The organism is Staphylococcus sp. GDY8P57P (assembly GCF_017892585.1).
GTDB lineage: Bacteria > Bacillota > Bacilli > Staphylococcales > Staphylococcaceae > Staphylococcus > Staphylococcus borealis.
Genome location: NZ_JAESLK010000017.1, coordinates 1 through 57,671, shown reverse-complemented (window position 1 = coordinate 57,671; position 57,671 = coordinate 1). Strand labels below are relative to the sequence as shown.

The window sequence follows — 57,671 nt, the reverse complement described above, 5'->3', positions numbered from 1 at the left end:
AAAGATGAATTGAAAGAAATTGTTACAATGATGGTTAATAAATTAACACAACGTCTTTCTGAACAAGATATTAATATTGTAGTAACCGACAAAGCGAAAGAGAAAATTGCGGAAGAAGGTTATGATCCAGAGTATGGTGCACGTCCATTAATCAGAGCGATTCAAAAAACAGTTGAAGATAACTTAAGTGAATTAATTTTAGATGGCAACCAAATCGAAGGTAAAGAAGTCGTTATTGATCATGATGGCGATGAATTCAAATATAATATCAACGAAAAAAAATAATAATGTTTCAGATTCAGACGAAGATAGTGACGTAACTGAAACAGAAGTATAATTTAATAAAATGATCGTTAGGCCTAGCTATTTTTTAGGATAGAAATAGTATAGGGCTATAACGCAAAGTACGTGCTAACTAATGAAGGTGAGATAATGTTTATATAGTACGTTTCTTAGCACTCGTCATTTATCTGGGAGTGGGACATGAATTCGTAATGGATTCTGTTCCACTCCTATTACTTTTTGAAATATAATGTAGTGATTTCAACTGAAATAAAATGATTATCTATATACATCATTTTGAACAATAAATAGCAACATATTTATATAAAATGCTTAAGTTTACATTTGTCATTGTGCAACGTTACATATAAAATAGATTTGTTCAAAGAAAAATCGGAGGTGCAATTTTGGCCAAAAAGAAAGTGATTTTTGAGTGTATGGCTTGTGGCTATCAATCTCCAAAATGGATGGGAAAATGTCCTAATTGTGGTTCATGGAATCAAATGGAGGAAATTGTTGAAAAAGCTTCAAATCCCAAACACGGCGTTAAGACATCAACATCTAGCGCAAAGGTCCAGAAATTAAATGATATTAAGAATGAAGTAACGCCAAGAGTTCAGACAGAATCAAAGGAATTTAACCGCGTTTTAGGTGGTGGTATTGTAAGTGGTTCTTTAGTGTTAATAGGTGGAGATCCTGGTATTGGGAAATCAACACTATTACTACAAATTTGTGCATCACTATCACAAAAATTAAATGTACTGTATATTACGGGTGAAGAATCACTTAATCAAACTAAATTACGGGCTGATCGTTTAGATGAAGATTCTAGTAATTTAAACGTGCTGGCAGAAACGGATTTAGAAGTGATATATCAAACGGTTCAACAAGCACAGCCAGATATTTTAGTGGTCGATTCGATCCAAACCATATATCATCCAGAGATTAGTTCGGCACCTGGCTCTGTATCTCAAGTTCGAGAAAGCACGCAGAGTTTGATGAATATTGCCAAACAAATGAATATCGCCACATTTATCGTTGGTCATGTAACCAAAGAAGGTCAAATTGCAGGACCGCGTTTATTAGAACATATGGTTGATACTGTGTTGTACTTTGAAGGAGATGAGCATCATGCTTATCGTATCTTGAGAGCAGTTAAGAACCGTTTTGGTTCTACTAATGAAATGGGCATATTTGAAATGAAACAAAGCGGATTGAAAGGGGTACATAATCCATCAGAAATGTTCTTGGAAGAGCGGTCTACTAATGTGCCTGGATCAACGATTGTAGCAACGATGGAAGGTACGCGACCATTGCTAATAGAAGTTCAAGCGTTAGTGACACCTACCACATTTAATAACCCTAGACGGATGGCTACAGGAATTGATCATAATCGTTTGAGTTTATTAATGGCAGTATTAGAGAAAAAGGAAAATTATTTATTACAACAACAGGATGCTTATATTAAAGTGGCAGGTGGTGTTCGATTAACAGAACCAGCAGTTGATTTAAGCGTTATTGTAGCGACAGCTTCAAGTTTCAAAGATAAAGCAGTGGATGGACTTGATTGTTATATTGGAGAAGTAGGTTTGACTGGTGAAGTGAGACGTGTTTCTCGAATTGAGCAACGTGTTCAAGAAGCGGCTAAATTAGGGTTTGAACGAGTTGTAATTCCACAAACCAATATTGGTGGATGGCAATTCCCTGAAGGTATTAAAGTAGTAGGCGTCTCTACTGTACATGAGGCACTTAAATATGCTTTTAAAGCGTAACATAAGCTGAAAAAGAGGTGAGACTTTTGAAAGTATTAAAAGGCATTGTAATCATTATATATATTATCTTAGGTATGGCACTTGGTATTTTGCTAATACCTGAAATACTCAAAGATTTTAATATTAATGGTTATCCATTTTTAAATAATTATTATATTGACGGCTTAATAGGTATCATAGTATTTTTCTTGATTTTTGGCTTCTTTATTAATAAAGTAACAAGAACTTTCAAAGCCGTTGAACATTGGATTATGCAACGTAGCGCAGTTGAAATTTTATTTGCAACACTCGGACTTATCATTGGCCTATTTATTTCAGTAATGGCCTCGTTTATTCTAGAAATGATTGGAAATACGATACTGAATCATCTTATACCACTTATTATTACTTTATTGCTATGTTATTTAGGCTTCCAATTTGGTTTGAAGAAGCGTGACGAAATGCTCATGTTCTTGCCAGAAAACATGGCGCGTTCTATGTCTAAAAGTAATATTAGTGCCGTACCTAAACTATTAGACACAAGCGCAATTATCGATGGTCGTATCTTAGATGTCATTCGATGTGGTTTTATCGATGGCGAAATACTTATTCCGCAAGGTGTCATTAATGAACTTCAAGTCGTTGCTGATGCGAATGATAGCGTGAAGCGTGAAAAAGGGCAACGTGGATTAGATATATTAAATGGATTATATGATTTAGATTATCCGACACGTGTGATACATCCACAAAAGTCTCACAGTGATATCGATGAACTATTAGTGAAATTAGCACAGAAATATCATGCGCATGTGATTACTACCGATTTTAATTTAAATAAAGTATGTCACGTTCAAGGAATTAAAGCGTTGAATGTGAATGACTTGTCTGAAGCAATTAAACCAAATGTACATCAAGGCGATCGCATTAATATTCTATTGACTAAAATGGGTAAAGAACCGGGTCAAGGTGTTGGCTATTTAGATGACGGTACAATGGTAGTAGTTGATAATGCGAAACCACTTGTTGGTAAGCATGTAGACTTAGAGGTCATCAGTTTATTGCAAACATCGTCAGGTCGTATTATTTTCGCTAAAAAAGTTGACGATTCGGAATCATGATTCATAGAATATGTTTGATAATGACAATAAAATATGTGTAAAAGACTAGGTTTCATGTGAAACGCTAAATGTTGAGCGTACGCTTTTCAAATAGCAAAGCATGAAACCTATTTATGTAATGTGACTGAATGTGCAACTAAGTGTGGTAAGTGGAAACATGTGACTTATCAAAGTATTGATTTAATGCTACAATAATGAAGAAATGCGAACTTTTATCTAAGATGAATGTAAAGTGGAAAGTTATTCGGAAACACGTCTAAAATGATAGTTTGGAATAACTTTTTTCTAATGGTTTGAAGATGTTTCTGAATGGTGTATGACTGCTCGGTTAAATTACAGAGCGCGTCACCTATATTAGATAAAGCGTATGAATTCGATGGTAAAACAGAATTAATAATTATAGGAGTGAATACGATGAGTGAACGCATTAGAGTGAGATATGCGCCAAGTCCAACTGGATATTTACACATTGGTAATGCAAGAACTGCATTATTTAACTATTTATTTGCTAAACATTACGATGGTGATTTCGTAGTGCGTATTGAAGATACAGATAGTAAACGTAATCTTGAAGATGGTGAGTCATCTCAATTTGATAATTTGAAATGGTTAGGTTTAGATTGGGATGAATCTATCGATAAAGATAAAGGTTATGGTCCTTATCGTCAATCTGAACGCGGTGACATCTATAACCCACTTATCCAGCAATTATTGGATGAAGATAAAGCTTATAAATGTTATATGACTGAAGAAGAACTTGAAAAAGAGCGTGAAGAACAAATCGCACGTGGTGAAATGCCTCGTTATGGTGGCCAACACGCACATTTAACTGAAGAGGAACGTCAACAATTTGAAGCTGAAGGACGACGCCCATCAATTAGATTCCGTGTGCCTCAAGATCAAACGTATACGTTTAATGACATGGTGAAAGGTGAAATTTCATTCGATTCAAATAACATAGGAGATTGGGTTATCGTTAAAAAAGACGGCATACCTACGTATAATTTTGCTGTAGCCATCGATGATCACTATATGGAAATTTCTGATGTTATTCGTGGGGATGACCATGTTTCTAACACACCTAAACAACTTATGATTTATGAAGCGTTTGGTTGGGAACCACCACGCTTTGGTCATATGTCATTAATTGTTAATGAAGAACGCAAAAAATTAAGTAAACGTGATGGTCAAATTTTACAATTTATCGAGCAATATCGTGACTTAGGTTACTTACCAGAAGCATTATTTAACTTTATTACTTTATTAGGTTGGTCTCCAGAAGGCGAAGAAGAAATCTTTTCTAAAGAAGAATTTATTAAGATCTTTGATGAGAAACGTCTTTCTAAATCACCAGCAATGTTCGATAGACAAAAATTAGCTTGGGTTAATAACCAATATATGAAAACGAAAGATACGGATACTGTATTTGAACTTGCATTACCGCATCTTATCAAAGCTAATTTAATCCCAGAATCTCCAAGTGAAGCTGATAGAGAATGGGGTCGCAAATTAGTTGCACTTTACCAAAAAGAAATGAGTTATGCAGGCGAAATTGTACCGTTATCTGAAATGTTCTTCCATGAAATGCCTGAATTAGGTGAAGAAGAGCAAGAGGTTATTAATGGGGAACAAGTACCAGAATTAATGTCACATCTATATGGTAAATTAGAAGCTTTAGAACCATTTGAAGCGGGTGACATCAAAAAGACAATTAAAGAAGTACAAAAAGAAACAGGTATTAAAGGTAAACAATTATTCATGCCAATTCGTGTTGCCGTAACAGGTCAAATGCATGGTCCTGAATTACCAAATACTATTGAAGTACTAGGTAAAGACAAAGTATTATCACGATTAAAAAAATACGTGTAAATGGTGTAAAGCATATACGTGAACAAGATGAACATTTCATTTAGCTAACACTTGAAATTTTACATTAAAGCAAATATGATAAAGTTAAACATGGCAAAGTCATGTTAATATTGATATTACAAGCGCAAAGGATTAGTAAATATTAGACTATGATTTCAGAGAGTGTACGGTCGCTGCGAGTACACCATAGACGATATTGAATGCACCTTTGTTTGATTAACTAAATAAAGTAAATGAGTATGATAAAGTTAACTTTCTCACCTATCGGTAGGGTGAAGGACTCGCTTAATTTTATCTAGAATACAGAGTGGAACCGTGCAGTAGCGCCTCTAGCATCTTAGTGTTAGGGGCGCTATTTTGTTTATCTATTATGTATGTCAGTAGTGTGTATATTGATTTTGATAAATTTTTAACTTTTTAAAAAACTGAGGGGGCGACAGTCTTGATAAAAAGAATTAGAGACGATGTGAAAATGGTGTTTGAACAAGACCCAGCAGCGCGTACAACATTTGAGGTGATTACAACTTATGCTGGATTACATGCAGTATGGAGTCATCTAATTGCGCATAAACTTTATAATAAAAAACGTTATGTACTTGCGAGAATCATATCTCAAGTATCACGTTTCTTTACAGGGATTGAAATACATCCAGGTGCTAAAATTGGCAAACGCTTATTCATAGACCATGGTATGGGCGTTGTCATTGGTGAAACTTGTACAATTGGTGATAATGTAACTATTTATCAAGGTGTCACATTAGGTGGTACAGGTAAAGAAAAAGGGAAACGTCATCCTGATATAGGCGATAACGTATTAATCGCAGCTGGGTCAAAAGTGCTAGGTAATATTCAAATTGATTCAAATGTAAATATTGGTGCGAATTCAGTAGTATTACAATCTGTTCCAAGTTATACGACTGTCGTCGGTATTCCGGGACATATTGTTAAACAAGAAGGTAAACGTATTGGTAAAACATTTGATCATCGTAATTTACCTGACCCATTATTTGAACAAATTAAGCAACTAGAAAAGCAACTAGAAAAAGCTAAGAACGGAGAGATTAAAGATGATTACATTATATAATACTTTGACACGTCAAAAAGAGACATTTGAACCGATCGAACCAGGTAAGGTGAAAATGTATGTTTGCGGTCCGACGGTATACAATTACATTCATATTGGTAATGCGCGTCCAGCTATTAATTATGATGTGGTGCGTAGATATTTCGAATATAAAGGGTATGAAGTGATTTATGTTTCAAATTTCACTGATGTAGACGATAAATTAATTAACCGTTCGAAAGAATTGAATGAGAGTGTGCCAGATATTGCAGATAAATATATTAAAGCATTTTATGAAGATGTTGGCGCATTAAATGTTAAGAAAGCTACTTCAAATCCTCGTGTAATGAATCATATGGACGAAATTATTGATTTTATTAAAGATTTAGTTGACGACGGTTATGCCTACGAGAGTGATGGCGATGTATACTTTAGAACGCGTCAATTTGAGGGGTACGGTAAATTAAGTCATCAGTCATTAGATGATTTAAAAGTAGGCGCAAGAATTGAAGCTGGAGAACAAAAAGAAGATGCGCTAGATTTCACATTATGGAAAAAAGCAAAACCTGGTGAAATTAGTTGGGAAAGTCCTTTTGGTGAAGGACGTCCAGGTTGGCATATTGAATGTTCTGTAATGGCGTTTCACGAATTAGGTAAAACAATTGATATTCATGCCGGTGGTTCTGATTTACAATTCCCACATCATGAAAATGAGATTGCCCAATCAGAAGCACATAATCACGCGCCATTCGCAAATTACTGGATGCATAACGGCTTTATAAATATTGATAACGAAAAAATGAGTAAATCATTAGGTAACTTTATTTTAGTTCATGACATCATTAAAGAAGTAGATCCTGATGTATTGCGATTCTTTATGATTAGCGTACATTATAGAAGTCCTATTAATTATAATTTAGAACTGGTTAATGCAGCTAAGAGTGGTTTAGAGCGTATCCGAAATAGTTATCAATTGATAGAAGAACGTGAAACGATTGCGACAGATATTGTTGACCAATCTAATTATATTGACCAAATCGATGCTATTTTAGAACAATTTGAGACTGTTATGGATGATGATTTCAATACTGCCAACGCAGTTACTGCTTGGTATGATTTGTCTAAACTTGCGAATAAATACGTTTTAGAAAACAATACATCTACGCAAGTCATTTCAAGATTTAAAGAAGTTTATCAAATATTCAGTGATGTGCTCGGTGTGCCACTTAAAGGTAATGAATCAGATATGTTACTTGATGAAGATATTGAAAAACTCATCGAAGAACGTAATGAAGCGCGTAAAAATAAAGACTTTGCACGTGCAGATGAAATTAGAGATATGCTTAAAGAACAAAATATTATACTAGAAGATACGCCACAAGGTGTACGCTTTAAACGTGGATAGTATGGATATTAAATTATTAAATCCTTTAACATTAGCCTACATGGGTGACGCAGTATTGGACCAGCACGTGCGTGAATATATTGTTCTTAAATTACAAAGTAAGCCCAATCGATTACATCAAGTTTCGAAAAGTTATGTGTCTGCTAAAAGTCAGGCACAAACTTTAGAAACATTGTTTGAAATGAATTGGTTCACTGATGAAGAACAAGACATTGTTAAAAGAGGTCGCAATGCCAAAAGTCACACTAAGGCTAAAAATACAGATATTCAAACTTACCGTAAAAGTTCTGGGTTAGAAGCAGTCATTGGATTTTTATATTTAGATCATCAAGAAGAAAGATTGAAAAATTTACTTGATATGATTGTACAAACAGTCAATGAAAGGTAGTGAAGACAGTGGAAGATATCGTAATTGTCGGTAGACATGCTGTTAAAGAAGCGATTGTTTCTGGCCATACAATTAATAAAATTTGGATTCAAGAAGGTATTAGAAAGCAACAAATTAATGATATTTTACAAAATGCAAAAGCACAAAAATTAATTGTGCAAACTGTGCCAAAATCCAAATTAGATAATTTAGCAAATGCACCTCATCAAGGTGTCGCTGCACTGATTGCCCCATATGAATATGCGGATTTTGATCAATTTATACAATCGCAAAAAGATAAAGAAGGTTTATCAACGGTTGTAATTTTAGACGGATTGGAAGACCCACATAACTTAGGTTCAATATTAAGAACGGCAGATGCTAGTGGTGTTGATGGTGTTATTATCCCTAAAAGACGTTCAGTTGCGCTGACACAAACTGTAGCTAAAGCATCCACTGGTGCAATCCAACACGTTCCGGTTATGCGTGTTACAAATTTAGCTAAAACCATTGATGAATTAAAGGAACATGGCTACTGGGTGGCTGGTGCTGAAGCGGATAATGCCACAGACTATAGAGATATGGCGGCGGATATGCCATTAGCTATCGTTATAGGTAGTGAAGGTCAAGGTATGAGTAGATTAGTTAAAGATAAATGTGATTTTTACATCAAGATACCAATGGTTGGACATGTGAATAGTCTTAATGCATCTGTAGCTGCGAGTCTAATGATGTATGAGGTCTATCGTAAACGTCACCAAATTGAGGACAACGCATGAAAGATAGATATTTAATTATTGATGGCTACAATATGATTGGACAGTCACCGGAACTCGGTAAGATTGCAAAGCATAATTTGCAAGAAGCACGCGAACAATTATTAGATGCCATTGCTAACTATAATGCTGTTGTCGCTGATGAAGTTGTATGTGTGTTTGATGCATATGAACAATCAGGTATAGAAAGAGAATACATTTATCATGGTGTAAAAACAGTGTTTACTAAAGAAAAAGAAACAGCAGATAGCTATATCGAACGTTATGTTTATAACCTATATAACAAACACACAACACATATTACCGTTGTAACGAGTGATATGAGTGAGCAACATGCCATATTTGGTGCTGGCGCATATCGAGTATCTTCGAGAGAAATGTGGCGTGATTTAAAAGAGAATGAAATCACGGTCAGTAAGTCTTTGGATAATTTCACAGAAAGTAAACCGAGAACTCGAATTTCATTATCAAATGATGTATTTGCAGAATTTGAAAAAATAAGACGCGGGAATCATAACAAAGATTGAAATTGCCCACTTGTCTTTTGAAAATAACATCGTATAAACTTTCTCTAACTTAATTTGAAAGGGAAGGTTTATGGCGCATCAATTCAAACAACTAGAGGAGACATTTAAAGCGTTTCAAAATAGTCATTGCAGTCTCGAACGAGAAAGATTATTTATAGAAATAGTAAATCATATACAACCGAAGCTTATTCAAAAGTTTAAAAGTTCTAGAGTGCAGAATGAAGAAATAGAAGATTTAGTACAAGAATCACTAATCAGAATTTACTTAGCACTCCATACATTTGATTTTAGTACGAATGTTCCTTTCGAACACTATTTAAACTGTATTGTACGTTCAATGCGAAATGATTTTTGGAGAAGAAAGTATACCGAAATGAATAAACGAGATAGTATGATTAATGACTATGTCATCGAATATAGATTGAACCAATCTATCAAACGTATTGAAGAAGCATGTATGTTACATGAGCAACGTAAAATGCTTACGCGTAGTTTAACAGCACTAAGTCAGTTTGAACGTTGTGTAGCACAATTACTAATGTCTGATTATACGCCTAATGAAATTGCGAAACATTTAGGTATTAAAGATAAAGTGGTTTACAATAGTATTCAACGTTGTAAAATAAAAATGAAGTGTTATTTATTGAAGCATCATTCGTAAGTTGTAATAGCATTTATATAGCGGTGCTAGTTTGACATTTAATGTTTGATTTATGTATAGTATACTGGTATTAAAATGAGCAAAGGTGAACTGAATTGAAAAAAGTACCTTTAATTTGTGAAGTTTGTGGTACAAGAAACTATAATGTACCGAAAAAAGAAACTTCTGCAACGAGATTAGAATTAAAAAAATATTGTTCGAGATGTAATGCGCATACGATTCACAAAGAGTCTAAATAATAGTGAAACGATTACTATTAGAGGTAGCGGTTAACTAACTGTGAGTATGGAGGTAATTTTGATGGCTAAAGATAAGGGCACAAACAAAGAAAAAGATAGTTTCTTCCAAGGCGTTAAAAGTGAAATGGAAAAAACAAGTTGGCCAACAAAAGAAGAACTTTTTAAATATACTGTAATTGTAGTTTCTACAGTAATCTTCTTTATGGTCTTTTTCTGGGTGTTAGATATAGGTATTGGTAATTTAATTGAATTATTTAGATAAGAATAAGGAGTGACAACATGTCTGAAGAGGTTGGCGCAAAGCGTTGGTATGCTGTGCATACGTATTCTGGATATGAAAACAAGGTTAAGAAGAATTTAGAAAAAAGAGTAGAATCAATGAATATGACAGAACAGATTTTTAGAGTTGTCATACCTGAAGAGGAAGAAACACAAGTTAAAGATGGGAAAGCTAAAAAACTACTTAAAAAAACATTCCCTGGTTATGTACTTGTAGAATTAGTAATGACTGATGAATCTTGGTATGTAGTACGTAATACACCAGGTGTTACAGGATTCGTTGGTTCAGCTGGTGCAGGCTCTAAACCAAATCCATTACTTCCTGAAGAAATGAGATTCATCTTGAAACAAATGGGATTGAAAGAAAAAACAATTGATGTTGAATTAGATGTCGGTGAACAAGTTCGTATTAAATCTGGACCATTTGCTAATCAAGTAGGAGAAGTTCAAGAGATTGAACCTGACAAGTTCAAATTAACAGTATTGGTTGATATGTTCGGAAGAGAAACACCAGTTGAAGTTGAATTTGATCAAATCGAAAAATTATAATCAAGTAATTATGGAAAAATATTGAACAACTAAAAAGATGAAATTTTACTATTGCTTTTTAAGTTGGTTCAGTGTTAAAATAATGTGGTCGCGTTTTTATAGCGCTCATTTCGTCACGAAATGTTTATGAGTGGGAGGGCAAAACTGAGCCCTGTGACCACATCACGATATCAAGGAGGTGCACATCGTGGCTAAAAAAGTAGAAAAAGTAGTTAAATTACAAATTCCTGCAGGTAAAGCGAACCCAGCACCACCAGTTGGTCCAGCATTAGGTCAAGCAGGTGTGAACATCATGGGATTCTGTAAAGAATTCAACGCACGTACGCAAGAACAAGCAGGTTTAATCATTCCGGTAGAAATCAGTGTTTATGAAGATCGTTCATTTACATTCATTACTAAAACTCCACCGGCTCCAGTACTACTTAAAAAAGCAGCTGGCGTAGAAAAAGGTTCTGGTGAACCTAACAAAACTAAAGTTGCTACAGTAACTAAAGATCAAGTACGTGAAATTGCTCAAACTAAAATGCAAGACTTAAACGCTGCAGACGAAGAAGCAGCTATGCGTATTATCGAAGGTACTGCACGTAGTATGGGTATCACTGTACAATAATTAAAGAATATTAAGTTAGTTTAATTTTGAAATAAACTGATAGACGATAGCAGGTAACAGAAATGACAACGACAATATTGTCTATGATTGGTCTGGGTGACTAGTAATTTCTTAGGAGATTGCTCAAACATTAGACATTCATCTGTTATCTGCTCTTAACTTGTGTTAGACACAAGTAAGCGTGGGAGGAAATTCCGCTAAAACCACTAAAGGAGGAACAATAAATGGCTAAAAAAGGTAAAAAGTATCAAGAAGCAGCTAATAAAGTTGATCGTACTAAACACTATAGTGTTGAAGAAGCAATCAGCTTAGCTAAAGAAACAAGCATTGCTAACTTTGACGCATCAGTTGAAGTTGCTTTCCGTTTAGGAATTGATACACGTAAAAATGACCAACAAATCCGTGGTGCAGTAGTGTTACCAAACGGAACTGGTAAATCACAACGTGTATTAGTATTTGCTAAAGGTGACAAAATCACTGAAGCAGAAGAAGCAGGCGCAGATTACGTAGGTGAATCTGAATACGTACAAAAAATCCAACAAGGTTGGTTCGACTTTGACGTAGTAGTAGCTACTCCAGACATGATGGGCGAAGTTGGTAAATTAGGTCGTGTATTAGGACCTAAAGGTTTAATGCCAAACCCTAAAACTGGTACAGTAACTATGGACGTTAAAAAAGCTGTTGAAGAAATCAAAGCTGGTAAAGTTGAATACCGTGCTGAAAAAGCTGGTATTGTACATGCTTCAATCGGTAAAGTTTCATTTAGCGATGAAAAATTAGTAGAAAACTTCAAAACGTTACAAGATGTTTTAGCTAAAGCTAAACCATCATCAGCTAAAGGTACTTACTTCAAATCTGTTGCTGTAACTACAACAATGGGTCCTGGAGTTAAAGTTGATACTTCATCATTCAAATTATAATTAAGTGTAAACTTATTGAAAATAGAACCTGTGACTTTTTGAAAGTCGCAGGTTATTTTTATGTATAGATATAAATTAAGTTCTGTAAAAGTGTCGCATGAAAATGATGCGTAAAACATCTGTATGCACAGGCTATTAAAAGCCATCTATATACATTAGTGGTCGTATGTGGATTTAACATAACGCTTAATTTCTACAATGCCTATAACTTTTGCTCGGTTGATTACAAAAAAATTGAAAAAGTTATTGACATATTACAACAATGAGGTTATATTATTTATTGTGATTATTTTACCTAAGACAGTAGGAGTTAACCATTAACTTAAAACATCATCCTGCCGAGGCTAAAATTGACTTGAACGTGTGATCATATAAATGATCTTTCAAGCGCTTTTTGCCGTGGGTAGAAAGTGCTTTTTTTATTGAGAAATTTAAAAAGCACCAAAAATAAAAATGGAGGTGTCTGAATGTCTGCTATTATCGAAGCTAAAAAACAACAAGTTGATGTTATTGCTGAACAACTTAAAAATTCAGTTTCAACTGTTATCGTCGACTACCGTGGCTTAACTGTTGCAGAAGTAACTGAATTACGTTCACAATTACGTGAAGCTGGTGTTGAATATAAAGTTTATAAAAACACTATGGTTCGTCGTGCAGCTGAACAAGCAGGTATCGAAGGCTTAGATGAATTCTTAACAGGTCCTACAGCTGTTGCAACTTCAACTGAAGATGTAGTAGCACCAGCGAAAGTTATCGCAGGATTTGCTAAAGAACATGAAGCTTTAGAAATCAAAACAGGCGTTATGGAAGGTAACCTTATTTCAGCAGAAGAAGTTAAAACTGTTGGTTCATTACCTTCACACGATGGTCTTGTTTCTATGCTTTTATCAGTATTACAAGCTCCAGTACGCAACTTTGCTTATGCGGTTAAAGCTGTTGGAGAACAAAAAGAAGAAAGCGCTAAATAATTGCGCATAAAATTTTAAAATAATTGGAGGAAATATAAAATGGCTAATCAAGAACAAATCATTGAAGCAATTAAAGAAATGTCAGTATTAGAATTAAACGATTTAGTAAAAGCAATTGAAGAAGAATTTGGTGTAACAGCAGCAGCTCCTGTAGCAGCAGCTGGTGCAGCTGGTGGCGGAGACGCAGCAGCAGAAAAAACTGAATTTGACGTTGAGTTAACTTCAGCTGGATCTTCAAAAATCAAAGTTGTTAAAGCAGTTAAAGAAGCAACTGGCTTAGGCTTAAAAGATGCTAAAGAATTAGTAGATAACGCTCCTAAAGTAATCAAAGAAGGCGTTGCTAAAGAAGAAGCTGAAAAACTTAAAGAACAATTAGAAGAAGTTGGAGCTACTGTAGAATTAAAATAATTCTAGTATCTTAACTTAATATCGAAAGTTAGTGTATTCGATGTATTTATAACAATACATTGATATAATTAACTTGAATTCTTTGAGAAATTAAAACCCCGTTATCACGATAACGGGGTTTTACTTCATTTTCTAGTAAAATAAAGATGAACAATGAAAAAAGAGGTGGCGTTATGGGACACTATTATGATGAAAATCCTGATGTACAAAGTGATGAAAGAGTCATTCACTATCATTACCATCAACATCAATTAAATCTAACTACAGATGCAGGCGTATTCTCAAAAGCGCAAGTAGATTTTGGATCAGATACTTTAGTACAAACCTTTTTAAATGAACATCCTCCTGGTCCAAGTAAAGCAATTGCTGATGTCGGGTGTGGCTATGGTCCGATTGGATTAATGATTGCTAAAGTTTCACCACATCATCAAATTACCATGGTTGATGTTAATCATCGTGCGTTAAGTCTTGCTGAAAAGAATAAAAAAGCAAATCAAATTGATAACGTCATTATTAAGGAAAGCGATGGTCTATCGCAATTGAAGGATTGTCTTTTCGATTATGTGTTAACAAATCCTCCTATTAGAGCTGGAAAAGAAGTTGTTCATCGTATTTTCGAAGAAGCATATCAACAGCTCAATGCTCAAGGTGAGTTGTACGTTGTGATTCAAAAGAAACAGGGTATGCCTTCTGCTAAGAAGAAAATGGAAGAGATTTTTAATAATGTCGAAATTGTTAATAAGAACAAGGGATACTACATTTTGAAAAGCCGAAAAGGTTGATTTCAAAGTTGTATTCTGATATAGTTATAAAATGTAAAAATTTATGTTCAATAAGTGTGTACTTTTACGCGAAAAGAGTATGATAAACAAGAATAAACGTAGAATCGAAAATGGTGTCATCAACTGTGTTGCCGTTTTCTTTTTGTCTTGTTATACGAAATTTTCATGCGTATTGGTTCATCACACAATATTTGAGGGGTGAATCTGTTTGGCAGGTCAAGTTGTCCAATATGGAAGACATCGTAAACGTAGAAATTATGCGAGAATTTCAGAAGTATTAGAATTACCAAACTTAATAGAAATTCAAACTAAATCTTACGACTGGTTCCTAAAAGAAGGTTTATTAGAAATGTTCCGTGATATCTCTCCAATTGAAGATTTCACAGGTAACCTTTCATTAGAATTTGTAGATTATCGATTAGGTGAACCAAAATATGATTTAGAAGAATCAAAAAACCGTGACGCTACTTATGCTGCACCTCTTCGTGTTAAAGTACGTCTAATAATTAAAGAAACTGGCGAAGTTAAAGAACAAGAAGTATTCATGGGTGACTTCCCATTAATGACAGATACAGGTACATTTGTAATCAATGGTGCAGAACGTGTAATCGTGTCTCAATTAGTACGTTCACCATCCGTTTACTTCAATGAGAAAATTGACAAAAACGGTCGTGAAAACTACGATGCAACAATTATTCCTAACCGTGGTGCATGGTTAGAATATGAAACGGATGCGAAAGATGTAGTATATGTACGTATTGATAGAACACGTAAATTACCGCTAACAGTATTATTACGTGCTTTAGGTTTCTCTCACGATCAATCAATTATTGATTTATTAGGAGACAGTGAATACTTACGTAATACACTTGAAAAAGACAGCACTGAAAATACTGAACAAGCATTATTAGAAATATACGAACGTTTACGTCCTGGTGAGCCACCAACAGTTGAAAATGCGAAAAGTTTATTATATTCACGCTTTTTCGACCCTAAACGTTATGATTTAGCAAGTGTTGGTCGTTACAAAGCAAATAAAAAGTTACACTTAAAACACCGCTTATTTAACCAAAAATTAGCAGAACCAATCGTCAATAGCGAAACTGGTGAAATTGTTGCTGAAGAAGGTACAGTATTAGATCGTCGTAAATTAGACGAAATTATGGAAGTTTTAGAAACAAATGCTAATAGTGAAGTGTTTGAATTAGAAGGTACAGTTATTGATGAACCTGTTGAAATTCAATCAATTAAAGTTTACGTTCCAAATGATGAAGAAGGTCGTACAACTACTGTAATTGGTAATGCTTTACCTGATTCAGAAGTTAAATGTATTACACCAGCAGATATCATTGCGTCAATGAGTTATTTCTTTAACTTGTTAAATGGTATTGGTTATACAGACGACATTGACCATTTAGGTAACCGTCGTTTACGTTCAGTTGGTGAATTATTACAAAACCAATTCCGTATCGGTTTATCAAGAATGGAACGTGTTGTGCGTGAAAGAATGTCAATTCAAGATACAGATTCAATCACACCACAACAATTAATTAATATCCGTCCTGTAATTGCTTCTATTAAAGAGTTCTTCGGTAGCTCTCAATTATCACAATTCATGGACCAAGCTAACCCGTTAGCTGAGTTAACACATAAACGTCGTCTATCTGCCCTAGGACCTGGTGGTTTAACACGTGAACGTGCTCAAATGGAAGTGCGTGACGTTCACTACTCTCACTATGGACGTATGTGTCCTATCGAGACACCAGAGGGACCAAACATTGGTTTGATGAACTCACTTTCAAGTTATGCACGTGTGAATGAATTTGGTTTCATTGAAACACCATATCGTAAAGTAGACTTAGACACTAACTCTATTACAGATCAAATCGACTACTTAACAGCTGATGAAGAAGATAGCTATGTAGTAGCCCAAGCGAACTCTCGCTTAGATGAAAATGGCCGTTTCTTAGATGATGAAGTAGTATGTCGTTTCCGTGGTAATAACACAGTTATGGCCAAAGAGAAAATGGACTACATGGACGTATCTCCTAAACAAGTAGTATCAGCTGCGACAGCATGTATCCCATTCCTTGAAAACGATGACTCTAACCGTGCCTTAATGGGTGCGAACATGCAACGTCAAGCAGTACCATTGATGAACACTGAAGCACCATTTGTTGGTACAGGTATGGAACATGTTGCTGCACGTGACTCAGGCGCTGCAATTACTGCTAAACATAGAGGTCGTGTTGAACATGTTGAATCTAAAGAAATCTTAGTTCGTCGTTTAGTAGAAGAGAACGGCATTGAACATGAAGGTGAATTAGATCGCTATCCATTAGCTAAATTCAAACGTTCAAATACAGGTACTTGTTATAACCAACGTCCAATTGTTACAGTTGGCGACGTTGTTGAGTACAATGAAATTTTAGCTGACGGACCATCTATGGAATTAGGTGAAATGGCGTTAGGACGTAACGTTGTAGTTGGTTTCATGACTTGGGACGGTTACAACTATGAGGATGCTGTTATTATGAGTGAACGTCTAGTAAAAGATGACGTTTATACTTCAATTCATATTGAAGAATATGAATCAGAAGCGCGTGATACTAAACTAGGACCTGAAGAAATCACTCGTGACATTCCAAACGTGTCAGAAAATGCACTTAAAAACTTAGATGATCGTGGTATTGTCTACGTTGGTGCTGAAGTTAAAGACGGTGACATCTTAGTAGGTAAAGTAACGCCTAAAGGTGTGACTGAGTTAACAGCTGAAGAAAGATTATTACATGCTATCTTCGGTGAGAAAGCACGTGAAGTACGTGATACATCATTACGTGTGCCTCACGGTGCCGGTGGTATCGTTCTTGATGTTAAAGTGTTTAATCGTGAAGAAGGCGATGATACTTTATCACCAGGCGTTAACCAATTAGTACGTGTATACATCGTACAAAAACGTAAAATCCATGTTGGGGATAAAATGTGTGGTCGTCATGGTAACAAAGGGGTTATCTCTAAGATTGTTCCTGAAGAAGATATGCCTTACTTACCAGATGGACGTCCTATCGATATCATGTTAAACCCACTTGGTGTACCATCTCGTATGAACATCGGACAAGTATTAGAACTACACTTAGGTATGGCTGCTAAAAACTTAGGCATCCATGTTGCATCTCCAGTATTCGATGGTGCGAACGATGATGATGTATGGTCAACAATCGAAGAGGCAGGTATGGCACGTGACGGTAAAACAGTCTTATACGATGGTAGAACAGGTGAACCATTCGATAATCGTATTTCTGTTGGTGTTATGTACATGCTTAAACTTGCACACATGGTTGACGACAAACTTCATGCGCGTTCAACTGGTCCATACTCACTTGTAACGCAACAACCACTTGGTGGTAAAGCACAATTCGGTGGACAACGTTTTGGTGAGATGGAGGTATGGGCACTAGAAGCTTATGGTGCTGCATACACATTACAAGAAATCTTAACTTACAAATCTGACGATACTGTAGGACGTGTTAAAACTTACGAAGCTATCGTTAAAGGTGAAAACATCTCTAGACCAAGTGTTCCAGAATCATTCCGTGTATTGATGAAAGAATTACAAAGTTTAGGTTTAGATGTCAAAGTTATGGATGAACATGATAATGAAATCGAAATGGCGGATGTTGATGATGAAGATGCAACTGAGCGCAAAGTAGATTTACAACAAAAAGATGTTCCTGAAACACAAAAAGAAACTACTGACTAATTAGAAATAGAAGTTATCTAACATAAGGGATATGAAACTCAGTTCGATTTAATTCTGAAACATGGATAAATCGTACTGATTTCCTCCCTATATTCATAATGACTTGTTTTAGTTTCAATAGATGTAAATCAATCAAATAGCACAGCTAATCTAAATTGAAGGAGGTAGGCTCCTTGATTGATGTAAATAATTTCCATTATATGAAAATCGGTTTAGCCTCACCTGAAAAAATCCGTTCATGGTCATACGGTGAAGTAAAAAAACCAGAAACAATCAACTATCGTACATTGAAACCAGAAAAAGATGGTCTTTTCTGTGAAAGAATTTTTGGACCTACAAAAGACTGGGAATGTAGTTGTGGTAAGTACAAACGTGTACGCTACAAAGGCATGGTCTGTGACAGATGTGGTGTAGAAGTAACTAAATCTAAAGTACGTCGTGAAAGAATGGGACACATTGAATTAGCTGCTCCAGTTTCACATATTTGGTATTTCAAAGGTATTCCAAGTCGTATGGGTCTTTTATTAGACATGTCTCCTAGAGCATTAGAAGAAGTGATTTACTTCGCTTCATATGTTGTTGTAGATCCAGGCCCAACTGGCTTAGAGAAAAAATCTTTACTATCTGAAGCTGAATTCAGAGATTATTATGATAAATATCCAGGCCAATTTGTCGCTAAAATGGGTGCTGAAGGTATTAAAGATTTATTAGAAGAAATCAACTTAGACGAAGAATTAAAATCATTACGTGACGAATTAGAATCTGCAACAGGTCAAAGATTGACACGTGCGATTAAACGTTTAGAAGTTGTTGAATCATTCAGAAACTCTGGTAATAACCCAGCATGGATGATTTTAGATGTACTTCCAATTATTCCACCAGAAATCCGTCCAATGGTTCAGTTAGATGGTGGACGTTTCGCAACAAGTGATTTAAATGACTTATACCGTCGTGTAATTAACCGTAACAACCGTTTGAAACGTTTATTTGACTTAGGTGCTCCTGGCATCATCGTTCAAAACGAAAAACGTATGTTACAAGAAGCTGTAGATGCTTTAATTGACAACGGTCGTCGTGGTCGTCCAGTTACTGGTCCAGGTAACAGACCATTGAAATCTCTTTCACATATGCTGAAAGGTAAACAAGGTCGTTTCCGTCAAAACTTACTTGGTAAACGTGTTGACTATTCAGGTCGTTCAGTTATTGCAGTTGGACCAAGCTTGAAAATGTATCAATGTGGATTACCTAAAGAAATGGCACTTGAATTGTTCAAACCATTCGTAATGAAAGAATTAGTTCAACGTGAAATTGCTACGAACATCAAAAACGCTAAAAGTAAAATTGAACGTATGGACGATGAAGTTTGGGACGTATTGGAAGATGTAATCAGAGAACATCCTGTATTACTTAACCGTGCACCTACACTTCACAGATTAGGTATCCAAGCATTTGAACCTACATTAGTTGAAGGTCGTGCTATCCGTCTTCACCCACTTGTAACAACAGCTTACAACGCGGACTTTGACGGTGACCAAATGGCTGTTCACGTTCCTTTATCTAAAGAAGCACAAGCTGAAGCACGTATGTTAATGCTAGCTGCGCAAAACATCTTGAACCCTAAAGATGGTAAACCTGTTGTAACACCATCACAAGATATGGTACTAGGTAACTATTACCTTACTTTAGAACGTAAAGATGCAGTAAACACTGGCGTAATCTTTAATGATACTAATGAAGTGCTTAAAGCATATGCAAATGGTTATGTACATTTACACACTCGTATTGGTGTGCATGCGAAATCATTTAATAACCCTACATTCACAGAAGCTCAAAACAACAAAATTTTAGCTACTTCAGTAGGTAAAGTGATCTTCAATGAAATCATTCCTGATTCATTCGCATTTATTAATGAACCTAGCCAAACTAATCTTGAAGGTAAAACACCAGATAAATACTTTATTGATCCAACTCAATTAGGTGAAGGTGGACTTAAAGCTTACTTTGAAGAACAAGAACTTATTGAACCATTCAATAAAAAATTCTTAGGTAATATTATTGCCGAAGTCTTCAATAGATTTAGCATCACTGACACATCTATGATGCTTGACCGTATGAAAGATTTAGGTTTCAAATTCTCATCTAAAGCTGGTATTACTGTTGGTGTAGCAGATATTGTTGTACTTCCAGATAAACAAGATATCTTAGATGAACATGAAAAATTAGTTGAACGCGTATCTAAACAATTTAACCGTGGTTTAATTACTGAAGATGAACGTTATAATGCGGTTGTTGAAATTTGGACAGATGCCAAAGATCAAATTCAAGGCGAATTAATGCAATCACTTGAGAAAACAAACCCAATCTTCATGATGAGTGACTCTGGTGCCCGTGGTAACGCATCTAACTTTACTCAGTTAGCTGGTATGCGTGGTTTAATGGCCGCTCCATCAGGTAAAATTATCGAGTTACCTATCACATCTTCATTCCGTGAAGGTTTAACGGTATTAGAATACTTCATCTCTACTCACGGTGCGCGTAAAGGTCTTGCCGATACAGCCCTTAAAACAGCTGACTCTGGTTACCTTACTCGTCGTCTTGTTGACGTTGCACAAGATGTTATCGTTCGTGAAGAAGACTGTGGTACAGACCGTGGTTTACTCGTTTCTGATATCAAAGAAGGTACAGAAATGATCGAACCATTCATCGAACGTATTGAAGGACGTTACTCAAAAGAAACAATTCGTCATCCTGAAACGGATGAAATTATCATTCGTCCTGATGAATTAATTACAGCTGAAATTGCTAAGAAAATCACTGATGCAGGCATTGAACAAATGTACATCCGCTCAGCATTTACTTGTAACACACGTCACGGTGTTTGTGAAAAATGTTACGGTAAAAACCTTGCAACAGGTGAAAAAGTTGAAGTGGGTGAAGCAGTTGGTACAATCGCTGCGCAATCAATCGGTGAACCTGGTACCCAACTTACAATGCGTACATTCCATACAGGTGGTGTAGCAGGAAGCGATATCACTCAAGGTCTTCCTCGTATCCAAGAGATTTTCGAAGCACGTAATCCTAAAGGTCAAGCCGTGATTACTGAAATCGAAGGTGTCGTTGAAGATATTAAATTAGCTAAAGACCGTCAACAAGAAATTGTTGTTAAAGGTGCTAATGAAACAAGATCTTACTTAGCTTCAGGTACTTCTAGATTGAAAGTAGAAATCGGTCAATCAGTTGAACGTGGTGAAGTGTTAACAGAAGGTTCAATCGAGCCTAAGAACTTCTTAGCCGTTGCTGGTTTAAATGCAACTGAAAGCTACTTACTTAAAGAAGTTCAAAAAGTTTATCGTATGCAAGGTGTAGAAATCGACGATAAACACGTTGAAGTAATGGTAAGACAAATGCTACGTAAAGTTAGAATCATTGAAGCTGGCGATACTAAGTTATTACCTGGTTCATTGGTTGATATTCATAACTTTACAGATGCAAACAGAGAAGCATTTAAAGAACGTAAACGTCCAGCAACAGCTAAACCAGTATTGCTTGGTATTACTAAAGCTTCTCTTGAAACAGAAAGCTTCTTATCAGCAGCGTCATTCCAAGAAACGACACGTGTGCTTACAGATGCAGCTATCAAAGGTAAACGTGATGACTTACTTGGACTTAAAGAGAACGTTATCATCGGTAAGTTAATTCCAGCTGGTACTGGTATGAGACGTTATAGCGACGTTAAATACGATAAAGCGGAAACACCAGTTACTGAAACTGAAGAAGCCGAAGTTATTGAATAAACTATGAAATAAAGCCTATTAGGAATTATTTTCATAATTGACGAGACGGGACATATCTAACTTTTAAAGAGGTAGTCTCGCTCTCGTTCTTTATTTTTTAAAATGAGTAAAAAGTCTACAAAAAATGTTGACTTGATACTTCAATAAGTGTTATTATTGTAAAGGTTGATGCAAGCAGAACTTTGGAGGATATTTTAATGTCTAATGAAAAAGTTGCACGCTTTAACAAACAACACTATGTAGTTGGTCTTAAAGAAACGCTTAAAGCGTTAAATAGAGATCAAGTTGCATCTTTGATTATTGCTCAAGACGTTGAGGTACATTTGTTAGCTCACGTATTTAGTTTAATCAATCATAAAAATATACCTATCACTTATTATCAAAGCAAACATGCTTTAGGTAACTATGTAGGTATTAATGTTAATGCAACCATTGTTGCGTTATTGAATGAGAATTAGTAAGTATTTTGCTTACTAAATTTTATTTAACCTAAAAATGAACCACCTGGATGTGTGGAATTAAAAAGTGAAGAGAGGAGGACATTTCAATGCCAACTATTAACCAATTAGTACGTAAACCTAGACAAAGCAAATCTAAAAAATCAGATTCACCAGCTTTAAACAAAGGTTTTAATAGTAAAAAGAAACAATTTACTAACTTAAACTCACCTCAAAAACGTGGTGTTTGTACTCGTGTAGGTACTATGACACCTAAAAAACCTAACTCAGCGTTACGTAAATATGCACGTGTGCGTTTATCAAACAATATTGAAATCAACGCATACATCCCTGGTATCGGCCATAACTTACAAGAACACAGTGTAGTACTTGTACGTGGTGGACGTGTAAAAGACTTACCTGGTGTGCGTTACCACATCGTACGTGGTGCACTTGATACTTCAGGTGTTGACGGACGTAGACAAGGCCGTTCATTATACGGAACTAAAAAACCTAAAAATTAAGTTTAAGATTGTGTAAATTTTAATTTCAATTTTTAATAATATACTATAATAGGAAGGGAGGATTTTAATTATGCCTCGTAAAGGATCAGTACCTAAAAGAGACGTATTACCAGATCCAATTCATAACTCTAAATTAGTTACAAAATTGATCAACAAAATCATGTTAGATGGTAAACGCGGAACAGCACAAAGAATTCTTTATTCAGCATTTGACCTTGTAGAACAACGCAGTGGTCGTGATGCTTTAGAAGTATTTGAAGAAGCAATCAACAACATTATGCCAGTATTAGAAGTAAAAGCTCGTCGTGTGGGTGGTTCAAACTACCAAGTACCAGTTGAGGTTCGCCCTGAACGTCGTACAACTCTAGGATTACGTTGGTTAGTAAACTACGCGCGTCTTCGTGGTGAAAAAACTATGGAAGATCGTTTAGCTAACGAAATCTTAGATGCTGCTAATAATACAGGTGGTGCCGTTAAGAAACGTGAGGACACTCACAAAATGGCTGAAGCGAACAAAGCATTCGCTCACTACCGCTGGTAAGATTAAAGCTTTAACCCTGAGTGTGTTCCGTCACATTGGTTTACCAAATAAGATGGCTCATGCTTAGGGCATCGCCATATTCAATAGTACTTATTCAGTAATTACTGGAAGGAGAAAAACAATGGCTAGAGACTTTTCTTTGAAAAACACTCGTAATATCGGTATCATGGCTCACATCGATGCTGGTAAAACAACTACGACTGAACGTATTCTTTACTATACAGGTCGTATCCACAAAATTGGTGAAACACACGAAGGTGCTTCACAAATGGACTGGATGGAACAAGAACAAGACCGTGGTATTACAATCACATCAGCTGCTACAACAGCTCAATGGGATGGCCACCGTGTAAACATTATCGATACTCCAGGACACGTAGACTTCACTGTAGAGGTTGAACGTTCATTACGTGTACTTGATGGTGCGGTTACTGTACTTGATGCGCAATCAGGTGTAGAACCTCAAACTGAAACTGTTTGGCGTCAAGCTACAACATACGGTGTACCTCGTATCGTATTCGTAAACAAAATGGATAAATTAGGCGCTAACTTCGATTACTCTGTAAGCACATTACATGATCGTTTAGATGCTAACGCTGCACCTATCCAATTACCAATTGGTGCCGAAGATGAATTTGAAGCTATCATTGACTTAGTTGAAATGAAATGTTTCAAATATACAAACGACTTAGGTACTGAAATTGACGAAATTGAAATTCCTGAAGATCACAAAGAAAGAGCAGAAGAAGCTCGTTCTAATTTAATCGAAGCAGTTGCTGAAACTAACGACGATTTAATGGAAAAATATCTTGGTGACGAAGAAATTTCAGTTGAAGAATTAAAAGATGCTATCCGCCAAGCAACTACTGACGTAGAATTCTACCCAGTACTTTGTGGTACAGCATTCAAAAACAAAGGTGTTCAATTAATGCTTAACGCAGTAATTGACTACTTACCATCACCTTTAGATGTTAAACCAATTGTTGGTCACCGTGCTGACAATCCTGAAGAAGAAGTCATTGCTAAACCAGACGATTCAGCTGAATTCGCTGCATTAGCATTTAAAGTTATGACTGACCCTTATGTTGGTAAATTAACTTTCTTCCGTGTATATTCAGGTACTTTAACATCAGGTTCTTACATTAAGAACTCAACTAAAGACAAACGTGAACGTGTAGGTCGTTTATTACAAATGCACGCTAACTCACGTCAAGAAATCGATACTGTTTACTCAGGCGATATCGCTGCTGCAGTTGGTCTTAAAGATACAGGTACTGGTGACACATTATGTGGTGAAAAGAATGACATTATTTTAGAATCAATGGAATTCCCTGAACCAGTTATCCACTTATCAGTAGAACCTAAATCTAAAGCTGACCAAGATAAAATGACTCAAGCTTTAGTTAAATTACAAGAAGAAGACCCTACTTTCCATGCACACACAGATGAAGAAACTGGACAAGTTATCATCGGTGGTATGGGTGAGTTACACTTAGACATCTTAGTTGACCGTATGAAGAAAGAATTCAACGTTGAATGTAATGTAGGTGCGCCAATGGTTTCATACCGTGAAACATTCAAGCAATCTGCACAAGTTCAAGGTAAATTCTCTCGTCAATCTGGTGGTCGTGGTCAATACGGTGATGTTCACATTGAATTCACACCAAACGAAACTGGCGCAGGTTTCGAATTCGAAAACGCTATCGTTGGTGGTGTAGTTCCTCGTGAATACATTCCATCAGTTGAAGCTGGTCTTAAAGATGCTATGGAAAACGGTGTCTTAGCTGGATATCCATTAATCGATGTTAAAGCTAAATTATTTGATGGTTCATACCATGATGTCGATTCATCAGAAATGGCCTTCAAAATTGCTGCATCATTAGCGCTTAAAGAAGCTGCTAAAAAATGTGATCCAGTTATCTTAGAACCAATGATGAAAGTAACAATCGAAATGCCTGAAGAATACATGGGCGATATCATGGGTGACGTAACAGCTCGTCGTGGACGTGTTGATGGTATGGAACCTCGTGGTAATGCACAAGTTGTTAACGCTTATGTACCACTTTCAGAAATGTTCGGTTATGCAACTTCATTACGTTCTAACACTCAAGGTCGCGGTACTTACACAATGTACTTCGATCACTATGCAGAAGTTCCAAAATCAATCGCTGATGATATCATCAAAAAAAATAAAGGTGAATAATTAAACTTGTTTTAACTAGATTTTCTAGGTAAAATACAGCGTATGCTTATTCTTTAAGCAAACACCTTTATGAATTGATTTTTTACTGAAAATGCATTATAAATGAATTATGAATTCTAACAATCATTATGTCTCATGATGGTGAGAAACTATCATGAGAGATAATATTGAAATAACTTTTACTAGAATAGGAGAGATTTAATAATGGCAAAAGAAAAATTTGATCGCTCAAAAGAACATGCCAATATTGGTACTATCGGTCACGTTGACCATGGTAAAACTACTTTAACAGCTGCTATCGCAACTGTATTAGCTAAAAATGGTGACACTGTAGCACAATCATATGACATGATTGACAACGCTCCAGAAGAAAAAGAACGTGGTATCACAATCAATACTGCACACATCGAATACCAAACTGACAAACGTCACTATGCTCACGTTGACTGCCCAGGACACGCTGACTATGTTAAAAACATGATCACTGGTGCTGCTCAAATGGACGGCGGTATCTTAGTAGTATCTGCTGCTGACGGTCCAATGCCACAAACTCGTGAACACATTCTTTTATCACGTAACGTTGGTGTACCAGCATTAGTAGTATTCTTAAACAAAGTTGACATGGTTGACGATGAAGAATTATTAGAATTAGTTGAAATGGAAGTACGTGACTTATTATCTGAATACGACTTCCCAGGTGACGACGTACCTGTAATCGCTGGTTCAGCTTTAAAAGCTTTAGAAGGCGACGAAAAATACGAAGAAAAAATCTTAGAATTAATGCAAGCAGTTGATGATTACATTCCAACTCCAGAACGTGATTCTGACAAACCATTCATGATGCCAGTTGAGGACGTATTCTCAATCACTGGTCGTGGTACTGTTGCTACAGGCCGTGTTGAACGTGGTCAAATCAAAGTTGGTGAAGAAGTTGAAATCATTGGTATCCATGACACTTCTAAAACAACTGTTACTGGTGTAGAAATGTTCCGTAAATTATTAGACTACGCTGAAGCTGGTGACAACATCGGTGCATTATTACGTGGTGTTGCTCGTGAAGACGTACAACGTGGTCAAGTATTAGCTGCTCCAGGTTCAATCACACCTCACACAAAATTCAAAGCAGACGTATACGTTTTATCTAAAGACGAAGGTGGACGTCACACTCCATTCTTCACAAACTATCGTCCACAATTCTATTTCCGTACTACTGACGTAACTGGTGTTGTTAACTTACCAGAAGGTACTGAAATGGTTATGCCTGGCGACAACGTTGAAATGACAGTAGAATTAATCGCTCCTATCGCGATTGAAGACGGTACTCGTTTCTCAATCCGTGAAGGTGGACGTACTGTAGGATCAGGCGTTGTAACTGAAATCATCGAATAATTTTAATTATTCTTTATTTCAAAGACTCCCTTTAAGGGAGTCTTTTTTTTGGAGAAGAACAGAAATTAAAATAATTGGTTGTCCTCTCCCAGCTTGCTTAGTTTATAGAATTTCTTGATGAGATTCCCTTTGCTAGGGATCTACCGTCAAGTATGACTAGATTTAAAAAACTCTTGATTCAAGCGCATTTTAAATTTAAAACAGCCAGCTACTGCCTAAATGTTTAAAGAGGCTAAGACAATTCATTTTGTTTTAGTCTCTTTTTATATGCTCGATAATTGGCACTATTGTGTTTCTATATGATTAATAACTATAGCTATCACAGTTTGTTATATATAAATATTACTTCCTTTTATATAAAAATGGGGGTGGGACAGAATTCTTTTTAAATTCGTTGTCCCACCCCCGCAAGGGTGACTAGAACTGAGAAAAGCTTGAATTAAGCGCCTTCTCAGTTCAGTCAGCTACTGCGAATTTGCAAAATAGCTTCATTATATTATTTTTGTGCCAGCCTCATTGTTCCATTAAGCTAAACGATTCAATTTTAAAACACATTTTCAATTTCTAATATTTTCAAGAACTCACTAGCAGCATACTTAAATGCAGCTTCATCTATATCAAAATGTGGGTTATGATGTGGTGCTGTAATACCTTTATCTTTATTACCACATCCAGTTAAGAAGAATGCCCCTGGGCGGACTTTTAAATAGTGAGAAAAGTCTTCACCAATCATCATTAACTCAGATTCATTGAAGCGTAGATGTAAGTCATTTGCAGCTTGTTTGACTACCTCATATGCATTGACATGATTGTGTACTGGTAAATAGCCACGAATATATTCTAAGTCGTAAGTGATATCATTAGCTAATGCCAAGCCTTGTAATAGTTTATCCATCTTATGTTGAATGTGTGATTGTAATTCTGTATCAAATGTGCGCACAGTCCCTTTACAAAAAGCACTATCGGGAATAACACTATCAGACGATCCAGCTTGAATCATTCCGAATGTAAGGACAGCTTCTTTAACAGGATCGATTGTTCTAGAAATAATTTTTTGCGCACTGAGAATAAACTCAGCCATAATTACAATTGGGTCAATGGTTTCATGCGGTTTAGCGCCATGCCCCCCTTTACCTTTAATCGTAACCGAGAATTCATCTGGTGATGCCATAATTGCACCAGGTCTTGAATAAATCGTACCTGTACTATAGCCGCTCCATAAATGTGTACCATAAATTTTATCAACACCATTTAAGCAACCATCATCAATCATTTCTTGAGAGCCACCTGGCATAATTTCTTCACCGTATTGGAAGATAAAGACCACATTCCCTTTTAATAAATGGCGATGTTCATGCACAATCTCAGCGACGCCTAATAATATCGCAGTATGGCCATCATGACCACATGCATGCATCAATCCATCATTCTTCGATTTATAAGGTACATCGTTAAGTTCTTGTACAGGTAGTGCGTCGAAGTCAGCACGAAATGCAATTGTTGGTCCTTCTTCTTTACCTTTGAATGTTGCTTTAATGCCATTACGTCCAATAGGTGATTCAATTTTACAATCAAGATGACTAAGCTGATTTAGAATATAGTTATGCGTCCAAGTTTCCTCGAAAGAAGGTTCAGGATATTGATGCATATAGCGACGCATCTGAATCATTCTATTTTCCTTATTACTGGCTAATTGAAACCAATCTAACACATGAACCACTTCTTCCTAATTATTATGAATTTTAGTATATCAAATTCTAATTCAACTCAATAGATTAATTCGGTATTTTCTGGAAAATGAAGGTAAATATACATGTTGTATGAACAGTTGTACATGACGTAAAGAATATTCAATATATTGAATTAACTGGAATGATAGTGCTTTCATGTTCAAGAAAAATCAGTTATGATTATGTTGATAAATAAATGCAAAGGGGATATGAATATGGTTCAATCACTACACAACTTTTTAGAAGAAAATATTCAATATTTAAAAGACAATGGATTATATAACGAAATCGATTCAATCGAAGGTGCGAATGGTCCAGAAATTACAATCAATGGGAAACAATATATTAATTTATCATCAAATAACTATTTAGGACTAGCAACAAACGAAGATTTAAAATCTGCAGCTAAACATGCAATTGATTCACACGGTGTTGGCGCTGGTGCTGTACGTTCAATTAACGGTACATTAGACTTACATGATGAGTTAGAAGAAACATTAGCTAAGTTCAAAGGTACTGAAGCTGCTATTGCTTATCAATCAGGATTTAACTGTAACATGGCAGCTATTTCAGCAGTAATGAACAAAAATGACGCAATCCTTTCAGATGAATTAAACCACGCATCTATTATTGATGGATGTCGTTTATCTAAAGCTAAAATCATCCGTGTTAACCACTCAGATATGGATGATTTAAGAGCGAAAGCGAAAGAAGCTGTTGAATCAGGTCAATACAATAAAGTTATGTACATCACAGATGGTGTATTTAGTATGGACGGAGACGTTGCTAAATTACCTGAAATCGTTGAAATTGCTGAAGAATTTGGCTTAATTACTTACGTTGATGATGCGCATGGTTCAGGTGTAATGGGTAAAGGTGCTGGTACAGTTAAACATTTCGGTTTACAAGATAAAATCGACTTCCAAATCGGTACACTTTCAAAAGCAATCGGTGTAGTTGGTGGTTATGTAGCAGGTACTAAAGAACTTATCGACTGGTTAAAAGCTCAATCAAGACCATTCTTATTCTCAACTTCATTAGCTCCTGGAGATACTAAAGCAATTACTGAAGCTGTGAAAAAATTAATGGCTTCTACTGAATTACACGATCAATTATGGGATAATGCGAAATATTTAAAAGACGGCTTAGCTAAACTTGGTTTCAATACTGGTGAATCAGAAACACCAATTACGCCAGTTATTATTGGAGACGAAAAAGAAACACAAGAATTTAGTAAACGACTTAAAGACGAAGGTGTATATGTTAAATCTATCGTCTTCCCAACAGTACCACGTGGTACAGGACGTGTAAGAAATATGCCTACAGCAGCGCATACGAAAGAAATGTTAGACAAAGCAATTGCTGCCTATGAAAAAGTTGGTAAAGAACTAGGTACAATTAAATAATAATATAAGAGAGAGTTATTTTTAGGCTGGGACGATTATGATCGTTCCAGTCTATTTTTATTGTGATATAACAAAGATAACTCAAAATGTCGTTTGTTAATAGATGAGGTGGAGATATTTATTTTGGTAAAATAATGTTATAGTTCATCATCTTAAAATGTGAAATATCAAATTAACATATAATTTAGAAGGTGGTGTGTTAATGCTAAATCTAAGACAGTTAAGCTATTCAGATAAAGTGGCTTTAATGAAGTACCTCCAAGAATGGTATGTTCATGATGAACCCATAGTGCCTTCCAACACAGACTTGTCGAAGTATGAGTCATTTGAGCACATGGTAGACCATCTAAATAATATAGAGATTGATGATGATTGGGTACCAACGACCACACTATTTTGCTTTGAAAATGGAGCTATTGTTGGTGCAGTCGATATTCGTCATCACTTAAATCGACGCTTAGTAAACATTGGCGGACATGTGGGTTATGGCGTGTGTCAGTCACGTAGAGGACACGGCATTGCTTCATTTATGTTGCAAGAGGCGAAGCTATTGTTAAAAGAACTAGGTGTAAACAAAGTATTAATGACTACAAATCCTAAGAACACTGCCTCACAAAAAGTGATTAACAAACATGGCGGATATGAAATCGAACCATATGTCAAAAAGAATGGTAATTTAGTAAGTCGATTTGAAATTCCTAATGAATGAAGGTTGGATGAATGAAAGATTTAAAAGTAGTATATGCATTGATACAAGATGAAGCAGGAAATATTTTACTCGTTCATAATACAGATGGTGGTGGCTGGTCACTACCCGGTGGTAAAGTTGAGTATGGAGAAACGTTAGTTGAAGCATTGAAACGTGAAGTTAGAGAAGAAACAGGCTTAGCTATTGAAGTTAAGGACGTAGTGAGTATTAATGAAGGTAAATCGACACAAATGAATGTCCATACACTTTTTATTATGTTTAAAGCAAAAGTACATGATTATACAACAGAAATTCAAATGAAAGATGAAATTTCGACATTACGTTGGTTGCCAATCGAAGAAGCGGATGAAAAGTTAGTATATTACCATCATAGTTTGCGTGTATTTCTAAATAATCACGCTACTTATTATGATGAAGGACTTGTAGATTAAAGTGGGAAAAGAAGCGGTTCAATCAAAATGACTAGTTTAAGCAAGTTAAATTAGCCTTTTCATCCTATCAACATACGTGAATTAAAACTGTTACATAATAAGATGATAAATGAGTGGCTTGACGGGTAAATAATGAATAACGACAAAGCATTTGATGGAGGAATTAATATGTTAGTTTTGAATGAGCAAGATCAACGAGCATTACTAGATATGAAAGAAGTGATTGATGAAGTTGCCAATTCGTTAAAAGCATTCTCAGAAGGTAAGACAGAAACGCCACTACGCTATGTCCTACCATTTAATGATGATAATCGCTATTTAGTCATGCCAGCTTTATCCGATGATCTTAAAATCGTTGGCATTAAAACCGTTACATTTGCGCCTGATAACCCTAAAAAGGGCAAGAAAACGATAACAGGTTCAGTCCTTTTAAGTGACTATGAGACGGGAGAAACGCTTGCTGTGTTAGATGGCAGTTATTTAACACAAATACGTACTGGCGCAATTTCAGGCGTAGCAACGCAATACTTGGCTCGCAAAGATGCTAAAACGTTATGTGTTATTGGTGCTGGTGATCAGGCTAGGGGTTTAATTGCAGCTGTTATGGCTGTGAGACATATCGATATGATTCACTTTTCAAGTCGTACGACATCGAATGCGGAAGTATTAGCACAAGAAGTAGCGGAAACATATCATGTCGCAACGAAAGTCTTTGATCAAGCGGATGATGCCATAGCAGAAGCGGACATTGTAGTAACTGCTACAAATTCGAATAATCCCGTATTTTCTCATACTTTACATCCAGGTGTTCACTTAAATGCAGTAGGCTCTTTCAAACCAGATATGCAGGAATTACCTACTGAATCAATGATGGTAGCTAACAAAATTGTGGTTGAATCTACTGAAGCTGCAATGGAAGAAACAGGCGATTTAAAGGTACCTCAAGAAGAAGGAATTATCACACAAGCATCTTTACATGGCGAACTTGGTGATATTGTTGCAGGTAAAATTTCAGGACGTGAGAGTGATGAAGAAGTGACACTCTTTAAATCTGTTGGCCTTGCTATTGTAGATATAGTGGTTGCTAATTATTTTTATAAAAAAGCGATTGAAAAGCAGGATAAATAGTTGAATGTCACAACAATCTTAATATAACGACAACAAACCGTGAGTGAGACAATGCATTTAGTGTCCCATTCACGGTTTATTAATTATTAAAAATTATGCTGATTTTTTGCGTTGACGACAATATATCAATCCAGTTCCAGTTACAACAAGTAAGATTGCGATACCATGTTCTAATGTATCATCTGTATTACCTGTATTAGGTAGCTGTGTTAATGATTCATTATAGAGCGCCATTGTTTGAAGTGCGTTGCTCGTGTGATGATTTTGCTGATGCATCATATGATACGCACCTGCATGCTGTTCAAAGGCGTGATTTGATAATTGAATCACTTTGTTGTAATGATTTGAAGCTACAGGATAACCACAATGCTGATGTGTAGATGTATGGGTAGTGTTGATGACCATTGGTTGTGCATCATTATGGTGATGCTTCCCATTAGAACTTGATGGCACTTGCATTTGTTGATGACCACCATTAGCTACGTTAGGAAGTTCGATGATATTTCCATTAGCTTGATGTGTATCTTTATGCGCTGGTTGTTGTCCATGCTGACTATTATGTTTCGAATCATCATTCGTATTATTATTTGGCATTTGTTGACCGCTACCTGCGTGACCTGTTGAATGATTGTTACTATCTTGAGTTGCTTCACCAGTATTTGGCTGCTCAGCACTTTCAGGCGCTCCGTTGATAATACGTACAGGTTCAACTGTATCATATTTACTCAAATCGGTTTCTTTAATGTATTGCGCGACAACTTCATCTAATGAGATGCCTTCTTCACGTTGACCACCAAACATATCATAGCCATCACCTTGATTAGCCGTGAAATCATTTGTTGTTACATAATACGTGCGGTTAGGGTCTAAATCTTCATAGCGACCATTTTCTTTATTCAATACTTTAATTACATTAATACGTTGTCCAGATGCTTTGTCGATATCGTAATATACTTTTAGTGAATCAGAAATTTGTAAGAAACCACCATTAGCAGTTAAGACTTTCTTACCATCTTGCATATCTGTTTCAGCACTTAAACTATGTTCAAATGCTTTTAACACATCTGAGCCCTTAACTTGAATTTGAGAAATTAAATTTCCGAATGGTAATACAGTAATAATATCATTTTCTGTAACTTTACCTTTGTCGATTGAAGCACGTATGCCACCACCGTTAGTGATTGCGAAATCAGAAGGGTGTGAGAAATGTTTAGAGGCATATGCTTCCATAGCGTCTGTAATTAAATTCCCTAAATTGGTTTCTTGTGTACGTGCTTGTGCGCGTTCGCCATTTAACTTCACTGTATTATTAGGGATAACGACAGTGGATGTTGCTTTCAAGAACGCATCATTTGCTTTCTTAGTTTGTGCTTCGATTTGTGAGTCAGGTGTCACATGCTCAGCATCAGCGACATTAATTAATGATGCTTCGACATTCGTTGCTTGCTTATCTTTAAAATTAAAATCAATACGGCCTACATTTTCGAGGGCTGTTCCTGTTTGCGCGAGTATATTGTTAGCACCGAAGTGTTGACCGTGATCAATGACTGTATGTGAATGACCATCGATGACAAAGATAGGCTGTGTAAATGAACGGTCTTTCGTCAGCTGCTCGATTAAATAATCACCACGCCAACGTTCTTGTGTTGATTTATCCACACCTAAGTGTGATAAGACAACGAATATATCTACATGATCTTTAATTTGATTCATAGCTTGTTTGACACTGGTTAACGGATCTTTAAATTCCACACCTTCAACTGCACTAGGTGATGTTTTAGTTTTGGTTTCAGGTGTTGTGACACCCACAATACCATAACGGACATTGTTTTTAGTTACGATTGTGGAAGGATTAAAAATACGTTTACCGTTTTTATAGATATTGGATGAAATGATAGGGAAATTTAACTGTTTCTGTAATTTAAGTAATTGGTCATAGCCAAAGTCAAATTCATGATTTCCGACAGTCATCGCATCGTAACCGACATTATTCATAGCTTTAGCCATTTCCTCACCTTTAGAGTTGTTAGAAACAGGTAATCCTTGAAATGCATCGCCAGAATCAACCATTAAATCAGGATGATATTTGTCTTTGAGTCCCTTTACTTTAGCCATTCCGATGACACGACCATCTTCTTCAACGAAACGACCATGAATATCATTTGTATGTAAAATTGTGTGTTTATCTTTGTTGTTAGAAGCTGTTGTTGCTTTCTTATTCGCAGCAACATCATTCGTCTTCATAGCTGTTTGCTTTGAAGTAGCATCACTGTGTTTAGGTGCTTGTTTTGAAACAGGTGTAGCGTGTTGTGATACAGCAACATCATGACTTTGTTGTTGCGTTGCTTCTTCTGGCGATGATGTAACTTTCGTCGGCGTAGATGCCTTTGGCGGTGTAACTTGTGCTGACTTAGAAGCTTCAGTTGTTGAAGATGATGTGTTTACCTTAGTATCTTGCGACGATTGAACTTCATTTGAAGTCGGTTCAGGCAATGCTTTTTCATCTGAAAAGGCAGAACCCTGAGATGAAGCATTGTGCTTCTCTGAAGTAGTATGTTGTGTTGTAGACGTTGTAACATCAGGATGTGGCGTCGTTTGAGACGACGATGTGATGTCATCATGATGTGAAATTGCATCAGACTTTATTGCCGTATCCTTATTCGTCGAGTAAGCATTTACTGATGGTGCTTCTTGTGATGTTGTGTGTGATACTGCTGTGGTGTTGTTTGATTGGATTGACTCCGATTCAGCAGCATACGTTGTACCCATAGTGATACCAAATACGATAAAAAATAGTATTAAGATTGGAACAAGATATCGCTTCATATTTGCCTCCTTTATTATATGGAATTTACATTTTTATATTAGCATAAGTCACCCGTCTTAAAGCTTACGCATTCAATTATTTACGATAAATTTAAAAATGATTAATAAATCAAACACTACGATACGTAAAAATCTCTGACTTTTCAAAAAGAAATAGATTAATAAAGAATGTACTTTCTGAGTATACAAGAAAGCGCTTTTATATTATAATAAGCATGTAAATAGGGAATATGTACACCCTAAAAGGACAATTATTCGTGGTAAACACACAAAGGGAGTTTTTATTTATGGAAAGAATCGTTATTACAGGAGCGCTTGGTCAAATTGGTACTGAGCTAGTATTAAAATGTAGAGAAATTTATGGAAATGACAATGTCTTAGCTACGGATATTAGAGAACCGGAAGAGGACTCACCGGTTAATAATGGACCGTTTGAAGTATTGGATGTTACGAATCGTGAAGCGATGATGGCGAGTGTTGAGAACTTTAAAGCGGATACGTTAATGCATATGGCGGCTTTATTATCAGCAACTGCTGAGAAAAATCCATTACTAGCATGGGATTTAAATATGGGCGGTTTGATGAATGCATTAGAAACTGCTAGAACATATGAATTACATTTCTTCACACCAAGTTCTATTGGTGCGTTTGGTGATTCAACACCTAAGAAAAATACACCTCAAAATACAATCCAACAACCAACTACAATGTATGGTGTGAATAAAGTTGCTGGTGAATTATTATGCCAATATTATTTCACAAAATTTGGTGTCGATACGCGTAGTGTGAGATTCCCTGGACTTATTTCTCATGTTAAAGAACCAGGTGGCGGTACGACAGACTATGCGGTTGAAATCTATTTCGAAGCGGTAAGAAGCGGACGTTATACAAGTTATATTGCTAAAGACACATACATGGATATGATGTATATGGATGATGCGATTGATGCAATTATTAAATTAATGGAAGCAGATGCAGATAAATTAGTTACGCGTAATGGCTATAACTTAAGTGCTATGAGCTTTGAACCTGAAGAAATTAAAGCTGAAATCCAAAAACATTATCCAGATTTTGCTTTAGATTATGAAGTGGATCCAGCACGTCAAGCAATTGCAGATAGTTGGCCAGATAATATTGATACAAGCTATTCTCGTAAAGAGTGGGGCTTTGATCCTAAATACGATTTAGCTGGTATGACTGAGTTAATGTTAAAAGCGATTGAAGAAAAAGAACAAAATAAATAAAGTGTGATGTGTTGAACTGGCAGGGTGGTAACACCCTGCTAGTTTTTTGTGAAAAGGGAGCGGGACAGAATTCTTTTGAATTCGTCGTCCCACCCCCGCAAGGATGACTAGAACTGAGAAAAGCTTGATTTAAGCGCCTTCTCAGTTCAGTCAGCTACTGCGAATTTGCAAAATAGATTCATTATATTATTTATGTTCCAGGCTTTTTTGTGAAAATTGTTACTGGATAGATAATCACTCACTTAAGTTGAGATGCTTGCATAGGGAGCTGGGTTGTAAAGAAATGCTTAGATGAATATTTACTCATTCTGTTGTGATGCTTGCCTAGGGGGATGGGTCGAGCCTTGGTCTTGTAAAGTAGTTCTTAGATAGATATTCACTCGTTTAAGTTGTTTCGCTTTCCTGTGGGAAAGGCTCGTGCCTGTAGTCACTCGACACTTTCTTTTCCACTAGGAGTCTACACAACTACACTTCGTCATCTATCTTAGAACTACTTACGCAAGTGCAGTTGCACTTGTGTTCAATAAATAAGGCGCCAAGAGTCATCCAAAGTCATTCGTAGTTCATCTTTAGAATTTCTTACATAAGTGCGCTAGCACTTATGTTCATTAATAATCAACATAGGCGTCGCTCAACTACGTTCCATTATCCATTTTAGAACTACTTACCTAAGAGCTATTGCTCATAGGTTCATTAAAATTAAAGATCCCCTAGGAGTCTCCGCAACTATGTTTCGTAATCTATCTTAGAACTATTTACGTAAGTGTGTGAGCACGCAACTATGTACTATTAGTCATTTTATAATTTTCAATTTCGAAGTTGGATTTAAATTCATTATTGAAGTATGTTATTTTTGAAGTAAGGGTTTACAATTGGTATTTAGTTTGAATTTTTAGAAAATTTATTGAATCACCATTATGAGATTGCTATAATTTAATATACTATTATTAACTTAGAATGATTTAGGAGGCTTTCATCATGTCAGAAAAAGTAAAATTTGAACAACGCGACGCGCTTAAAGAAAAACCAGAAGGTAATTTAGGATTCGGTCAATACTTCACAGATTACATGTTAAGTTTTGACTATGATGCAGATCAAGGTTGGCATGATTTAAAAATTGTTCCTTATGCACCATTTGAAGTTTCACCAGCTGCACAAGGTCTTCATTATGGACAAGCTGTATTTGAAGGTTTAAAAGCTTATAAACATGAAGGCGAAGTTGTATTATTTAGACCAGATCAAAACTTCAAACGTATCAATGATTCATTAGCACGTTTAGAGATGCCTAAAGTAGATGAGGAATTATTACTAGAAGGTTTAAAACAATTAGTAGACGTTGAACGTGATTGGGTACCTGAAGGCGAAGGACAATCATTATATATTCGTCCATTTGTATTTGCCACTGAAGGTATCTTAGGTGTAAGAGCATCTCATCAATATAAATTATTAATCATTTTATCTCCATCAGGTGCTTATTATGGCGGAGACACTTTAAAAACAACTAAAATTTACGTTGAAGATGAATATGTTCGTGCCGTACGTGGTGGCGTAGGATTTGCTAAAGTAGCAGGTAACTATGCAGCAAGTTTATTAGCACAAACAAATGCTAATAATTTAGGCTATGACCAAGTGCTATGGTTAGACGGTGTAGAACAAAAATATGTTGAAGAAGTTGGTAGTATGAACATTTTCTTCGTTGAAAATGGAAAATTAGTTACACCTGCTTTAAATGGTAGTATCTTACCAGGTATTACACGTAAATCAATCATTGAATTGGCGAAAGAGTTAGGCTATGAAGTTGAAGAACGTAAAGTATCAATCGATGAGTTATTTGAAGCATACGACAAAGGTGAATTGACTGAAGTATTCGGGTCAGGTACAGCTGCCGTGATTTCACCAGTAGGTACTTTAAAATATGAAGATAGAGAAATCGTCATCAACAATAACGAACCTGGTGAAATTACTAAAAAATTATATGACACATACACTGGCATCCAAAGTGGTAAATTAGAAGATACGCATGGTTGGAGAGTCGTAGTTCCAGAATATAAATAAAGCATGTTTATTGCGCTAGAAATCTCAAGTAATTGAGGTTTCTAGCTTTTTATTTTATTCAATTGTGATGGCTTGAGTCTATGCTTTTTGAATGATATCTAAAAAAAGCGATTAGATAATTGAATACTTTGACCTTATGGACTTAAATATTTAGAACTTAAAGATTTGATTATTTAAATTTTAATGTATTACTTGTTCAATTTTTATCATTATCTTTCTCAATTTTCATATCTATTAAGAAAAAAACGATAATTATAACTAAAAAAAGAGAATAGAAAATGGTCTTACCATATGGAATATGAAAAAATGCGATGAAAATAATTGAGAATATGTTCAATAATACCAAACTAATCGTTAAGGCTATTTGATATTTTTTCATTATCAATCTCTCCTTTAGCATCATTAAGGAAATGTTTTTAAATGGAGTTCGTTATAAATTTGGTAGATTTCGAAACAGTAATTAGCTATTTCCCATCTAAACGTCGACTAATATAGCCTAATACAGCACCAATAATAACTAATGCTAAAATATATATTAAATTTGATAATTGATTATCTAAAGTAAGCATTGGCTGAACATAAAACGTAGCAACAATTAGTATTATTAAAAATATAACACCTGCAATTATTCTGTATTTCATCATAGACACCCCAACATTTTTAAGTCATTTTAGAAATTCCCCACATTTTAATTATGCAGTTTTTTAATAAATTTTAAAAAGTCAAAGTATATAGCTATTTATCATCATCATGTTTTTTCTGTTTAGGTGCGTAGTGATCGATTATAAATTGAAAAATGAAAACGTATGACCAAAAAATTATAATTCCCCAAATATTTGTAAGAATATGAATATCTGTTATCCACATAAAAATACAAAGTAATATGATTGATCCAAAATATATAATATTTAGAATTAATCTCAATTTAGATTTTGACATATATTATGCAACCTTTCATGAAAATCTCAACTATTGTGTTTTAACAATTCAAAAATGTTACGACATATATTAATAAATACTGTATGAGAAAGTTTGATTTATTAAATCATTAGATTACTTAAATATTTAGCGAAAAAAAGCATGCTTTATCTTTAGGCATATATATTATCCTATGATCACTAATGATTTTAACATTGTTTATAAATATAAAAATAACATAAAATATTAAAAATATGAATTAAACATTTTTATATAATCAGTTTTATTTATAGTTTCTTTAATTCATCTATGTTTAAAGTACAGACATGTTGGAGGGATTAATATTTTATTTTAAGCATGGTGTTATTCAAATTAAAGATCATACTTTTATATATAATGTCTTATGTATAATATTGATATCATAAAAAGCAGGCTTAAATATATGATAAGTAAGAAGGTGTATCATGTGGAGTACAAATCATTAAAAAAGCTCTTTCATATGTATGGTTGGGATAATGTAGAAACAGAATATAATATGCGGTTAAATAGTTATTCAAGTTATGTTACCGACTTTGTTATTCATCCAATTCAGAACGAGAAACAACAAAGAGATGTAGAGTATCCTCTATTTTTTATTCTAAATCGATCATTAGGCATTAATCTTGAAAAGGTCTTAAAAACTCAGATAGAATTAAGCAACTTTCCTCAGCATTGCCTAAAGTCGCGAATGAAGCATATATTAAATATTTATTAATCACTGAACTCCAAAGTACAAATGAAATTGAAAATATAAAAAGTACAAAAAAAGAGATTGCTGCGTCACTGAACAAAACAAAAGGTGAGAATAAGCGTTTTGATGGATTAGTAAATCAATATATTATGATTGAAAATGATGACGTTGAAATCAATACAAGTCCGGGACATAAATAATATAATGAAGCTATTTTGCAAATTCGCAGTAGCTGACTGAACTGAGAAAATGCTTAAATCAAGCTTTTTTAGTTCTAGTCATCCTTGCGGGGGTGGGACGACGAATTTAAAAGAATTCTGTCCCACTCCCCAATTGTTGCTTCTGAAATGCTAGAAAAAGATTTACCAGATGGAAATTTGTTTAGAAAAAATTCTATCGGTGTCTACGACAATGCTAAAAGTAAATGGGTTCATAGAAATGAATTTAATGAACCAGAAATTTATGAATATCTAACTATTTTATTAAGTTTTATTAAACATTTTGAAGCACCCAGTATTTATAAAATATTAGCTAGTCATTATATGTTTGAGTACATACACCCTTTTTACGATGGAAATGGAAGAGTGGGAAGATATATTTTAGCCAAATTACTTAATGATAACTTGGATTCGTTTACAGCACTCACTTTTTCATACGTCGTAAATCATAATAAAAATAAATATTATAAAGCATTTCAAGAAGCATCTGATTATTTTAATAAAGGTGAAATAACAAATTTTATTGATGATATGATGCAATTAATTATTGAAGGACAAAATAATATTATAGAAACGTTTGAAAATAATACAGACATCATTACAAGACTTACGCAGTCTCTTAATGAACAAGCATTAAATAAATATGATTTAAATGTTCTGTTTATATTACTTCAAGACAAAATATTTGGAAGTAAATACTCTAGAATGAGTATTAAAGAAGTAAAAAACATAGTTGGCTACTCAAGAAATAAAGTTAATGAAGTCATAAACAAATATGAAAATAAATTAATTAAGTTGAAAAGTAATCCTGTTGTTTACGAGGTAAAAGACAGTTACGTACAAGAATTACTGACAATGCGTCACACTACAAATCAAAATATATAAGCAGACAACTACGCATCATTAATAGGCAATTACGCAATAAACGCCAAATGTATCCTCAGGTGTTTACAATAAAAGTGTAATTTAAATATTAATGAAGGAGTGGAATCCAATGACAGACGTATTCGGTTTCATTAAAAAAGCGATTGACTTTATTAGTAGTATTTTAGTACATGGCGAACCTAAATAATTATTTTTACAATAATCATCACCCCGAGAGTTAGATTGAAATCTAATTTTCGGGGTGAACTTTATATAACCATATTAATTAAAAACATGATAATTTTTATTCTTTTTGAAAATACGTAATTGATTCAACTTCATTGCAAATTGTTGATATAACATGATACATCCGAAGCCCCAAGATAGACTAAATGTAACGCCCCCCATAACATCTGTAAGATAGTGCGCATGGAAGTATAATCTTGAGAAAAGAATGCTCAACCACACCATAGTTAATAGTATTGTTAATGACCATTTTAATAGCTTATTGTGAATTTTAGATATAAAAAATAACACAATAATCATTATAACGAGTGTGCTGGCAAGAGAATGGCCACTAGGGAATGAATATCCTGAATCAATTGATAAATGATCATATGGACGCGCACGATGTATTAAATCCTTAAACATTATACCCATTAGTCCACCTGATGCGACAGTAAGTAAAAGCCAAATAGACAATATGACATGACGCTTTAGAAATACTATAAGTGCCATTAGGATGGTTAAAATGACGAAAGGTAGTATGTCTCCATAAGTTGCGACGATAGTCATATAATCATTAAACCAGCTTCCGTGATAATTCATTTGCGGATCACCGAATGAGTTTAAAAACCAATGGAAAGCACTTTGATCTACAAAAGTGATTAATAGCATGTGCAGTTTCATTCCTAATATAATTGTTAAGAAGGCCAACACACTCAAAATAAACAAGATGTTTAATTTAGATTTGTTAAATAATATATTCATTAGTTGCACCTGTTGTCTTTTTATTTAGTTTAACGTAGTAAAGTGATAAAGAAATCGGTATTGAGACGCATTTATTTATAAGACTTAAAACCTATAAAAAAGTGTATAGTATATAGAAAAAGACCATTTAGGGGGGACTGCATGGCGTTTAAGCTAATTACTTATTTCGATGAAAGCTATATTGATTCAATTTATGAAGTATATCAATCAGTTGGTTGGTTAAAACATGACAAAGAGGCGATATGTGAGATTTTCCGTAATAGTACTCATGTCGTCTTAACTATTTATGATAATAAAGTCATTGGCGTAGCTAGGGCATTATCAGATGGTGTATTCAATGCAGCCATTTATGATGTTGTAGTTAACAAAGATTTTCAAAATAAACAAATTGGTATGCGTATGCTCGAACGCCTTCTAGATGAAATAGGCTTAGTTTCATGCATACATTTAATATCAACTATTGGTAATTTAGATTTTTATCAAAAAGCGGGATTTAAAAAATTGAAAACTGGTATGGTTATATACCAGGATAAACGTCTAACAGATACATATACTGAATAATTGGAAAATGGAATTGTAAATCGTTCTATTAAGTCTAAAACGAAAATCTGTATTACAATAGAAGAATTAAAGTTACGAATTATAGGAGTGTTGTGTAAATGGAATGGATATTATTTGATAAAGACGGGACGTTAATTGAGTTTGACAAGAGTTGGGAGAAAATCGGCATAAGATTAGTAGATAGTCTTTTAGATGAATACCCAGTCGCTGATAAAGAAGTTGCGCATCGACAATTGGGTATTCTTGATGATGCAATTGTTCCTGATTCTGTGATGGGTTCAGGCTCACTAGATGAAATGATTAAAGCTTTCAATAACGTTGTTGGTAAAGATGTCTCAACTTGGACACGTAATACAAGTCAATCCCTTGTCGATACGCGTGTGCCAGAGAATAACTGGATTGATGGTGTATACGATATGATTCAATCATTGAGAAAAGACGGCTATAAAATTGGTATTGTTACAAGTGATTCTAGAAAAGGCGTCTTGCAGTTTTTAGAAGATACAAATTCAAAAGATGCATTTGACTTAGTGATTTCAACAGAAACACATGCTGCTGAAAAGCCCAATCCGGCAGTACTTAATCCATTGTTTGATCACTATGACGTGAAACCTAAAGATGTAGTGATTGTTGGTGATACGAATAATGATATGAAGACAAAGGTAAATGCTGAATTAGGTTTAGCAATTGGTGTACTGAGTGGCATTGCTAAAAAAGAAGAGTTAGTCGACGCTGATGTGATTATAGATACAGCGGTAAGTGTGCCCGAAGTCTTAAAACAATATAGTGAAAATAAATAAGGTTATAAATTAAAAAACGCTACACAAGGATTTCAATATTGTGTAGCGTTTTTAGATATTATCGATTATCTACGTTACGGTACGTATTAATGACATGTGCGATTTTATCAATAATTGGATCTAATGAGTCAGGATTTTCGTGAATATCATATTCATTGATATTTACACGTACTACTGGACAAGCATTAAAGTTATTAATCCAATCTTCATAGCGTTTAAATAATTTTTGCCAATATTCTGGGTCTGTATTAATTTCCATATCACGACCACGTGCTTTGATACGTTCAATGACTTCATCATAATCACATTCAAGATAAATTAATACATCAGGTTTAGGGAAGTAGGGTGTCATTACCATAGCATTGAACAACTCAGAATAGGTTTTGAAATCATCTTCATTCATAGTACCTTGTTCTTCATGCATTTTCGCGAAAATATCTACATCTTCATAAATAGAACGATCTTGTATAAATCCACCACCATATTCAAACATACGCTTTTGTTCTTTAAAGCGCTCCGCTAAAAAGTAGATTTGTAAGTGAAAGCTCCAACGTTCAAAGTCATCATAAAATTTATCGAGATAAGGATTATGATCAACATTTTCAAAAGAGGTTTTAAAATTCAGTTTGTCGGCTAACGCTTGTGTCAATGTTGATTTACCAACACCAACTGTACCAGCAATAGTGATAATTGCATTTTGAGGTACTTTGTAATTATTCATTTTCAATTGCTCCTATCATAGGTCTTATTTTTTCTAAAATGGATTGATAATCTGAATCATTATTGACAAAATCAATATCACTTGTATTAATTAAGACAACATTCGCACCTTCACACTTCATCGCATTATAAAATGTTAAATAATCTTCTTTTAAATTCAATAAATAGTTATCTTCGATATGATGCTCGAAACTACGGTTACGTTTAGCGATCCTCTGTTTCAAAACATTCAAATCTGCGTCTAAAAAAATAATCATGTTAGGCATTTCAAGATCTTCTGTTAAAATATCGAAAATGCGGTCAAATTTATCAAATTCATGATGACTTAAAGTGTTACGGGCAAATATTTTATTTTTATAAATATGATAATCGCTAACAACGCCTTGTGTCATTTTTGCGATATCTTTCGCTTGTTTGTATCGATTACAAAGGAAGAACATTTCAGTTTGAAAACTCCATTTAGAGATATCATCGTAAAAATCAGACAAAAATGGATTTTCATCAATTATTTCTTTTTCTTCATAGTAATTTAATGACTGACTAAGCTTATGAGCTAGGGAGGATTTACCTACACCAATAGGGCCCTCAATTGCGATAAATGGTTTGTTCATAATCACATCTCCAAATGTTAAAATAGACAATGAGTATTGTATCATAAGTGAGGTATAACACACATGGCAAATGATGAATATTACATGAAATTAGCGATTGAAGAAGCTAAAAAAGCACAAAATATCGGAGAAGTACCAATAGGTGCAATTATTGTTAAAGATGATGAAGTTATAGCACGATCACATAATTTAAGAGAAACTGCACAGCTTCCGACTGCACATGCAGAACATATAGCGATTGAACGAGCGTCTAATACCATTGGAAGTTGGCGTTTAGAAGGTTGCACCTTATATGTAACGTTGGAACCCTGTGTCATGTGTGCAGGTGCTATTGTGATGAGTAGAATTCCTAAAGTGGTTTACGGTGCTTCTGACCCTAAAGGTGGATGTGGTGGTAGTTTGATGAATTTATTAGTAGAATCACGCTTTAATCACCGAGCTGAAGTGGTTAGTGGTGTACGTGAACAAGAATGTGGAGATCTATTACGTAACTTCTTTCGAGAATTACGATTAAAGAAGTCTAAAACGAACAAGTAAGCGTACAAATTGTTTTATATTTGTTAAAATAATACACGTGAATGTGGTGTCAAAATTGAGGTTTAAAAACTTTCAGGTGATACTTTTCAAAATAAATAGCGTTTAATTAAGATAATGAAACGAGGTAACTGTATGATTAAATTAATAGCAACAGATATGGATGGCACATTGTTAAATGCTGCACATGAAATTTCACAAGAAAATGTTGATGCGATTAAATTTGCACAATCACAAGGAATAACAGTTGCCATTGCGACAGGTCGTGCATTCTATGAAGCGAATACACCTGTAGCTGAAACAGATTTAAGTGTGCCATACATTTGTTTAAATGGTGCAGAAGTACGTGATGAATCGTTTAATATTATGAGTACCTCTAACTTAAATCATGAATTAGTGGAACGCATAAAATCCATCTTGAACCATGAAGATGTATACTATCAAATTTACACTAATAGAGGGATTTACACAGAAGATCCTACTAAAGATTTAGATATATATTTAGATATTGCTAAACAAGCAGGACAAGAAGCGGATGTTGAAAAGATTAAAAACGGCATTCAAAAACGTATAGATAATGGGACGTTGAAAGTTGTAAATAGTTATGAGGAAATTGAAAATATTCCAGGCGAACTAATTATGAAAGTCCTTGCCTTTAATCCAGATTTAGAGAAAATAAATAAAATAGGTGCAGAACTCTCAGCAATTTCAAGTTTAGCTATCTCATCTTCATCACGTGGTAACCTTGAAATTACTCATTCTGATGCTCAAAAAGGAATAGCGTTAACATCTATTGCAGATCAATTAAATATTGATTTAAAAGACGTTATGGCATTAGGTGACAATTTAAATGATGTGTCAATGTTAGAACGTGTAGGTTATCCGGTGGCAGTAGAAAATGCAATGCCTGAAGTAAAAGCCGTTGCTAAATATGTCACAGATACTAACGAAAATAGCGGTGTAGGTAAAGCCATTATGAAACTATTACAAGAAGAAAATAATTAATATTAAGAGGTGTTTAGAAGAAATGAAAGGACTTATTATTGTTGGTAGTGCAAAAGTAGGCTCACATACGAATGCGCTTGCTAAATATTTAGTGGGTCAATTTGATACACATGATTTAGATGTTGATATATTTGATTTAGCAGAAAGACCTTTAAATCAGTTAGACTTTTCAGGAACAACCCATTCAACAGAAGAAATTAAAGCAAATGCAAAAGACTTTCAAACTAAAGTTATGGAAGCAGACTTCTTAGTACTTGGCACACCTAATTATCATGGCTCTTACTCTGGCATTCTTAAAAATGCATTAGATCATATCAATATGGATTACGTTAAAATGAAACCAGTAGGGCTAATTGGCAATAGTGGTGGTATTGTTAGTTCAGAACCACTATCACATTTACGTGTCATTGTTCGCAGTTTACTAGGTATCGCGGTACCGACACAAATTGCTACACACGATTCAGATTACAGTAAACTTGAAGATGGTACATTGTATCTTGATGATGACCAATTTCAGTTGCGCGCAAAATTATTTGTAGACCAAATTGTATCATTTGTGAATAATAGTCCCTATGAACATTTAAAATAAAATTTAATTATCTAGAAGTACACATATATAATAGTAGAAACTAGTTTTTAAGAACGATTTTTTATCGTTCTTTTTTTATTGTTTTAAAAAGAATATTTCAGACGATTATATAGATTACAATACAAAAGATAATTTTTTGAACTTAATTATATGTATTTATATTCATCTTTTAATTAGTTTTTAAATTTAAGTAATTAAATAAACAGTTAAATTAGGTCGATTTACAATTCTTTTAGGGAGTGGTCTGTTTGAAAAATAAACAAAAAAAGAGAGTGGATTTTCTACCGAATAAACAAAATAAATATTCAATTAGAAAATTCACAGTAGGGACAGCATCTATATTAGTAGGGACGGCTTTAATCTTTGGAAGTGCTCATGATGAAGCAAAAGCAGCTGAAAAAGATCAAGCTTCCACAACTATAGATACGAGTGAAGCGCAAGATGTAAAAGCAAAAGGTCATGTTCAAACATCCGAGAGTGCTACATTATCACAAGTGAAACCAGAACAAATTGACACTACAAAACAAAATGTAGCAACAGATGCAAATAATACTTCTAATAATGATACTAAGACAGTTAATACAACAGGTTTAGATATATCATTTGAAAATACTGAGACACAATTAAATAATACTATTTATAATATTGAAAAAAGAAAAATCATTAACAAATTTTGTAGCTGAGAATACTAGTAGTTCAATTGAAGAGGCAAGTGAAAATGTTAAAAACATTAATATTGACTATAATCAAGTTGATAATAGAGCATTACTAAGTGTGCTCATTAAGTCTGATTCTAATAAAAAAGATGCTGACAGTGATGCCGATGCGGATCCAGATAATAGTGAATTACCAAAAACAGGAAACAACGAATAGAAAAATGGCGTGTTATTCGAAACATGAATTGTAGATATAGCATCACTAGTATTAGGTAGAAAGCGAAATCAAAAGAATAACTAAGAAAAAAATGTATGAAATTAACCCGTAGTGTGTAACTGCGAGTTTTTTAAATGCTAATTATGGTAATAATAAGTATGACGCTAGATTTTCTAGTAAATGAATATCAAAATTAAAATTTTTAAATAATATAAAAAAGGTATATAATTTTCTAAAGTTATTTAGCATGAACAAATTAATGTTTTTTTAAAAAATCAGATTTATATATTGTAACAATATACAAAAAGTGATAAGCTTTGTATGAGTATTGTACTCAATAAATTTGGAAAATAGTGGTGTGAGTTATTTGAAGAAAAAGCCGAATAAACGATTAGATTTCTTACCGAATAGATTAAATAAATATTCGATAAGAAAATTCACAGTGGGGACGGCATCAATTTTAGTTGGTGCAACATTAATCTTTGGTGCAGGACATGATGTAGCTAAAGCTGCTGAAACTAATCAAACTGAAAGCGGAGAAAATCAAAGTAATTCAAAAGCATCTGAAGAAGATGCTAGTAATCAATCGAACACATCTCAGAGCGCAATTTCACAAGAAAATTCAACGCAAGAAACTAATACTAGTGCAGAACAATCAACTACAAATGAAAACGCTACTGAAGAAGTAAGTCAAGAACAACCTTCAACAGAAGAGAAGGCGACTGAAGAAAGCACAACAGAACAGCCTTCAACAGAAGAGAAGGCGACTGAAGAAAGCACAACAGAACAACCTTCAACAGAAGAGAAAGCAAGTAAAGAAAGCACAACAGAACAACCTTCAACAGAAGAGAAAGCTTCAACAGAAGAGAAAGCAAGTAAAGAAAGCACAACAGAACAACCTTCAACAGAAGAGAAGGCAAGTAAAGAAAGCACAACAGAACAACCTTCAACAGAAGAAGCGACTAAAGAAACTACAACAAATCAACCAATTTCAGAAAAAGAAACTGTAAATGAAGTTAAAAATGTAGCAAATGAAACAGGAGTGTCTGAAGACGAAATTTTATCAGTTTTAAATAAACAAGGTGTTAATAAAGCTGATGAAAATGAAATTTTAGCTGCTTTAATTAAAGAAAAATCGGCAACTAATGATCAATATTCAACTCCAGTAGTTGCTAATACAACAAACACATCTTCTAAAACGAAGACAACTTCTAACACACCTGTTAGAAACTTGTTACGTAATAGAGCAATGGTAATGGATCGTGCTAATACGTCAGATTTACAAGAATCAGCAGAAAATAGTGCTATATACTCACCAGGTGATGCTACTAAAAAACAAACTTATAGTGGTAAAGCATGGGTTTATAGAAATGGTAATCATTCAAATTATTCTCAAAAAGATGCATTACCATTGTCAGGAGTTAATGTCTACTTACAATGGGTAAACGGAAAAGGTGTTGTATCCCCAGTATATTACACTACTACAAACCCAGACGGTTCATTTGCATTTGACTTATCTAAACCAGTTACAGATGAGAATGGCAATTCTTATGAATTTAAATTAGCAGGAGACTCTAAATTTGCTATAAGAACTTGGGTTAAAAATCCAGATCCATCTAAATACGATGTTGTTAAACACGGTGACCAAATGTATGGTTATCATGATCGTTTAACTAGAAAAAATGAATCTTGGGACTTTACAGCAGGGATTAATAGAATTGTTAACTCACACGTTGTACTTCAAGAAAAACATAACAATGTTGATTGGTTACTAAAACCAGAAAATGAACGTACAACATCTGGTACTTCAAATGGCCAATTTGAAAATACAGGTGCTTACGGTACAATTCGCGGTAACGTATGGTATGAAAACGGGGATCCTAATGGCTCTGATGCAAGACGTTGGGGTAAAGACTCTTGGGATGTTAATGCCACTAATACAAAAGTCGCTGCATCATATGTAAATGACGAAGTAACTAGATTATTTGATACTTGGAAAAATGAGCACAGTGGTTATACATTAGATGATTTCAAAGCTGCACAAGCACAAATTATCGCTGATTATGAAGCTAAAAATGGTGTGGGCTCACACATTGCTGAAACTGTTGTAGCAAATGTAGATTCTAAAGGTGATTATTACATTCCGTTCAAAGGTATTTATGGTATTAGTGCTTATAAACAAAATTCAGGTGCAAGCATTTCTAAAACTATCTCAGATGAAGAATATGGTAAAGTTGTAGCTGATAAAGATGTTTCACATAATAACTTAATGGCTTGGAATGGAACAATTGGACAAAAACACAGACATATCAATTCTGATTACGTATATGTTACGCCACTAGTTGACGACTATGCTATTTGGAGTAATAATTTCCAAACCAACATGTTTGAAGGATTAAGTGACGATTTGTTACCAATTGGACCAAATGCTCAAAGCTCATATAACACATCAGGTGTGGATTTTGCACTTTTAGCACCACAACCAATGCACGACATCACGAATTATAACTCAACAGATGAATTAGCTAGACCAGGTGATACTGCAGAATCTAGAACAGGTGGCTTATTACCAAATCGTGAATATCAAGTGCAATGGTTCAAAAATGGCGAAAAATTCGGAGATCCAGTTACTGTAACTTCTGCAGAAGATGGAACAGTAGGTTCAGTACCTTTAACAGTACCAGAAGATGCAAAAGTATCAGACGTATTCTCATCTGCAGTATTCAAACAAGGTGTTTCTACAGAATCATTAACTACAGCATTAGCTATTGATTCATTCTCTATTACAGACCAACAACCAGATAATGAAGTGTATGAACCAACAACAGACGAAGTCACAAAAGATTACGGAACACCAACAACTGAGGATGATGTAACAGGAGCAGTAACAATTCCAGATTATCCATCAGAAAAAGGAACACCAACAATCACAGTTGATGATCCAAGTACATTACCAGACGGTAATACACCAGGAACAGTGGAAGTTCCAGTAACAGTGACATATCCAGACGGCACAGAAGATCATGTGACAGTACCAGTAACAACAAACGAACAAGCAGATAACGATGCTTATGAACCAACAACAGACGAAGTCACAAAAGATCACGGAACACCAACAACTGAGGATGATGTAACAGGAGCAGTAACAATTCCAGATTATCCATCAGAAAAAGGAACACCAACAATCACAGTTGATGATCCAAGTACATTACCAGACGGTAATACACCAGGAACAGTGGAAGTTCCAGTAACAGTGACATACCCAGACGGCACAGAAGATCATGTGACAGTACCAGTAACAACAAACGAACAAGCAGATAATGATGCATATGAACCAACAACAGAAGAAGTCACAAAAGATTATGGTACACCAACAACTGAGGGTGATGTAACAGGAGCAGTAACAATTCCAGATTATCCATCAGAAAAAGGAACACCAACAATCACAGTTGACGATCCAAGTACATTACCGGACGGTAAAACGCCAGGAACAGTGAATGTCCCAGTAACAGTGACATATCCAGATGGCACACAAGATCACGTGACAGTTACTGTTGTTACTAAAGACGATGAAACACCTGACGAAGTAATTTACGAACCAGTAAGTGAAGGTGTAAATCATGATTATGGAACACCAACAACATCAGATGAAGTGATTGGTTCAGTAACAATTCCTGGATACCCAACAACAGGAGAACAACCAGTTGTAACAGTTGACAATCCAAATAGCTTACCAAATGGAACTACACCAGGAACAGTAAATGTCTCAGTAACAATAACTTATCCAGATGGAAGTGTGGATCATATCACAGTACCTGTTACGACAGGAGAAAAACCAACACAAGATAAAGTGATTTATGAACCAACAAGTAATGGTGTAAACCACGATTATGGAACACCAACAACATCAGACGATGTAATTGGTTCAGTAACAATTCCTGGATACCCAACAACAGGGGAACAACCAGTAATCACAGTTAATAACCCAGGTAATTTACCAAATGGAACTACACCAGGAACAGTAAATGTCCCAGTAACAGTGACATATCCAGATGGAAGTGTAGATCATATTGATGTACCTGTGACAACAGGAGAAAAACCTGCTAATAACAATGTCACTTATGAACCAGTAACAACTGGAGTGAAACATGATTATGGAACACCAACAACATCAGATGATGTAATTGGTTCAGTAACAATTCCTAATTATCCAACAACAGGAGAACAACCGGTAATCACAGTTAATAATCCTGATAATTTACCAAATGGAACTACACCAGGAACAGTAAATGTTCCAGTAACAGTGACATATCCAGATGGCACAGTAGATCATATTGATGTACCAGTAACAACTGGTAAAAAACCAGCAGCTACTGCTACTAAATATGAACCAACAAGTGATGTTGTTCGTAAGCCATATGGAGTACCAACAACTGAGGGTGATGTAACAGGAGCGGTAACTGTTCCTAACTATCCAACGACAGGAGAACAGCCAGTAGTTACAGTGGATGATCCAGAAAGTTTACCAAATGGTGAAAATCCTGGCACATATTATGTTCCAGTAACAGTAACTTATCCAGATGGTTCACAAGATCATATCACAGTAGAAGTTGTCATTGACGAAGAACCAATTGACAGTGACGCAGACGCAGATAGCGATGCCGACGCAGATAGTGATGCCGACGCAGACAGTGACGCAGATGCAGACAGTGATGCCGATGCAGACAGTGACGCGGACGCAGATAGTGATGCAGACGCAGACAGCGATGCCGATGCAGACAGTGACGCGGACGCAGATAGCGATGCCGATGCAGACAGTGATGCCGACGCAGATAGTGATGCCGACGCAGACAGTGACGCAGATGCAGACAGTGATGCCGATGCAGACAGTGACGCGGACGCAGATAGTGATGCCGACGCAGACAGTGATGCCGATGCAGACAGTGATGCCGACGCAGATAGTGATGCCGACGCAGACAGTGACGCAGATGCAGACAGTGATGCCGATGCAGACAGTGACGCGGACGCAGATAGTGATGCCGACGCAGACAGTGATGCCGACGCAGATAGTGATGCCGACGCAGACAGTGACGCAGATGCAGACAGTGATGCAGACGCAGACAGTGATGCAGACGCAGATAGCGATGCCGATGCAGACAGTGACGCAGATGCAGACAGTGACGCAGACGCAGATAGCGATGCCGACACAGATAAAGATAATCATGGCAAAGCAGATAAATCTGATAGTAAAGCATTACCTGATACAGGTAATAATGATCAAACTAATGGCACATTATTTGGTTCATTATTCGCTGCACTTGGAGGATTATTCTTAGTTGGCAGACGTCGTAAAAACAAAAATAATAATGTTGAAAAGTAAATAATAAATATGTAAAAATTTACTGATTATGCATGTAACCATAGTATTTCCTTTAGGGAATACTATGGTTATTTTTTTAAAAAATTTTGCAAAATATTTTTTATATTTAATGAATTTTGTTATAATGAAATAATTTTTTATCTATTACGAAAATTAAAAGTAATTTTAATTAAAGTATTGTAATAAATTTAATTATGCAATATGATTTAAGTGAACTTTCATTAATATTTATATGGAAGTTGAATATATTAATGATAATAAAATTTAGGAGGAAAATATGGACAAAAGAAGACAAGGGCCAATTAAGAAAAAGGTAGACTTCTTACCTAATCGTCTAAACAAATACTCCATTAGAAAATTCACCGTAGGCACAGCTTCAATTCTTATAGGAGCATCATTATTATTTGGGGCAGGCGAAGAAGCTAAAGCAGCAGAAAACACTGACAGTACTACTGAAAATGGTGGAAAATTAAATTTACAAAACAATGTAAATAATAATGATCGCAATTCAGATTTGACAAAAGAAGCTAGCACAGAAGAAGTAGCAACAAAAGAAGCAGCAACAAAAGAAGCAGCAACAAAAGAAGCTAACACAGAAGAAGTAGCAACAAAAGAAGCAGCAACAAAAGAAGCTAACACAGAAGAAGTAGCAACAAAAGAAGCTAGCACAGAAGAAGCAGCAACAAAAGAAAATAACACAAAAGAAGCAGCAACAAAAGAAGCTAGCACAGAAGAAGCAATAACAAAAGAAGCTAGCACAGAAGAAGCTAACACAGAAGAAGCAGTAACAAAAGAAGCAAGTACAGAAGAAGTAGCAACAAAAGAAGCTAGCACAGAAGAAACAGCAACAAAAGAAGCTAGCACAGAAGAAACAGCAACAAAACAAGAAAATTCTAAAGACATAGAAAAGCAAAACCAATCAGTAAATATTGATGCAAATAGTTCAGTTAATGACAAAGTTAGTTATACTAAACAAAATTTAGATGAATTAAATATAGATGAAAAAAATGCAGCTAATATTGAAAAAATCGTTGCAAATAATAGTGATTTAGAAGGCTTATCAGAAGATGAGTTAAATAATGAAATTTTGAAAGCAGCGTTAGCTAATGACACAAACAAGAATGATTATGGTATTCAGGCATTATCAGCAACTGAGCCTCTAGCAACTAATGTAAGAACAACTTCTAATACTGCAAGTCCTTTATCAAAACTTAGAAGATTAGCGGCAGTTTCAACTGGCCAAAATGTTAATGACAAGGTTCATTTTTCAAATATTGATATAGAGATTGATCCACCAAATATTAATAAAAATACTGGACAAGAGGAGTTTTGGGCGACTTCAGGGGCTGTATTAAAGTTGAAAGCGGATTATACAGTCGATGATGATGTGCATGAAGGAGATACATTTACTTTCCAATATGGAAATTATTACCGTCCCGGTTCAGTACGTTTACCTTCTACAGAACAGAAATTGTATAATGCTAATGGCAATTTAATTGCGAAAGGTATATATAATAGTGCTACAAATTCTACTACTTATACATTTACTAACTATGTAGATCAGTATGATAATATCAAAGGAAGTTTCGAACAAGTTACATTTTCTAAACGCGAAAATGCTAATACTGATAAAGCTACGTATCCAATGGACGTTACACTAGGTAATGATAAATATTCAGAAAATATTACTGTGGATTATGGTAATAAAAAAGGGAATACACTAGTTGCAGGTACAAATTATATTGATCCTGATACATTAGCACGACATATGACTGTATATGTCAATCAACCTAAGAATAATTTCAAAAAAGAAGTGTTAGTAAGTCAATTAACAGGCTATAAATTTGATCCTAATGCAAATAATTTTAAAATCTATGAAGTAACAAATCAAAATCAGTTTGCTGATAGTTTCACTCCAGTAACTTCAGGTCTTAAAGATGTTACAAATAATTTTAAGGTGACTTATAGTAATAATAATACGACAGCAACTTTAACTTTATTAGATGGAACGACAGCTAGCAATAAACAATATATCATCCAACAAGTTGCTAATCCAGATAGTGAATCATCTGCTACTAATGGCAGAATTGACTATACATTGCAAACCGATGTACAAAATTATACTCATAGAAATTCATATTCACTTGCTCAAGGTTCGTCAACTGCAGAGGGAGATTTAAAGAGATATTCATTAGGTGACTATGTCTGGGAAGATACAAATAAAGATGGCATTCAAGATTCAAATGAAAAAGGCATTCAAGGAGTGTATGTTACTCTAAGAGATAAAAATGGTAATGAATTAGATCGTACAACAACTGATGCTAATGGTAAATATCAATTTAATAATTTACAAAATGGCGATTATACTGTTGAATTCACAACTCCTAAAGGTTATACACCAACTAAGGTTGATACGGGTAATAATGATGCAACAGATTCTGATGGTTTAATTGCTAAAGGAACAATTAATGGTGCTGATAACTGGACATTAGATAGTGGCTTCTATAAAACTCCAAAATATAGTTTAGGTGACTATGTATGGAAAGACACTAACAAAGATGGTGTTCAAGATTCTGATGAAAAGGCATTCCAGGCGTAACAGTTACATTAAAAGATGGTAATGGTAACGTATTAAAAACAACAACAACAGATGAAAATGGTAAGTATCGCTTTGATGATTTAGATAGTGGAGACTATATTGTACATTTTGAAAAGCCTGAAGGCTTAACTCAAACAACTACAAACTCAAGTAGTGATGATGAAAAAGATGCTGATGGTGAAGAAGTACGTGTAACAATTACTGATCATGATGACTTCAGTATTGATAATGGATACTTCGATGATGATAGCGATGCAGATGCGGATGCTGACGCTGACGCCGATGCAGATGCTGACGCCGATGCGGATGCCGACGCCGATGCGGATGCTGACGCCGATGCGGATGCGGATGCCGACGCCGATGCCGATTCTGATGCAGACGCCGATGCCGATTCTGATGCAGACGCCGATGCAGACGCCGACGCCGATGCTGACGCCGATGCGGATGCCGACGCCGATGCGGATGCTGACGCCGATGCGGATGCCGATGCAGACAGTGATGCGGATGCCGACGCTGACGCGGATGCCGACGCAGACAGCGATGCCGATTCTGATGCTGACGCAGATGCCGATTCTGATGCTGACGCCGACGCAGATAGTGATGCTGACGCGGATGCTGATGCCGACGCTGACGCGGATGCGGACGCAGATAGTGACGCGGATGCGGATGCCGACGCAGATAGCGATGCCGACGCAGATAGTGACGCGGATGCCGACGCTGACGCCGACGCGGATGCCGACGCCGATGCGGATAGTGATGCCGATGCCGACGCCGATGCCGATGCGGATGCCGACGCCGATGCAGACGCCGATGCCGATGCGGATGCCGACGCCGATGCCGATGCGGATGCCGACGCTGACGCCGATGCGGATGCTGATGCCGATTCTGATGCCGACGCCGACGCCGATTCTGATGCCGACGCAGACGCAGATAGCGATGCCGATGCGGATGCTGATGCCGATTCTGATGCCGACGCGGATGCTGATGCCGATTCTGATGCTGACGCCGACGCGGATGCTGACGCCGATGCGGATGCTGATGCCGACGCCGACGCAGATAGCGATGCCGACGCCGATGCCGATTCTGATGCTGACGCCGATGCGGATGCTGATGCCGACGCCGATGCGGATAGTGATGCCGATTCTGATGCCGACGCTGACGCCGATGCGGATGCTGATGCCGATTCTGATGCCGACGCTGACGCCGATTCTGATGCCGACGCAGACGCAGATAGCGATGCCGATGCGGATGCTGATGCCGACGCCGACGCAGATAGCGATGCCGACGCCGATGCCGATTCTGATGCTGACGCCGACGCGGATGCCGACGCCGATGCGGATAGTGATGCCGACGCCGATGCAGATGCCGACGCCGACGCCGATGCCGATTCTGATGCTGACGCCGATGCCGATTCTGATGCTGACGCCGATGCCGATTCTGATGCCGACGCCGATGCGGATAGTGATGCCGACGCCGATGCCGATTCTGATGCCGACGCTGACGCCGATGCCGATTCTGATGCCGATGC

46 protein-coding genes, 4 pseudogenes and 1 other annotated feature (1 of these 51 running past the window's edge) are annotated in these 57,671 nt (G+C 35.7%); of the genes and pseudogenes, 43 read left to right on the top strand and 7 right to left on the bottom strand.

The genetic code is table 11. The annotated features are described in order from the left end of the window. From KA878_RS05150 to tuf, 25 genes and pseudogenes are all read left to right on the top strand, one after another. A pseudogene (locus KA878_RS05150) lies at positions 1-337 on the top strand (ATP-dependent Clp protease ATP-binding subunit) (it extends 2,145 nt beyond the left edge of the window). A 352-nt stretch (positions 338-689) separates the two neighbouring features. Next, positions 690-2,054, top strand: a complete 1,365-nt coding sequence (gene radA, locus KA878_RS05145; protein WP_053031005.1) for a DNA repair protein RadA — start codon at positions 690-692, stop codon at positions 2,052-2,054. 74 nt (positions 2,055-2,128) lie between these two features. Beyond that, positions 2,129-3,151 (top strand): PIN/TRAM domain-containing protein, encoded by a 1,023-nt coding sequence (locus tag KA878_RS05140; protein WP_398577043.1) that lies wholly within the window; start codon positions 2,129-2,131, stop codon positions 3,149-3,151. Positions 3,152-3,565: 414 nt separating this feature from the next. After that, a complete protein-coding gene (gene gltX, locus KA878_RS05135) occupies positions 3,566-5,020 on the top strand; it encodes a glutamate--tRNA ligase (protein ID WP_156305013.1) in 1,455 nt (484 codons plus the stop codon). Between the two features lie 442 nt (positions 5,021-5,462). Continuing rightward, positions 5,463-6,104 carry a serine O-acetyltransferase gene (gene cysE, locus KA878_RS05130; RefSeq protein ID WP_070854635.1) on the top strand — a complete coding sequence of 214 codons (642 nt, stop codon included), beginning with the start codon at positions 5,463-5,465 and terminating at the stop codon, positions 6,102-6,104. Next, positions 6,088-7,488: a cysteine--tRNA ligase gene (gene cysS / locus KA878_RS05125; protein ID WP_053031010.1), complete on the top strand. Its 1,401-nt coding sequence runs from the start codon at positions 6,088-6,090 to the stop codon at positions 7,486-7,488. Before cysE ends, cysS begins: the two co-directional genes overlap by 17 nt. Position 7,489: 1 nt before the next feature. Next, entirely contained in the window at positions 7,490-7,876 is a 387-nt protein-coding gene (locus KA878_RS05120; RefSeq protein WP_107630137.1) for a Mini-ribonuclease 3, read from the top strand. 8 nt (positions 7,877-7,884) lie between these two features. Continuing rightward, a complete protein-coding gene (gene rlmB, locus KA878_RS05115) occupies positions 7,885-8,634 on the top strand; it encodes a 23S rRNA (guanosine(2251)-2'-O)-methyltransferase RlmB (RefSeq protein WP_070854632.1) in 750 nt (249 codons plus the stop codon). Then, positions 8,631-9,158 (top strand): NYN domain-containing protein, encoded by a 528-nt coding sequence (locus KA878_RS05110; RefSeq protein WP_193839732.1) that lies wholly within the window; start codon positions 8,631-8,633, stop codon positions 9,156-9,158. Before rlmB ends, KA878_RS05110 begins: the two co-directional genes overlap by 4 nt. A 70-nt stretch (positions 9,159-9,228) precedes the next feature. Next, positions 9,229-9,819 (top strand): sigma-70 family RNA polymerase sigma factor, encoded by a 591-nt coding sequence (locus KA878_RS05105; protein ID WP_193839731.1) that lies wholly within the window; start codon positions 9,229-9,231, stop codon positions 9,817-9,819. A 95-nt stretch (positions 9,820-9,914) separates the two neighbouring features. Next, positions 9,915-10,058: a 50S ribosomal protein L33 gene (rpmG, locus tag KA878_RS05100; RefSeq protein ID WP_080365550.1), complete on the top strand. Its 144-nt coding sequence runs from the start codon at positions 9,915-9,917 to the stop codon at positions 10,056-10,058. A 61-nt stretch (positions 10,059-10,119) separates the two neighbouring features. Next, positions 10,120-10,320 (top strand): preprotein translocase subunit SecE, encoded by a 201-nt coding sequence (secE, locus tag KA878_RS05095; protein ID WP_011276726.1) that lies wholly within the window; start codon positions 10,120-10,122, stop codon positions 10,318-10,320. 17 nt (positions 10,321-10,337) lie between these two features. Further along, the gene (gene nusG / locus KA878_RS05090) at positions 10,338-10,886 is read left to right on the top strand and encodes a transcription termination/antitermination protein NusG (protein WP_053031020.1); all 549 of its coding nucleotides are present in this window, start codon (positions 10,338-10,340) and stop codon (positions 10,884-10,886) included. Positions 10,887-11,073: 187 nt separating this feature from the next. Beyond that, on the top strand, positions 11,074-11,496 hold the full coding sequence (rplK, locus tag KA878_RS05085; RefSeq protein ID WP_001832298.1) for a 50S ribosomal protein L11: 423 nt from the start codon (positions 11,074-11,076) through the stop codon (positions 11,494-11,496). A gap of 224 nt (positions 11,497-11,720) precedes the next feature. Beyond that, on the top strand, positions 11,721-12,416 hold the full coding sequence (gene rplA / locus KA878_RS05080) for a 50S ribosomal protein L1 (protein ID WP_053031022.1): 696 nt from the start codon (positions 11,721-11,723) through the stop codon (positions 12,414-12,416). Positions 12,417-12,692: 276 nt separating this feature from the next. Further along, positions 12,693-12,845 (top strand) — a sequence feature (ribosomal protein L10 leader region). 38 nt (positions 12,846-12,883) lie between these two features. Continuing rightward, the gene (gene rplJ, locus KA878_RS05075) at positions 12,884-13,384 is read left to right on the top strand and encodes a 50S ribosomal protein L10 (RefSeq protein WP_210142071.1); all 501 of its coding nucleotides are present in this window, start codon (positions 12,884-12,886) and stop codon (positions 13,382-13,384) included. Between the two features lie 39 nt (positions 13,385-13,423). Further along, positions 13,424-13,792 (top strand): 50S ribosomal protein L7/L12, encoded by a 369-nt coding sequence (rplL, locus tag KA878_RS05070; protein ID WP_011276720.1) that lies wholly within the window; start codon positions 13,424-13,426, stop codon positions 13,790-13,792. 173 nt (positions 13,793-13,965) lie between these two features. After that, positions 13,966-14,574 carry a class I SAM-dependent methyltransferase gene (locus tag KA878_RS05065; RefSeq protein ID WP_193839921.1) on the top strand — a complete coding sequence of 203 codons (609 nt, stop codon included), beginning with the start codon at positions 13,966-13,968 and terminating at the stop codon, positions 14,572-14,574. A gap of 208 nt (positions 14,575-14,782) precedes the next feature. Beyond that, complete coding sequence (gene rpoB, locus KA878_RS05060) at positions 14,783-18,334, top strand: DNA-directed RNA polymerase subunit beta (RefSeq protein ID WP_210142070.1); 3,552 nt, start codon at positions 14,783-14,785, stop codon at positions 18,332-18,334. Positions 18,335-18,534: 200 nt separating this feature from the next. Beyond that, on the top strand, positions 18,535-22,128 hold the full coding sequence (rpoC, locus tag KA878_RS05055) for a DNA-directed RNA polymerase subunit beta' (protein WP_193839920.1): 3,594 nt from the start codon (positions 18,535-18,537) through the stop codon (positions 22,126-22,128). Positions 22,129-22,325: 197 nt separating this feature from the next. Beyond that, entirely contained in the window at positions 22,326-22,586 is a 261-nt protein-coding gene (locus KA878_RS05050; protein WP_053031031.1) for a ribosomal L7Ae/L30e/S12e/Gadd45 family protein, read from the top strand. 89 nt (positions 22,587-22,675) lie between these two features. Then, entirely contained in the window at positions 22,676-23,089 is a 414-nt protein-coding gene (gene rpsL / locus KA878_RS05045; protein WP_053031033.1) for a 30S ribosomal protein S12, read from the top strand. A 70-nt stretch (positions 23,090-23,159) separates the two neighbouring features. Continuing rightward, complete coding sequence (gene rpsG, locus KA878_RS05040) at positions 23,160-23,630, top strand: 30S ribosomal protein S7 (RefSeq protein ID WP_001137495.1); 471 nt, start codon at positions 23,160-23,162, stop codon at positions 23,628-23,630. A gap of 121 nt (positions 23,631-23,751) precedes the next feature. Continuing rightward, positions 23,752-25,833 carry an elongation factor G gene (fusA, locus tag KA878_RS05035; RefSeq protein ID WP_070854628.1) on the top strand — a complete coding sequence of 694 codons (2,082 nt, stop codon included), beginning with the start codon at positions 23,752-23,754 and terminating at the stop codon, positions 25,831-25,833. 204 nt (positions 25,834-26,037) lie between these two features. After that, positions 26,038-27,222, top strand: coding sequence for an elongation factor Tu (tuf, locus tag KA878_RS05030; RefSeq protein WP_193839730.1), 1,185 nt, complete (start codon positions 26,038-26,040; stop codon positions 27,220-27,222). A gap of 544 nt (positions 27,223-27,766) precedes the next feature. Here tuf and KA878_RS05025 read toward each other — a convergent pair. Next, a complete protein-coding gene (locus KA878_RS05025; RefSeq protein WP_193839729.1) occupies positions 27,767-28,933 on the bottom strand; it encodes a M20 family metallopeptidase in 1,167 nt (388 codons plus the stop codon). Positions 28,934-29,167: 234 nt separating this feature from the next. Between KA878_RS05025 and KA878_RS05020 the strand changes: the two genes are divergently transcribed. From KA878_RS05020 to KA878_RS05005, 4 genes are all read left to right on the top strand, one after another. After that, positions 29,168-30,358, top strand: a complete 1,191-nt coding sequence (locus KA878_RS05020) for a glycine C-acetyltransferase (RefSeq protein WP_053031038.1) — start codon at positions 29,168-29,170, stop codon at positions 30,356-30,358. 202 nt (positions 30,359-30,560) lie between these two features. Further along, positions 30,561-31,067 (top strand): GNAT family N-acetyltransferase, encoded by a 507-nt coding sequence (locus KA878_RS05015; protein WP_193839728.1) that lies wholly within the window; start codon positions 30,561-30,563, stop codon positions 31,065-31,067. An 11-nt stretch (positions 31,068-31,078) separates the two neighbouring features. Next, positions 31,079-31,498 (top strand): NUDIX hydrolase, encoded by a 420-nt coding sequence (locus KA878_RS05010; protein ID WP_193839727.1) that lies wholly within the window; start codon positions 31,079-31,081, stop codon positions 31,496-31,498. A gap of 168 nt (positions 31,499-31,666) precedes the next feature. Further along, positions 31,667-32,626 (top strand): ornithine cyclodeaminase family protein, encoded by a 960-nt coding sequence (locus tag KA878_RS05005; RefSeq protein WP_193839726.1) that lies wholly within the window; start codon positions 31,667-31,669, stop codon positions 32,624-32,626. A gap of 93 nt (positions 32,627-32,719) precedes the next feature. Here KA878_RS05005 and KA878_RS05000 read toward each other — a convergent pair whose 3' ends face one another. Further along, a complete protein-coding gene (locus tag KA878_RS05000) occupies positions 32,720-35,452 on the bottom strand; it encodes a 5'-nucleotidase C-terminal domain-containing protein (RefSeq protein WP_193839725.1) in 2,733 nt (910 codons plus the stop codon). Positions 35,453-35,739: 287 nt separating this feature from the next. Between KA878_RS05000 and KA878_RS04995 the strand changes: the two genes are divergently transcribed. Both KA878_RS04995 and KA878_RS04990 read left to right on the top strand, forming a co-directional pair. Continuing rightward, positions 35,740-36,696: an L-threonine 3-dehydrogenase gene (locus KA878_RS04995; protein WP_193839724.1), complete on the top strand. Its 957-nt coding sequence runs from the start codon at positions 35,740-35,742 to the stop codon at positions 36,694-36,696. 978 nt (positions 36,697-37,674) lie between these two features. Next, positions 37,675-38,751, top strand: a complete 1,077-nt coding sequence (locus tag KA878_RS04990; RefSeq protein WP_070855001.1) for a branched-chain amino acid aminotransferase — start codon at positions 37,675-37,677, stop codon at positions 38,749-38,751. 196 nt (positions 38,752-38,947) lie between these two features. Here the strand turns inward: KA878_RS04990 and KA878_RS04985 are convergent, their stop codons facing one another. Further along, complete coding sequence (locus tag KA878_RS04985; RefSeq protein WP_228480692.1) at positions 38,948-39,130, bottom strand: hypothetical protein; 183 nt, start codon at positions 39,128-39,130, stop codon at positions 38,948-38,950. Between the two features lie 85 nt (positions 39,131-39,215). Next, complete coding sequence (locus KA878_RS04980; RefSeq protein WP_193839723.1) at positions 39,216-39,392, bottom strand: hypothetical protein; 177 nt, start codon at positions 39,390-39,392, stop codon at positions 39,216-39,218. 988 nt (positions 39,393-40,380) lie between these two features. Between KA878_RS04980 and KA878_RS04975 the strand changes: the two genes are divergently transcribed. Both KA878_RS04975 and KA878_RS04970 read left to right on the top strand, forming a co-directional pair. Further along, positions 40,381-40,599 carry a hypothetical protein gene (locus tag KA878_RS04975; protein WP_193839722.1) on the top strand — a complete coding sequence of 73 codons (219 nt, stop codon included), beginning with the start codon at positions 40,381-40,383 and terminating at the stop codon, positions 40,597-40,599. A 147-nt stretch (positions 40,600-40,746) separates the two neighbouring features. Then, positions 40,747-41,502 carry a Fic family protein gene (locus KA878_RS04970; RefSeq protein WP_193839721.1) on the top strand — a complete coding sequence of 252 codons (756 nt, stop codon included), beginning with the start codon at positions 40,747-40,749 and terminating at the stop codon, positions 41,500-41,502. Between the two features lie 261 nt (positions 41,503-41,763). Here the strand turns inward: KA878_RS04970 and KA878_RS04965 are convergent, their stop codons facing one another. Further along, positions 41,764-42,471 (bottom strand): phosphatase PAP2 family protein, encoded by a 708-nt coding sequence (locus tag KA878_RS04965; protein ID WP_193839720.1) that lies wholly within the window; start codon positions 42,469-42,471, stop codon positions 41,764-41,766. A gap of 141 nt (positions 42,472-42,612) precedes the next feature. Between KA878_RS04965 and KA878_RS04960 the strand changes: the two genes are divergently transcribed. Both KA878_RS04960 and KA878_RS04955 read left to right on the top strand, forming a co-directional pair. Next, positions 42,613-43,032 (top strand): GNAT family N-acetyltransferase, encoded by a 420-nt coding sequence (locus KA878_RS04960; RefSeq protein WP_193839719.1) that lies wholly within the window; start codon positions 42,613-42,615, stop codon positions 43,030-43,032. A 98-nt stretch (positions 43,033-43,130) separates the two neighbouring features. Then, positions 43,131-43,832 (top strand): HAD family hydrolase, encoded by a 702-nt coding sequence (locus KA878_RS04955; RefSeq protein ID WP_053031088.1) that lies wholly within the window; start codon positions 43,131-43,133, stop codon positions 43,830-43,832. Between the two features lie 58 nt (positions 43,833-43,890). Here the strand turns inward: KA878_RS04955 and KA878_RS04950 are convergent, their stop codons facing one another. Together KA878_RS04950 and KA878_RS04945 are read right to left on the bottom strand one after the other, a co-directional pair. Next, complete coding sequence (locus KA878_RS04950; protein ID WP_053031090.1) at positions 43,891-44,553, bottom strand: deoxynucleoside kinase; 663 nt, start codon at positions 44,551-44,553, stop codon at positions 43,891-43,893. Continuing rightward, positions 44,546-45,163, bottom strand: a complete 618-nt coding sequence (locus KA878_RS04945; RefSeq protein WP_070855003.1) for a deoxynucleoside kinase — start codon at positions 45,161-45,163, stop codon at positions 44,546-44,548. Before KA878_RS04945 ends, KA878_RS04950 begins: the two co-directional genes overlap by 8 nt. 63 nt (positions 45,164-45,226) lie before the next feature. Between KA878_RS04945 and tadA the strand changes: the two genes are divergently transcribed. The 8 genes and pseudogenes from tadA to KA878_RS14640 all read left to right on the top strand — a co-directional run. Continuing rightward, complete coding sequence (gene tadA, locus KA878_RS04940) at positions 45,227-45,700, top strand: tRNA adenosine(34) deaminase TadA (RefSeq protein WP_193839718.1); 474 nt, start codon at positions 45,227-45,229, stop codon at positions 45,698-45,700. A gap of 132 nt (positions 45,701-45,832) precedes the next feature. Next, a complete protein-coding gene (locus KA878_RS04935; RefSeq protein ID WP_193839717.1) occupies positions 45,833-46,702 on the top strand; it encodes a Cof-type HAD-IIB family hydrolase in 870 nt (289 codons plus the stop codon). A gap of 22 nt (positions 46,703-46,724) precedes the next feature. After that, positions 46,725-47,291 carry an NADPH-dependent FMN reductase gene (locus KA878_RS04930; RefSeq protein ID WP_053031100.1) on the top strand — a complete coding sequence of 189 codons (567 nt, stop codon included), beginning with the start codon at positions 46,725-46,727 and terminating at the stop codon, positions 47,289-47,291. 248 nt (positions 47,292-47,539) lie between these two features. Continuing rightward, positions 47,540-47,642, top strand: a pseudogene (locus tag KA878_RS14645) (YSIRK-type signal peptide-containing protein); the annotation flags it as partial. A 294-nt stretch (positions 47,643-47,936) separates the two neighbouring features. Beyond that, the gene (locus KA878_RS04920) at positions 47,937-48,164 is read left to right on the top strand and encodes a hypothetical protein (RefSeq protein ID WP_193839715.1); all 228 of its coding nucleotides are present in this window, start codon (positions 47,937-47,939) and stop codon (positions 48,162-48,164) included. 367 nt (positions 48,165-48,531) lie between these two features. Beyond that, positions 48,532-53,544, top strand: coding sequence for a Rib/alpha-like domain-containing protein (locus tag KA878_RS14305; protein ID WP_245336742.1), 5,013 nt, complete (start codon positions 48,532-48,534; stop codon positions 53,542-53,544). Positions 53,545-53,821: 277 nt separating this feature from the next. Continuing rightward, a pseudogene (locus KA878_RS14300) lies at positions 53,822-53,986 on the top strand (YSIRK-type signal peptide-containing protein); the annotation flags it as partial. A 780-nt stretch (positions 53,987-54,766) separates the two neighbouring features. Beyond that, a pseudogene (locus KA878_RS14640) lies at positions 54,767-56,637 on the top strand (SdrD B-like domain-containing protein); the annotation flags it as partial. Positions 56,638-57,671: the final 1,034 nt, after the last annotated feature.

What these genes read in the sequence shown, in the direction of transcription:
- rplJ (WP_210142071.1), top strand. Translation starts at nt 12,884, where the DNA reads ATGTCTGCTATTATCGAAGCTAAAAAACAACAAGTTGATGTTATTGCT.
- cysS (WP_053031010.1), top strand. Translation starts at nt 6,088, where the DNA reads ATGATTACATTATATAATACTTTGACACGTCAAAAAGAGACATTTGAA.
- KA878_RS05010 (WP_193839727.1), top strand. Translation starts at nt 31,079, where the DNA reads ATGAAAGATTTAAAAGTAGTATATGCATTGATACAAGATGAAGCAGGA.
- tuf (WP_193839730.1), top strand. Translation starts at nt 26,038, where the DNA reads ATGGCAAAAGAAAAATTTGATCGCTCAAAAGAACATGCCAATATTGGT.
- KA878_RS05005 (WP_193839726.1), top strand. Translation starts at nt 31,667, where the DNA reads ATGTTAGTTTTGAATGAGCAAGATCAACGAGCATTACTAGATATGAAA.
- KA878_RS04965 (WP_193839720.1), bottom strand. Translation starts at nt 42,471, where the DNA reads ATGAATATATTATTTAACAAATCTAAATTAAACATCTTGTTTATTTTG.
- KA878_RS05120 (WP_107630137.1), top strand. Translation starts at nt 7,490, where the DNA reads ATGGATATTAAATTATTAAATCCTTTAACATTAGCCTACATGGGTGAC.
- KA878_RS04930 (WP_053031100.1), top strand. Translation starts at nt 46,725, where the DNA reads ATGAAAGGACTTATTATTGTTGGTAGTGCAAAAGTAGGCTCACATACG.
- KA878_RS05065 (WP_193839921.1), top strand. Translation starts at nt 13,966, where the DNA reads ATGGGACACTATTATGATGAAAATCCTGATGTACAAAGTGATGAAAGA.
- KA878_RS04985 (WP_228480692.1), bottom strand. Translation starts at nt 39,130, where the DNA reads ATGAAAAAATATCAAATAGCCTTAACGATTAGTTTGGTATTATTGAAC.
- KA878_RS04960 (WP_193839719.1), top strand. Translation starts at nt 42,613, where the DNA reads ATGGCGTTTAAGCTAATTACTTATTTCGATGAAAGCTATATTGATTCA.
- KA878_RS04955 (WP_053031088.1), top strand. Translation starts at nt 43,131, where the DNA reads ATGGAATGGATATTATTTGATAAAGACGGGACGTTAATTGAGTTTGAC.
- KA878_RS04980 (WP_193839723.1), bottom strand. Translation starts at nt 39,392, where the DNA reads ATGAAATACAGAATAATTGCAGGTGTTATATTTTTAATAATACTAATT.
- KA878_RS05020 (WP_053031038.1), top strand. Translation starts at nt 29,168, where the DNA reads ATGGTTCAATCACTACACAACTTTTTAGAAGAAAATATTCAATATTTA.
- KA878_RS04935 (WP_193839717.1), top strand. Translation starts at nt 45,833, where the DNA reads ATGATTAAATTAATAGCAACAGATATGGATGGCACATTGTTAAATGCT.
- KA878_RS05000 (WP_193839725.1), bottom strand. Translation starts at nt 35,452, where the DNA reads ATGAAGCGATATCTTGTTCCAATCTTAATACTATTTTTTATCGTATTT.
- KA878_RS05105 (WP_193839731.1), top strand. Translation starts at nt 9,229, where the DNA reads ATGGCGCATCAATTCAAACAACTAGAGGAGACATTTAAAGCGTTTCAA.
- tadA (WP_193839718.1), top strand. Translation starts at nt 45,227, where the DNA reads ATGGCAAATGATGAATATTACATGAAATTAGCGATTGAAGAAGCTAAA.
- rpoC (WP_193839920.1), top strand. Translation starts at nt 18,535, where the DNA reads ATGAAAATCGGTTTAGCCTCACCTGAAAAAATCCGTTCATGGTCATAC.
- KA878_RS04950 (WP_053031090.1), bottom strand. Translation starts at nt 44,553, where the DNA reads ATGAATAATTACAAAGTACCTCAAAATGCAATTATCACTATTGCTGGT.
- KA878_RS04995 (WP_193839724.1), top strand. Translation starts at nt 35,740, where the DNA reads ATGGAAAGAATCGTTATTACAGGAGCGCTTGGTCAAATTGGTACTGAG.
- rplL (WP_011276720.1), top strand. Translation starts at nt 13,424, where the DNA reads ATGGCTAATCAAGAACAAATCATTGAAGCAATTAAAGAAATGTCAGTA.
- rpsG (WP_001137495.1), top strand. Translation starts at nt 23,160, where the DNA reads ATGCCTCGTAAAGGATCAGTACCTAAAAGAGACGTATTACCAGATCCA.
- KA878_RS04945 (WP_070855003.1), bottom strand. Translation starts at nt 45,163, where the DNA reads ATGAACAAACCATTTATCGCAATTGAGGGCCCTATTGGTGTAGGTAAA.
- KA878_RS04990 (WP_070855001.1), top strand. Translation starts at nt 37,675, where the DNA reads ATGTCAGAAAAAGTAAAATTTGAACAACGCGACGCGCTTAAAGAAAAA.
- KA878_RS05050 (WP_053031031.1), top strand. Translation starts at nt 22,326, where the DNA reads ATGTCTAATGAAAAAGTTGCACGCTTTAACAAACAACACTATGTAGTT.
- rpsL (WP_053031033.1), top strand. Translation starts at nt 22,676, where the DNA reads ATGCCAACTATTAACCAATTAGTACGTAAACCTAGACAAAGCAAATCT.
- KA878_RS04970 (WP_193839721.1), top strand. Translation starts at nt 40,747, where the DNA reads ATGCTAGAAAAAGATTTACCAGATGGAAATTTGTTTAGAAAAAATTCT.
- fusA (WP_070854628.1), top strand. Translation starts at nt 23,752, where the DNA reads ATGGCTAGAGACTTTTCTTTGAAAAACACTCGTAATATCGGTATCATG.
- nusG (WP_053031020.1), top strand. Translation starts at nt 10,338, where the DNA reads ATGTCTGAAGAGGTTGGCGCAAAGCGTTGGTATGCTGTGCATACGTAT.
- rplA (WP_053031022.1), top strand. Translation starts at nt 11,721, where the DNA reads ATGGCTAAAAAAGGTAAAAAGTATCAAGAAGCAGCTAATAAAGTTGAT.
- KA878_RS05015 (WP_193839728.1), top strand. Translation starts at nt 30,561, where the DNA reads ATGCTAAATCTAAGACAGTTAAGCTATTCAGATAAAGTGGCTTTAATG.
- KA878_RS05140 (WP_398577043.1), top strand. Translation starts at nt 2,129, where the DNA reads ATGGCACTTGGTATTTTGCTAATACCTGAAATACTCAAAGATTTTAAT.
- secE (WP_011276726.1), top strand. Translation starts at nt 10,120, where the DNA reads ATGGCTAAAGATAAGGGCACAAACAAAGAAAAAGATAGTTTCTTCCAA.
- KA878_RS05110 (WP_193839732.1), top strand. Translation starts at nt 8,631, where the DNA reads ATGAAAGATAGATATTTAATTATTGATGGCTACAATATGATTGGACAG.
- gltX (WP_156305013.1), top strand. Translation starts at nt 3,566, where the DNA reads ATGAGTGAACGCATTAGAGTGAGATATGCGCCAAGTCCAACTGGATAT.